Raw genomic sequence first — 57,671 nt, 5'->3', positions numbered from 1 at the left:
CAGATACGATTGCAGGCCCTTGCGCATCACGCCTTCGCCGAGATAATTCTCGATCGTCTTCAGCACGATGCCGCCCTTGTCGTACGTGAACGCGCTGGCACGAATCACAAAGTCGTTAGACGCCCAATCGTTGAAGTTCGGCTGGATCGGGAACGCGGTGTTACGCAAATCGCGTTGCATCACCGCGTACTTGGTCTTGACCTCGTCGACCCAGTTGAAGCGGGTGGGGAAGAACTGGATCTTCGTCTTGTTCTCGAAGAACGTCGCGAACGACTCGTTCATCCACACGTCGTCCCACCAGTCGAGCGTCACGAGGTCGCCGAACCACTGGTGCGCGGCTTCGTGCGTCAGCACGGTCACGCCATAGTCGGACATCGCGGTGCCCGGCGCCGGCAGAATGTCGTCGGCGAATTCGAGAATGGCGCCCCAGTTCTCCATCCCGCCGAAGTTCAGGTCTTTCTGCGCCTTGAATGCGTCATTCGCGGCAACCGTGTCGAACTTGCTCAACGGCAGCGGAATGCCCGTATAGCGATAGTAGTAATCGAGCGCCTGCTTGGTTTGCTGCATCGCCGGCACGGCCCAGTCGCGCATGCCCGGCGGCGTGAAGATGCGCAGGTGCAGGTTCTTGTGGTCCGGCAGCGGGCTCACGAAGTCGTCTTCGAGCGTATCGAACAGGCCGCCGCCGAAGAACAGCAGGTACGATGGCATCGGCGGCGTCTTTTCGAACGACACGCGCTTGTAGCCGCTATCGACGCTCACCGGCGGCAGCTCGGCGGCATTCGATACGACGCGCCAGTTCTGCGGCACTTCTGCTGACACTTCGTAAGTCGGCCGGAACGCCGGTTCGTCCCAACCTGGGAACCATTGCCGGGCAAGGTTGCTTTCGCCTTGCGTCAGGATCGCGCCGCTCGTCGCGCCATCCGTCGATTTCAGATCGACGCGGAAGACGCCCTCCGCCGCGGAGCAGCCAGGGTATTGGTCGTCGCCGCAACTGCCGCCGGTGTGCGTGGCCGGATCGTCGTAGGACTTGAAGTTGATGATGCCCGACCACTCCATATGCAACGAGTAGTTGCCGGCGGGAATGTGCCCGCTCGATGGCCGCAGCTGATAGAAGTCGCCGTCGTCCTGCGGCGTGGCGATCAGCGGGATATTGCCCGGCTGCAGCATGATCTTGCCGCTGGTGAACTTGATCCGGTGCCCGGCGATCACGATCTGGTTGACGTTCTTCGTCACCTCGAGCTCGACGTCCGCGCGGCCGTCGAACGACGACAGGTCGGGGTTCGGCCGGAACCATAGCTTGTAGTTGATCGGCTTGACCGTGTTCGGCAATTCAACCGGCTTGACAGTCTTGTTGATCGTCTTGTCGGCGACGACCGGTTGTGTCGGCACGGCAGGAACGCTGGCCGGTTGCGATGCTGCGCCGGCCGCGGCAGCGCCGCCCTGGCTTGCCTTGTTAGAGGCCAGGCCGACGTCGTCTGCACCGCCTCCGCATGCGCTCAATGCCATCGTGCCGGCTAGCAGCATCGACACCATCTTTAACTGGAAATGGTCACGCATTGTTAGTCCTCGATTGGATATAACTTCTATGAAATGTGCGGAACGTTAATAATCAATATCTGGGAATGCGGAAAAAAGACTCCCCTCATTCGCGCAAAGGCGAACGAAAATTCGTCAATAAACAGGCGAAAGCGGGCCTCAGCTAATTACGCCGATATCTATGCCTTTAAAGTGCGAACTGGAGAATTGCAGTAATGCTGAAACGCAACGCGCGGCAGGCGCCGCGCGCAGGCAGAACACGCTTGCCGGCTTTATCGAACCTGAATGAAGGCGTTCGTTTTGATGACTACTGGCTTACGATGAGCGACAGATTAATTGGGCAAACGTTGGCGTGTCAACTCTATTGCAAAATATTTCAAACGACGGCCGGAATATGCGAAACAATTAAATGCGGAATTAACGTAAATCACGCACTACATTGAAATTGCATAATCAGAATAATTTACGGTTGATGCACTGCATCGGGTAAATTTTGACCGGATCAAAAGAGCGGTCGACTGGACGTACCGGACGCGCGCAGCTTCGCGAAGTTGTGGTCTAAAAGTGCCATGGCGTAAAATGACCTTTAACACCCTTGCAGCCAAACCGCCGAACTCTTGAGCGACCGTCACTAAAGCCTTGCGATCGAGGCCTTAGGCGCTTAAGCAGCCTTGTCAGCATGCGAACTTTAGGCGCGTAACCCGAACGCCCATCACGCTGCTTAGACAGTGTTTAGCAAGAACTACTTCGTCCCTTAGCACGCCAGGCAACAAAGCTACGAAAGAGTTACCGCGTAACCACAGTCACTGCTCCGTCACAATTCCTCGCTCGACCAAGCCCAGTAATCGTTTTGGCTCAAGCAATCGTTTGCGGCCCGAAGCGCACTTCGCATTTCCGTACATCGCTACGCATTCTGGACATTCCGTCAACATTACTGAGACCCGATAATCCCCCGCCGGATGTCAGAGAGCCGTTAGCGCTTAGGCATCGCATCGACAGAGGAGTTCGCCATCGACAGCCTGGCCAGGCGCAGTCGAGGCGAAGCCACGCGTACTAAAACCATGTATCAAAACCTGAAGAAGGGATACTCATAATGCGCGATCGCGCCAGGCATCTTACGGGGCAGCTCACGGGCTGGTTTGTATTGCTAGGGGTGTTGCTAGGCTTCGCTGCTGCTGCCCAAGCTGCTACAAGCGAAGCCTTACCGCCGTCCAACCGGATCGATATCGATCTTGGACAAACGCCCTGGAAATACATCAAGGACACGGACAACGACGCCTTTGCCACGCCGCAATTCGACGACTCCAGTTGGGCGTCGAAGGGCGTGCCGCAATCGCCGTCGGATAACGATACCTTCCTGAACATGGAGTCTGGCGGCGGCGAAGGCCAGCTGACGGGCAACATCATCTGGTATCGCAAGCACTTCAAGATGGACCCGACGTACTCGAACCGCAAGATCCTGGTCGAGTTCGAAGGGGCTCATACCGGTGCGCGCGTGTTCATCAACGGTACCTTCCTGAAGGGCAACAGCGCGGTCAACCCAAACGCGACGCACGTGGTGGGTTTCGTGCCGTTCGAAGTGGACATCACGAACTACGTGCACTTCGACGGCACCGATAACGTGATCGCCGTCGAAACCGCACGTAACGCAAACTTCTTCGAGGCGCCGAGCTTCAGCGGTGCGTTCCGCTTTGGCCAGGACGACTCGGGTTTGTTCCGCCACGTGTGGATGCACATCACCGACAAGGTGCACATTCCGGAGAACGTCTATTCGGTGCTGCAAACGTGGGGTACCTACGTTGCCACCACCGGCGTGAGTTCGTCCTCGGCAACGGTGCGCGTGCAGACCAACGTTCTGAACGAGAACGCGGTTGGTCAAGCTGACCAGAGCGTGACGCTAACCACGCAGATCGTCGATGCACAGGGCAACGTCGTCGCGACGGCTCAAAACACCAAGACGATTCCGCCCAACGCCGGCCCTGCGCTGACGCCGACGCCGTTCGACCAGACGATGACGGTGCAGAACCCGATCTTCTGGTACCCGAACAACAGCCCGGTGCTAAACGGCGGCCCGTACCTGTATCACGTGATCCACACGGTCAGCGTGAACGGCAGCGTGGTCGACGTGAAAGAGACGCCGCTCGGGATCCGCGTGATCACGTGGGACAACAACTTCCCGTACTTTAACGGTGTGCCGCACTACCTGTGGGGCGCATCGGGCCGCTATGACTATCCGGCGCTCGGCTCGGCTGTGCCGGACAACCTGAAGTGGAACGACCTGTATCTGCTCGCGCAAGCCGGCGGCAGCATCTGGCGTCCGGGCCATTCGTCGGAAGGCCCGGTATTCCTCGATGCGGCAGACGCGTTCGGCATTATGGTGATGCAGCCGAGCGGCGACGGTGAGAACGGTTTTGCTAGCTTCTGTACCGATACCGTTACGCAGAATTGCGCATCGCCGACCAACTGGACCCTGAAGCAGGAACTGCATCGGGACATGATCGTCAACGGGCGTAATCACCCGTCGGTGCTTGCATGGGAAGCTGACAACGGCGCGACCGCCACGCCGATCGCGCAAGCGTTGAAGCAGATTTCGATTCAGTGGGACCCGATCAATACGCGCGCCCAGGCAGACCGCACGCCGAATCCGGCTAACGGCGATCTGCTCGGTTGTAGCGGTGACGGCTGCGACATCGGTGTCAAGAATCAGTTTCCGAATTCGCCGTCGGTGGGTTCCGAATACTGGGGCAATGGCGTGGGCCGTGCGAAGTACGACTTCGAACTCGCGTTTGCCGCGCCGTATGTGAACAACTGGGTGCACAGCGTGCTCATCAAGTCGATGGGTATTGCGCATTGGTATCTGGCTGACACGCCGGGTGAAATCGTCGACCAGGTCGACGGTACGTTGAACAGCAGCGTGCGCAGCAACGGCGCGTCGATGATGGACGAGCATCGTCTGCCGCGTCTGCTTTACTACATCTACGAAGCAATCTGGACGTCGTTCGACCGTAAGCCGGTGGTCAAACTGGCTTATAACTGGAACCGTTCGGGCACCGTGACGGTGAACGCGTTCAGTAACTGTCCGTCGGTGCGTCTGCTGGTCAACGATCAGCCCGCTGGCGCTGACCAGACGCCGAACCCGACGACCTCGGACTCGAGCTCGAACCTGACGCAGAGCACCACGCAGTTGCCGGGCCAGGTGCACTGGGACAACATCACGTGGGTGCCGGGCACGCTGAAGGCGGTCTGTCTGAACAGCTCCGGCCAGGCCGTGGCGCAAGACGTGCAGGTGACCGCAGGCGCCGCCGATCACATCGTGCTGAATGTGGAACCGTCGACGCCGAAGCCCGATGGCTCGCAATTCGATCTGCGCGCTAACGGCACGGATGTAGCCGTTATTACGGCACGCGTGGTGGATGCGAACGGCAACCTCGTGCCGGACGCGACGCCGGAACTCACGTTCAACGTGCCGTCGTCGGATGTCGCCGGTGAGTACCGCGGTGGCTCCGATCACTACGTTGCGCAGCAAAACGGTGTGCCGTTGGCGCAAGGCTTCCACGCACCGGGCGATCCGAAGGTGTTCGCGGAAGGCGGCATCACGCGGGTTGCGGTCAAGACGACCTTCACGCCGGGCACCGTGCATGTGACGGCCACGGCAAACGGCCTTGGCGCAGGCAGCACGTCGTTCGTGGTGTTGCCGGTGGTTAGCCAGCAAACGTTTGATGGTACGGATCTGGTTATCGGCGCGCAGCAGGCAACGGGCTTGCAGATCGTGACGCAGCCGACCGACCAGACGGTGACGCGCGGCCAGATGGCCACCTTTACGGTGCTTGCGGCGGGCGCTTCTCCGCTGAAGTTCCAGTGGTTCAAGAACGGCCAGCAGATCGACAACGCGACCAGCTTCAGCTACACGACGCCGGCTACGCAATCGGGCGACAACAACGCCACGATTAGCGTGACGGTGAGTAATGCCAGTGGCAGCGTGCCGTCGCAAACCGCGACGCTGCACGTGGTCGAACCGGCTGTGCCGCAGATCAACACGCAGCCTGCGCCGCAAACCGTGACGGCCGGCAATTCCACCAGCTTCACGGTGGGTGCACAGGGTTCGCCGACGCTGACGTATCAGTGGCGCAAGAACGGTGTGGCGATTGCCGATCCGTCCGCGCAACAGCAGACGTACATCACGCCGGCTGCGTCGATTCAGGATGACGGCTCGCTGTTCAGCGTAGTGGTGACCAATACTGCCGGTTCGGCAACCTCGCAGGACGCGAAGATGACGGTCGGCACCGCAACGCCGCCGACCATCGTGTCGCAGCCGCATGGCCTGAGCGTGCCGGTTGGCCAGAGCGTGAGCCTGAGCGTGGTCGCGACCGGTTCGGATCCGCTGACGTATACGTGGACCAAGAACGGCGCCACGGTGCTGCAAGGTGTCGACAAGAAGGTGCTGTCGATCGTCTCGGCTTCGAGCACCGACTCGGGCGAGTATGTGGTGACGGTGAGCAACGCCGGCGGTACGGCAAGCACGACGCCGTTCACGCTGTCGGTCAGCGGTGGTGATAACTCCAACCTCGCAATCGGCGCATTCGCATCGTCGAGCCAGACCGAAGGCGACAACCTGGCTGCCCGCTTCGTCAACGATGGCAACACCACCACGCGCTGGGGTTCCGCAATCGGCGACGACAACGGCTGGGTCGAGCTCGATTTCGGCACGCCGAAGACCTTCGACGAAGTGGTGTTCGTGTGGGAAAACGCGTTCGCGAGCCAGTACAACATCGAAGTCTCCGACGACGACAAGAACTGGACCGTCATCAAACCGGTAACCAACGGCACGGGCGGTACCGACCCGCAGTCGTTCCCGAGCACGACGCACCGCTACCTGCGCATGCAGGGCGTGCATCGCGCGACGGATTTCGGTTATTCGCTGTTCGAGTTCGAAGTGTTCGACACGCCGCAGTGCGGCATGGCAACCGAGCGTTTCACGCCGATCCCGGCTCAATCGGGTACGTGGCAGTCGCCGTTCCCGCAAATCCCGTCGGGTCCGTTTGGCCCGACCGTGAAGGACAACGTCAGCGGTTTGACGTGGCAGCAACTGGCAACGACGTTCCCGGGTCAGGGTGACCAGTTCACGCAGCCGGTCGCGCAACAGTACTGCGCGTCGGTCGGCATGCGCGTGCCGACGCAGAACGAAGCGTTGACGGTAGCGGGTCCGAACTTCACGCAGTGTGCGTTCCCGGGTCCGTGGACCACGTGGACCACGACGCCTGATACGACCCAGCAGGGCCGTGCCTTTACCGTGAGCTCGGCGGGTCAGTCGGTGTCGCAGATCATCGATAACACCCCGGTCGCGGCACTGTGCGTGTCGGGTCCGACTTCCGGTGCGCCGGTGATCAAGACGCAACCGGCTAGCCAGACGGTGCCGGCTGGGCAGAGCGCGACGTTCACGGTGCTGCTCGACGACACGGTGAAGGGTCCGAATCGCTTCGAATGGAGCGAGAACGGCAAGGTGGTGGGCATCACGACCACCAACAGCTTCACGACGCCGGCTGTCACGTCGGACGACAACAATGCGCAGTTCACGGTGCGCGTCAGCAACGCGGGCGGCACCACGCCGAGCCAGGCAGCCACGCTGACGGTGAGCGCGGGTGGCGGCAATGGTGGTGACGGCGGTAATGGTGGTAACGGTGGCAATGGCGGTGATGGTGGTAATGGCGGCAATGGTGGTAACGGCGGAAACGGTGGCACGCCGCCCCCGCCGCAGACCCCGAGCGCCGATCTTGCGATCGGTGCGACGGTAACGGCCAGCGGTTCGGAAAACGATGGCCTGCTGCCGCAGAACGCTGTAGACGGCGACATCAACAGCCGCTGGTCGTCGGCCTTCACCGATCCGCAGTGGTTGCTGGTGGATCTCGGTACGGCGCAGACGGTCGATCGCGTTGTGATCGACTGGCAGGATTCGTTCGGCGTCGCTTATACGGTCGACACGTCGCCGGATGGGCAGAGCTGGCAGAACGCAGTGACGCAGAACAACGGCGCGGGTGCCGAAGAAGACTGGCGCTTTGCAGCACGCACGGCTCGCTATGTCCGCTTTACCGGTACCAAGCGTTCGACGCAGTTCGGCTATTCGATGTTCGAGTTCGGTGTGTACAACACCGCGAATACCCCGCAGTTCGGTATTGCAGCGAACGTCACCGGTAGCGGTACGGTGTCGCCGGCAGGCACTACGCAGGTGTATCAGGGCGGCACGCAGACCTACACGTTCACGCCGGCTGACGGCTTTGCAGTCACGAACGTACAGGTGGATGGCGTGGACGTTGGTCTCGTGAACAGCTACACGTTCAACGACGTGCGGGTTGGCCACACGATCAGCGTGACGTATGGGCCGAACTCGGCCTCGGTGAACCTCGCGCTCGGCGCGACGGCCACTTCGGGTGATCTGGAAAGCCCCGCTTATCCGGCGTCGAATGCAGTGGACGGCAGTATGGATACGCGCTGGTCGTCGGCTTTCGCGGATCCGCAAACGCTGCAACTGGACTTTGGCACGGTGCGTACGTTCAATCGCGTGGTGCTGTTCTGGCAGAACGCGCGTGCAACGGACTATACGATTCAGACGTCCAGCGACCTGCAGCAATGGAACACGGTCGTGACGAAGACGGGTCAGCAGGGTGCGGTTGACGATCTGACCTTCGATACGGTCAATGCGCGTTATGTGCGGATGGTCGGTACCAAGCGCAACACGGGCTATGGCTACTCGCTGTATGAGGTCCAGGTGTACAACATGCCGGTATTGCCGGCGATCACCACGCCGCTTGCACCGGTCACGGTGAATCAGGGTGATGCCGCGACGTTCTCGGTAGTGGCAAGCGGCACCGGCCCGCTGACTTACAAGTGGTTCAAGAACGGCGCGCTGGTGGCAACCACCACGGTGCCGTCGTACACGACGCCGGCAACGGTGGCGAGCGACAGCGGCGCGACGTTCAGCGTGATCGTCAGCAATGTGGCGGGCGATTCGCCGCAGAGCGCGGGCGTGACGCTGACCGTCAACCCGCCGCCGGGCAGCAGCAATGGCAACACCGGTGGCGACACCGGCAGCGACAACGGCGGTAACGGCAACACCGGTACCGGCAACGACGGCAGCACCGGCAACACCGGCGGCTCGACCGCGCCGCGTAGCGCGAACCTGGCGCTGAACGCAGTGGTGCAGTCGAGCGGTGCGCAGGACGACGGCGACACGGCAGTCAACGCGGTGGACGGCAATCTCGGCTCGCGCTGGTCGTCGAACTTTGCCGACGATGCATGGATGACGGTCGACCTGGGTGCGCCGGCGTTGTTCGACCGCGTGGTACTGCGTTGGGAAAACGCATTCGGCAAGGCCTATGTGCTGGAGTCGTCCAACGACAACAAGACGTGGGCGCCGCTCGTGACGCAAAACGCAGGCACCGGTGGTACCGAAGACATTCCGGTACCGGCCACGACCGCACGCTATGTGCGTATGCAAGGCGTGCAGCGCGCGACGCAGTACGGTTACTCGCTGTTCGAGTTCGAGATTTACAACTCGGCGGCGACGCCGAAGGTCGTGATCAACGCGACCAGCAGCGCTAACGGTTCGATCAGCCCGTCGGGTGCAATCAATGTGAACCAGGCCGGTTCGCAGACTTTCACGGCAGTGCCGGCAGCGGGCTTCGGTGTTGGCTCGCTGACGGTGGATGGCCAGGAAGTGCCCGCGCAGACCAGCTACACCTTCACCAACGTGACGGCGGCGCACAGCATCAACGTGACCTTCGTTCCGCTGGCGGCAAGCGTGAACCTGGCGCTGCATCAGGTGACGACGGCTAGTGGCATTGAAAACGACGGTACGCCGGCATCGGCGGCAACGGATGGCGACCTGACTACGCGCTGGTCGTCCGCCTATGTCGACGATTCGTGGCTCGCGGTCGATCTCGGCACGGCACAGACGTTCGACCGTGTGGTGCTGACGTGGGAAAACGCACACGCAACGAACTACGTGATCGAGACGTCGAACGACAACAACAACTGGAGCACGGCGTTCACCAACTCGAACAGCAACGGTGGCGTGGAAGACGACAAGTTCACGTCGCCGGTCACGGCGCGCTATGTGCGGATGCACGGCATCAAGCGCAGCACGGGCTACGGTTACTCGCTGTTCGAGATGGCGGTGTACAACAGCGGCACGTCGTCTTCGACGCCGCCGCCGCAGCAGAGCGTGAGCCTGATCGAGCAGCCCGCCACGCAGAGCGTGCCGGTGGGCCAGAACGGCCACTTCGCGGTGCTGCCGTCGGGCAGCGGTCCGTTCACGTACCAGTGGCGCCGCAACGGCACGCCGATCAGCGGCGCGACGACGCGGACCTACGATACGGCGGCCACCACGAAGGCTGACGATGGCGCGGTGTTCAGCGTCATCGTGACCGGCCCGAATGGTCCGTCGACGTCGAACGACGCAACGCTGAGCGTGGATAGCACGATGCCGAACTATCCGATCACGCCAGGCTTTATCAACGTCGATCTCGGGAATAACACGAAGGGTGCGTTCACGGACGACAAGGTGTTTGTGGAAATCATCGGGCGTGATCCGCAGAGCGGCAACTTCGTGTGGCTGAAGCCGGACGGCACGATCATGCCGATGCTGGTGTCGGACAACGATGCGCCGAATCACCTGACGTCGGGTACGAATGCTGACGGCTCGAGTAACAACTATTCGAACTACGCGTTCACGCTGGCACAGGCGAAGTCGATCAAGATCCCGCATATCTCGTCGGCCCGTATGTATGTGTCGCTTGGCAGCCCGGTGTTTATCAAGGTGCTGACCGACGTGAACAACAACATCGGTTTTGCCGGGCCGAACCCGCAGAACGGCACGGATGCGAACGTCAACGTGGTGTTCGACTGGATCGAGTTCGATAACGGCGGCAACACGCTGTTCATCAACACGACCCAGGTGGACGAGTTCAGCATTCCGCTGGTCGAGGATGTGTACGGCAACAACCGTACGACGCACATGCAGACGGGTATCACGATGGGCAAGGCTGACATCTTCGCGGCCTACGCGAAGGAAGTGTCGGCTCCGTTCCAGAGCGAACTGTCGGGGAACATCCGCATCATGGCGCCGGCGAAGAGCACCTTCGACGCCGGCCAGGTGAACGGTCATTACTTCGACGCCTACATCGACCAGATGTGGCAGCAGTACGCGAATCAGGACCTGGTGTTGAACCTGTTCGGCAACCGCCGCTTCATCGGGCGTGTGACGGGCAACCAGTTCGTGTTCACGGAAGTGAATCTGAACAACGGCGGGTTTGTGGGCGGTACGTACACGGTCAACAAGCCGACTACCCAGGACGTCTTGCTCGGTGCGGGTAACTTCGCGACCGGCGATTCGACCACGCTGCAGATCGAAGCGCAGATGTGTGCGGCGTTCAACCGCCATGTGATGGAAGACGTCAGCAAGTGGCCGACTCCGACTGCATGGTGGGGCACGTCACCGACCAACGAGTACGCGCGGTTCTTCCACGACCACAGTGTCAGCGGACTCGCGTACGGCTTTGCGTATGACGACGTGTCGAACGGCAGTTCGTCGATCGTCGCGCCGCAGCCGGAGTACATCAAGTTCGGGATCGGCTGGTAATGCGATGACGGGTAGTGCCAACTAAAGCCGGTTAAAGGCAATGAACGGCCAGCATTTGATGCTGGCCGTTAGCGGTTTACAACGCAGTACACGGGTTCGTTAGGCAAGCAAAACGAGGAGAGCATCACATGCAGTTCGAAACACATGGTTCTGCAGTTGTCGGCGTTGCAGCGCCGATGCGCACGCGTATCAGGAAACAACGAGGCTTTACGCTGCTCGAATTGCTGGTGGTGCTGGTGATCATCGGCATGCTCGCGGCGCTGGTCGGGCCGCGTTACTTCGCGCAGCTCGGCAAGTCGCAGGTGACGGTTGCGCATGCGCAGATCGACGTGTTCACCAAGGCAATCGACAACTTCCGGCTGGATGTCGGGCGTTATCCGACCGCCGAAGAAGGCTTGAACGCGTTGTTCGTGAAACCGGCCAATGCGGACAAGTGGGGTGGTCCGTATCTGAAACGGGAAGTGCCGCTCGATCCGTGGGGCCATCCGTACGTGTACAAGATCCCCGGCGCGAAGAGCGACTACGCGGTGATCTCGAACGGACCGGATAACAAGCAAGCCGGTGGCAACGGCGAAGAAGCGGCCATCAGCAGCGAGTGATCGGGTAAGCAGCGGGGATAGTCGTTGAGGCAGGCCACGATGCGCCGCTAATCCCGACCGGGCATAGCGGCCTCGCAGCACAAAGAGTTGGCAAAACACCATGCAATACGAAGTCAGGGCACTCTCGGCGGACAATCGCATCGTTGCGATGACCATCGATGCACAGGACGAACACGATGCGCGCCGCCAGGTCGAGGCGCAAGGACTGCACGCGACGCATCTTGCGCCGTTGCGCTCGCTGCGGCGGCCGGCGGCCTCGCGCGGCAGCCTTTCGCTGGTCCTGTTCAGCGAAGAATTGCTGGCGCTGCTGACAGCCGGCCTGTCGATCGTCGAAGGGCTGGAGGCGTTGCTCGAGCGCGCGGGCGGCGGGCGCCTGCGCAACGTGCTGGAGCGGATCCTGTCGGGCTTGCGCGAAGGCAAGCGCTTTTCGAGCCTGTTGGCCGAGCAGCCCGATGTGTTCCCGCCGCTTTACGTGGGCATCGTGCGCGCGGCGGAAGGCACCAGCGATTTGCCGCGCTCGCTGCAGCGCTATGTCGACTATCAATCGCGCATCGACACGGTGCGCAACAAGCTGGTCAGCGCGGCGATTTATCCGTGCATTTTGCTGTTCGTCGGCGGCGGCGTAGCGGCGTTTCTGATTGCCTATGTGGTGCCGCGTTTCGCGACCATTTATGAAGGCACCGGGCGTTCGCTGCCGTGGATGTCGCAGGTGCTGCTCGACTGGGGCAAGTTCGCGTCGGGCCACGGTCTGATGCTGGCGGGCGGCGCGCTTGCCGTGATTCTCGGCGGCGGCACGCTGCTGCGCGCGGCGATCGCGAAAGCCGGCCTCGTCACATTGCTCGGACGGCTGCCGGTGCTCGGCCCGCATTTGCGCATCTATCAACTTTCGCGTTTGTACCTGACGCTCGGCATGCTGCTGGAAGGCGGCATTCCGATCGTGCCGGCCATGGAAACGGCCGGCGGCACGATCTCGCCCGCATTGCGCGAACGCCTCGGGCAAGCGCGCGCGGCCGTGCAGTCGGGCACCAATCTGTCCAGCGCATTCGAGTCGCAAGGGCTGACCACGCCGATCTCGCTGCGCATGTTGCGCGTGGGTGAGCGCTCCGGAGAACTGGGCACCATGCTGACCAAATCGGCGGCGTTCTACGACGGCGAGATCAGCCGCTGGATCGACCGCTTCACGCGGATGTTCGAACCGCTGTTGATGTCTGCGATCGGCCTTGTAGTCGGCACGATCGTGATTTTGCTGTACATGCCGATCTTCGATCTGGCGGAGAGCCTGTCATGAATGCCCCGGAATTCATCGAACCGCAGATCGACGCAGACGTGCTCGCGCGGGCGCGCGCTGCCGCGCAGGCGACGCAGCGCCATCTGCTGGTGGAACTGGAAGCGCTGACTGGTATCGAGCCGCGCGAACTGCTGCATGCGCTCGCGCGCAAGCTCGCGATGCGCGTGATCGAAACCGCCGACATGCTCGCGTTGCAGCCGGCGTTCGACCGCATCCCGCTGTCGCGCGCGATGCAGCGCCGCTGCGCGTTGCTGCGCGAGGCCGATGGCGCGCTGGTCGGCGTGCTGACCAATCCGTTCGATCTCGACCTGCAGACATGGCTCACTGCACAAGCTCGCGTGGCGATCGACGTGCGCCTGACGTTGCCGTCCGATCTGCAGGCATACCACACGCGCATGGAAGAATCGGCGCGCGCGGTGGATAGCCTCGAGACCGGCGAGATCGGCGCGCAGGCGGATGGGCGCGCCACCCAGGTGTTGTCGTTCGAGTCGGTCAGCGAGGCCGCGAGCCCCGCTGTGAAACTGGTCAATTCGACGCTGTACGACGCATTGAAAGCGGGTGCCTCCGATATTCACATGGAGAGCACCGCGAATGGCCTCGCATTGAAATACCGCGTGGATGGCGTACTCGATGCGGCCGCAACGATCAACGGCATCGAGAATGCGGAGCAGGTGATCTCGCGCCTGAAGGTGCTGGCGGAACTGGACATCGCCGAGCGGCGCGTGCCGCAGGACGGCAGCTTCCGCGTGGCGGCAGGCGGCCGCGACATCGACTTGCGCGTGTCGATCATGCCGAGCATTCACGGTGAAGACGCGGTGATCCGGATTCTCGACAAGCGCGCGATGATCGAAGCGTACGGCTCGCTGACGCTCGAAGCACTCGGCTACGACGGCGAATCGCTGGCAGCGCTGCGCAACCTCGCGGAAGAGCCGTACGGCATGCTGCTGGTGACCGGGCCGACGGGTTCGGGCAAGACCACCACGCTCTATGCGGCGCTGACCGAAATCCATAACGGACGCGACAAGATCATCACGATCGAAGACCCGGTCGAATACCAGTTGCCGGGCATTCTGCAGATTCCGGTCAACGAGAAGAAGGGCCTCACCTTTGCGCGCGGCTTGCGTTCGATTCTGCGGCACGATCCGGACAAGATCATGGTGGGTGAGATCCGCGACCGCGAAACCGCTGAAATCGCGGTGCAATCTGCGTTGACGGGCCACCTTGTGTTGACCACGGTGCACGCGAACAACGTATTCGACGTGTTCGGCCGTTTCAGCCATATGGGTATCGATCCGTATGCGTTCGTGTCGGCGTTGAACGGCATCTGGGCGCAACGGCTATTGCGCAAGACCTGTTCGCACTGCGCGGCGCCTTATGAGCCGAGCGAGGCCGAGTTGTCGCGACTTGGGCTCACGCGTGCCGACGTGGCGGACTTCGATTTCCGTCAGGGCACCGGCTGCGGCGATTGCCGCGGCACAGGCTACCGTGGTCGCCGTGCAATCGCTGAAATCCTGATTCTCGACGATGAAATTCGCGACATGGTTGTCGAAAAACAGCCGATCCGCGCGATCAAGGAAAAGGCGCGCAAGAACGGCACGCGGCATTTGCGCGACGTGGCGCTCGAACAGGTGAAGCGCGGCGAAACGACGCTGGCCGAAGTGAAGCGGGTGACCTTGAATGCGTAAGCGCCTGATGCCCGCCGTCCCTTCGTGGCGGCGCGGACATTGCCGGCTCGCGTTGTCGCACGGTGCGGTGGCGGCGTTGCGAGTCGAAGAGCGGTGGTTTGGCGCGGCACGCAAAGCGGCGCCGCATGTCGCGCAGCGGCTGCTGCCCGATTTCGCCACGGCAGCGGCCGATGAACTGGCCGCGCATCTTGCCGCTACGCTGGATGAAGTAGGCGGCAAGGGCCTGCCGGTTTATGCAACCTTCGACGATGAGCTGGTGCGCTATTTCATCGTCACGCCGCCGCAGAACGGCGCCCGCATGCAGGATTTGCGCGCCGCGGCCGGCGTACGTTTTCAGATGCTGTACGGGGAGCCTGCTTCCGCATGGCATATCGCCGCCGACTGGCAAGCCGGCGGTCCATTTGTGGCATGTGCGATTGCGCCGCGTTTGCATACGGCTTTGCAGCTGGCTGTGAAGACACAGCGCGGCTGTCTCGTTGCGGTCGCACCGAACTTTGTTGCCGCGTGGAATCGCTGGCATCGCCGCCTGGGTAGCGATGCGTGGCTGGCCACGCTGCAATGTCGCACGTTGACGGTCGGTCTCGTTACCGGCGCGGCGAGGCGCGCGCGTATCGGGGCGGTCCGCACGCTGGCGCTGCCGGATGAGAGGCCACCGCTCGTGTGGCTGCGCGAACAGCTCGAACGCGCCGCATTGCTCGATAACGTGGCGCCGCCCGCCGTGCTGCACGTGCATGGGCCGCAGATAGCCGCATGGCAGCAAGCAGCGACCGACGAAGCGGGTATAGCAGTGCGCTGGTGTACGACAGGCAACGCGGCAGCGCCTGCGCTTGCGTTGTCGTCGAAGGTGTCCAGCGCTTCATCGACATCGACGCCGGGCACCGTGGATGCGGCATCGTCCGCCAGCGCGATGGTTTCGCCCTTCGCGCAGACCACGCCGTTGTCCGCGCTCGCGCAACTCGCGTGGAGCGGCGCCGCACCATGAGACGTCTGCACATCGACCTCGCGCCGTTCAGCGCGCGGCGGCTGCTGTATCGCACCCATCCGGTGGTGCGCTGGCTGGTGGTGGTGGCGCTGGTGTTGTGCTTCGTTGCAGGCCTGCGTGCGCAAAAACTGTTGGCGCGCCTCGACTCGCTCGAACGCGAGACCGTGAACCTCGCCGAGCGCACCGCGCAAGCGGCGCGCGTGCGCGTTTCGGTTGCGCGCGCACCGATCGACGCAAAGCAGGCCATTGTGGTGAACGCTGCGATCGCGCGTCTGAACCTGCCGTGGGACGACATCCTCAATGCGCTGGAAGCCGCCACGCCGCATCAGGTCGCGTTGTTGTCGATCACGCCGGATGCGAGCCGTGCACTGCTCAGAATCGAAGCGGAAAGCAGCAGCAGCCAGGAGATGATCAATTATCTGACTGCACTGCAGCAGCAGCCGTTGTTCGGGCGCGTCGATCTGGTGCGCAACGAACTGGCCAAGGATCGCACGGACGGCGTGCTGCGCTTTCAGATCGAAGCGCAGTGGCGGAGGGCCGCGCCTTGAAAATGACGAATTTCACGCGCGTGTTGCTGCGGCTGCATCTGACGCTCAGGCGTTCTAGCGTCGGCTTGCTAGTGGCGGGGGCGTTCGCGCTGGGCGCTGCTTCGATGTGGTTCGCGCTGCTGCCGGGTATGGCGACGCGCATCGTCGACGAGGCGCGCGCTGTTGCGCGTGCGCGCTCCGCGCCGTTGCCGAAGCCGGTTGTGTCGCCTGCCACGCTCGCGGCCGAGCGGCTCAATGCGTTCTACGCGGTGCTTGGCGATGCGGGCCATACCGAGCAGGTCGTGATGCGCCTGTTCGATGCGGCAGCGGAGGCAGGCGTCAAGCTGGACAAGACTGAATACAAACCGGCCGCCGACCGCGTCGGCCGCTTCGAGACCTACACGATCGTGCTGCCGGTGAAGGGTGATTATGCGAGCCTGCGGCGTTTCTGCGAAAAGGTGCTGCTGAAAGTGCCGTATGCCGCGCTCGACGATATGCGCTTCAAGCGTAGTTCGGCCAACGATCAGACGGTTGAGGCGAGTTTGCGCTTTACGGTGTTTCTGCGTCCGGTGGCGGCTGGGGGTTTTGCTACGGTGGCTGGTGCCACTAGTGCTGCGACTGCTGCGACTGCTGCAAGTGCTGCAAGTGCTGCAAGTGCTGCAAGTGCTGCAAGTGCTGCAAGTGCTGCAAGTGCTGCTAGTGCTGCTAGTGCGACCACTGTGGCTGCTTCCAGTGCTGTGACTGCGACTGCTGCGAGTGCGCCAGCTGTCAGCGCGCCCGCTGTCAGCGCGACCAACGCGATCCGTCCGACGCGTCCTGCCAGTGCACCCACTGTAGCCACCGCTGTGCCCCTCCCCACAGCAGGCGAGGGGCGCCGATGAAAACGAAACACGCAGTAATGGCCGTGGCGTTCGTCGTATGCGCGGGGCTGCTGATCTTCGCGGACCACACACCCCCCGATCAGGTAGTCGAAGCCGCATCGCGCGCGGTGCGCGGCGACGCATCGCCGGCCGGCAGCGCGAACAGCACGAACAGCGCAAACGGAACCAACTCCGCATCGGCGGCCGGCATTCTCGCACTGCGCTCGCGTACCGAGCTGTTCGGTGCCGACGCTAGCGGCGCTCATCACGAACTGTTCGGCAGCATGCCGTGGGCGCCGCCATTACCGTCGATGGCCGCCTCCGATGCGCAGATTCCACCGTTGCCGCCATTGCCCGGAGCCATGTTGATGCCGTTTACGTATCTCGGCAAAAAGTCATCGGATGGCATCTGGGAAGTGTATCTGGCGCGCGGCGACGAAACCCTGATCGTGCACGACCAGACGGTGATCGATTCGACGTACCGCGTCGAATCGATCAAACCGCCGGTGCTCACACTGGTTTATTTGCCGCAGAAAACGGTTCAGACCATCGACATAGGCAGCGCCGACTAGCAGGCGCAACAAAAAAAGCCCCCGAAAAAAGGCCTTTCAAGGAAGCAACCGTTGCGTACGCAATCTTCAACACCTAACAAACTTCGCGCCGCCTGCGGCTTTGCCAGACGCAACTGGCGCGTGCTGGTGCTCAGCGTCGCCGTGCCGGTGGTTCTGGTCGGCTGTGCCCAGGATAAGGCCTTTCGCGACGGTCAGAATCTGCTTGCGCAAGGCAAGACCGATGAGGGTCTCGCGAAGCTGCAGGAAGCAGCCGCGCAGAATCCCAAGGATGCGGAGTACCGCCAGGCGATGCTGGCGGCGCGCGAGCACACCATAGCGGGCTACGACGAGCAGGGCGATCGGCTGGCGGCGAACGGGGCACAGGCCGCGGCGCGCCAGTCGTATCAGAAGGCGCTGGCGCTGGATCCGGTCGACGAACGTGCGCTGGGCGGCATCGCTGCACTGGAAAATGCCGCGCGGCTCAATGCGCTGGTCGATCGCGCGCAGGCGCTGGCCGGCAAGCACGATATCGACGGCGCGCGCCGCCTGCTGGTGCAGGTGCTGACTGAAGCGCCCAAGCATCCGCGCGCACTCGCGCTGCAGCGTAGCCTCGGCATCGATTCCGGCGCGGCACGGGTCGAGTCGGCGCTCGCAAGCGCGTACCGCAAGCCAATTCACATCGACTTCAAGGATGCGTCGCTCAAGCAGGTGTTCGACGTGATTTCGCGCAGCGCGGGGCTGAACTTCGTATTCGACAAGGACGTGCGCACCGATCAGCGCACTTCGATCTATCTGCGCAACAGTACGATCGAGGCGGCGGTGCGCTATGTGCTCGCCACAAACCAGCTCGCGCAGCAGGTGCTCGACGAAAACACCGTACTGATCTATCCGAATGCACCGGCCAAGCTGAAGGATTACCAGGAACTCGCGGTACGCACCTTCTTCCTGTCGACAGCTGAAGCGAAGACGGTGGCCAATACGCTGAAGACGATCGTCAAGACGCACGACATCGTGGTCGACGAGAAGCTCAACATGGTGATCGTGCGCGATACGCCCGAAGCGATCAAGCTCGCCGAGAAACTCGTCGCGCTCGAAGATGTGGCCGAGCCCGAAGTGATGCTCGAAGTGGAAGTGCTCGAAGTGCAGCGTAACTCGACCCTGGATCTCGGCGTCGCGTGGCCGGCTTCGGTGGCGTTGACGCCGTTGCCGGTGGGCAGCGTGATCAGCCCGGTCAGCGGCTCGAGCAGTTCGTCGAGCGGCTCGTTCGGCAACCCGTTCGGCTCCTCATCGTTCGGGTCGACGTCGACAGGCAACGGTTCGTCGCCGTCGCTGTCGCTCAACGACCTGTTTCACCAGACTTCACGCACGATCGGCGTGTCGTCGATCCAGGCAACCGCCAACGCGAACCTGAGCGATTCGAGTGCGAAGCTGCTGACCAATCCGCGCATTCGCGTGCGCAATCACGAGAAGGCGAAGATCCTGATCGGCGAACGGGTGCCGAACATCACGTCCACCGCGACGTCGACAGGCTTCGTCTCGCAATCGGTCAACTATCTGGACGTCGGCCTGACGCTGAATGTCGAGCCGACCATCTATCTGGATGACTCGGTCGGCATCAAGGTGCAGCTCGAAGTGAGCAGCTTGCTGAACCAGATCACCGGTAATTCCGGCACCACCGCGTATGAAATCGGCACGCGCACCGCGAGCACGGTACTGCAGCTGAAGAACGGCGAAACCGACGTGCTGGCCGGCCTGATCGACAGCGAAGAGCGTACCTCCGGCAACAAGATTCCGGGCTTCGGACAGATTCCGATTCTGGGCCGGCTGTTCGGCGCCACCACTAACGACGATAAAGATACCGAAATCGTGCTGGCGATCACGCCGCACCTAATTCGGAATATCCAGCGGCCGGAAGCGGGCGCGGCGTATTTCACGGCTGGCACCGAGAGCAACATGCAGAGCATGATCCAGTCGAACGGCGGTGGCAGCGTGTCGGTTAGCAACGCGGCGCCGTCGAGCAGCTCGAGCAGTGGATCGAGCCGGGCGTCGGGTACGGGCTCGTCGAACGCGGCCGGCAGCAACGGCGCATACGGTAGCAACGGCAGTAACGGGTCGTATGGCAGCAATGGGTCGTCGTTTGGCAATGGGTCATCGTTTGGCAACGGCGTGAGCGGCGACCCCGGTGCGGTGGGATCCAACGGCTTCGATCCGTCGGTCGGCGCCCCGGGAGGCGGGGGGCTGGGCGGCACCGCGCAGATGTCGCTGCAAGGGCCGCAGCAGGCGAAGGTTGGCGATACGGTGACGGTCACGCTGATGATGCAGTCGGACCAGCCGGTGACCGCGGTGCCCGCTACCGTGACATTCGACAACACCAAGCTGCAGTTCACCGGCGTGACCGAAGGCGACTTCATGAAGCAGGGCGGCGCGCAGACCAGCTTCTCGAGCCGCGTCAACAACGGCCAGCTGACCATGGCCGATTCGGTGTCGGGCGGTACGGGCGCCGCGACGCAGGGCACGTTTGCGGTGTTGAGTTTCCGCACGCTGGCGCCGGTGTCGCAAACAGCCATTCAGGTGCAGGCGGGTTCGATGATTGGTGTGGGCGGCGTACCGGTGACGGCGACGCCCGCTTCGCCGTACGACCTTGCGGTGATTCCGCGATGATGGGTGCGGTCGCATTTCGTGCCGGTGCGGGCTGTGCTCATCGCGCACGTGACGCTGCCGCATGTCGCGCTGAGGTTGCGTGCCACGCGCATCGTGCAGACAGTGCGCGCGATGCCGCACACCATCGCACGCAGCGCGGCTTCACGCTGATCGAATTGCTCGTCACGCTGGCGATTCTCGGCGTGCTCGCCTGCATGACCGTTCCGGTCGCACAGGTGATGCGCCAGCGCGAACGCGAGCAGGAGCTGCGTGCAGCACTGCACGAAATCCGCAACGGCATCGACGCGTACCAGGCGGCGAGCAAAGACGGCCGCATCCAGAAGGATGCGGGCGCAACCGACTATCCGCCGACTCTGGACCTGCTGGTGGTCGGTGTGCCGGACCAGACCGACCCGAAGGGGCACAAGATGTATTTTCTGCGCCGCATTCCGCGCGACCCGATGAATAACGATGCCGAACTCGCCGATGCGGCCACATGGGGCAAACGCAGTTATGCAAGCGAAGCGGACGACCCGCAGGAAGGCGACGACGTGTACGACGTTTATTCGCTATCGAAAGGCGTCGGGCTCAACGGCGTGCCCTACCGGAGATGGTGATGCGGAAGACAGGACGCTTGCGCCATGCGGCAGGCTTCACGCTGATCGAACTGCTGATCGTGCTGGCGATCATCGCCACGATGCTGACGCTGGCGCTGCCGGAGTATTTTCATTCGATCGATGCGTCGAAAGAGAAGGTGCTTGCGCAGAACCTGCATGTGACGCGTATGGCGATCGACCAGTTCTATGGCGACCTGGGGCGGTATCCGGATTCGCTGCAGGAAATGGTGGATAAGCATTATCTGCGGACCTTGCCGTTCGATCCGGTGGCCGATAGCGACACCACATGGCATGTCGTACCGCCGCCTGATGAACAGTTTCCGGGCAACGTGTACGACCTGAAGAGCGGCGCCGAAGGCACGGACCGCGATGGCAAGGCTTATGAGAGCTTTTAGGCGTGAGTGACCTTCGTCGAATCGGCACAAGCGGGCGCGGTGCGAACTGCGTATGCCGCGGTCGTGATCGCGCTTGCGCGAGCCGCCGAGTTGCCGCACAGGGTGGCTTCGCCTATCTCGCGCTGCTGATCCTGCTTGCGATCATCAGCGTGACGGCTGCGGCTGAAGCAGAGCTTGGCGCGGTGTACCAGCGGCGTATGGCCGAGCGCGAATTGCTTGCGGTCGGCAATGAGTATCAGCGCGCGTTGCTCAGTTATGGCAATGCCACGCCGCTCGGTCAGCCGACGCAACCGCGCACGCTCGACGACCTTGTGCGCGATCCGCGCTATCCGAATGTGGTGCGCCACCTGCGCAAGCTCTATCCGGACCCGATGACGGGCAAAAACGACTGGGTGCTGGTGATGGCGCCGGATGGGCAGACTATCGTCGGGTTGCATAGCGCGTCGACGGGGCATCCGATTCAGATTGCGCGGTTTCCAGCGCAATTTCAGGGCTTTGAGGATAAGAAGAGCTACACCGAGTGGGTGTTCTTCGCGCGCACGCCTGTGCTGACGCAAGGGGCGCGGCCGACTTCTGCTGGCGATGGGTCGGGCAATGCGCTGCCGGCTGGTGGCGCGCCGACGGGTGGCTTGCCGATGGGCGGTTCGTCGTCCAATGGTTCGCCGTTCAATAGCGCACCCACGGGCAATGGGTCGTCGAATAGTTCGCCGTTCGGCAGTTCGCCATTCGGCGGGTCATCGACAGGCAGTGGCGCAGCGAACGGATCGCCATTCGGCGGCTCATCATTCGGTGGGTCGACATTCAACAACTCACCTGGCGGTGGTTTCGGCAGTGGCAATGGCAATAGCAACGGCAGTCAGTAAACCTGCGATATCGCGAGTCATGCAGCCGATGACCTTGAAGGGCAAACGACACGTCCGCGATCCGGTTGGCACAGGAAAAGACAACAATCATTTGTTTTGACGGGGCTTAGTGAAAGCGAGCTCTGGCCCTAGACTGCATTCACTGAAACGCAAACGGGTGTTTGCGGAAAAACAAAGTCTGGAGGTAGTTATCATGAAACTCGTTCAATCGCTCGTCGTTGCTGCTGCTCTTGCCATCCCCGCTGTATCGTCCTTTGCTCAATCGAACCAGCCTGTCACCCGCGCAGAAGTGAAGGCGCAGCTGGTGCAGCTCGAAAAGGCAGGCTATCAGCCCACGAGCAACGACACACAATATCCGCGCGATATCCAGGCAGCTGAAGCGCGTGTGAACGCTGAAAACAGCGCGGCAGCAGATGTGGGTGGCGTCAGCGATGGCACCTCGGCGTCGGGCACTCACCACCCGCTGCGTTCGTTCGACCGCGCAGTCGCTAGCCTGGGCCACAAGGTGAAGGCATCGATCCGCCCGGATGCAAACGATGGAATGAAACCTGTGTACTTCGGTTCGTAAAATGGCCATGGCAGCCTGAGTAGTCAGGCTGGCAGTTTCGAGGCGCGCACTGGTCTGCGCGCCTTTTGCTTTCAAACAAAACCTCCTCCAGCGGCCCAATGAACCTCTGGATTGCCCAGGGCAATACCTGGGCTTTTTTTCGTCTATACGCCTTCATCGGCTCTCGGCTCAACCGACATCCTCAGCAAAAAAGCGGCAACGTGCCGTTTCGTCGCTTGGGGTATCGGGACCAAGTCCAGGCAAATCCGGCACGCGGTTCGGCTCATTTGCCCAATGCGGCAACACGCGCGCGCGGCGGGCGTCCGCTATTGGTCCGGTCTCGTACAGCAGCTGGGTGAGCCAGTCTTCGACGCGGTGCAGCGCCAGGTAATAGCGGTCGTGCTGTTGCGCGTACGAATGTGCGGCGGCCTGCCAATCGTCGGTGCCGAGCAGGCAGTCGCGTAGCACCCGGACGTCTCGCAGCGTCAACGACAACCCGCATCCCCACGACGGATCGCTGGCAGCGGCTGCATCGCCGATCAATGCCACACCGTCACGATACGGATGATCGACCCAACAGTCAGCACCCGGATAAGCCGCCAACGGGCCAGCGACGCTTGCACCTGCGTACCAATCGCGAGGCACACCGGTCGTGGTGCAGGCATCGACGATGTCCGCGATGTGCCGGCTGCCGCTAAGAGTGCGCTGCTGTGAGACTCCAGATATTGCATAGGACCGGAATCGTTGCTGGCCAATCGGAAAGATCAACGCGCCCTGCCCACGCGACGGATTCTGGAAGTATTGGACCGCATCTTCCGGGGCACGGAGCCCTTCGTGCAATACGCCGGCAATGACTAGACGTGGTGGGTCCTGGTTCACGATGAAGCCCGCCCAATTGCGTACCATCGACCGGCGACCGTCTGCGCCGACCACCAGGCGAGCCCGCACATGCTCTTCGCCGTGAGCCGTCCGGATCCGCACGGCGGGCACGTCCCCAGGCATGACGCCGACGACGGCGGTATCCCGGCGTACGATCGCGCCGGCTGCTTCTGCCGCGTCGAGCAATGTGCGTTGCATCGAAGGATGGTAAAAGTTGAGGCAGCCGTTGTGCGCCGATGTTGTTTCGACCAGGTCGCGGCAATCGCGCGGCACGGGTCCGAAGTAACGCTTCCACCAGCGCACCTCATGAGCACCGCTATCGCGCATCAGATCATCAATGCACAGCGCACGTGCCTCCGTGACGCCCCACGGGTGCATTCCTTCTCCGCGTACGCGGTCCTTGAATACGGCCTCGCACTCTATCACCAGTGTGCGGATTCCCTGGCTCGCCAATGAGCGCCCGAGTGTCGCTCCACCCAGACCGCCACCTACGATGACGACGTCGTAGTTGCTTTGTGCCATTTCGACGATCCTCCGAAGCGTTGGAGTCGGGCTGCTAACTATCACCTGTTCGAATATAGTCGGTAGACGACTCTCCGATTGACGAATTGAAGTCTCATCGAACGCGAATGACTTCCAGCGCGCATCTTTCCGCAGTTCAACCCATGAGGGCCGCAAAAAAGATCGGTGGTACATATACTCCGGGTAGCAGTTCCCCGACGCACGAGATTCTCTCTCGCTCCGCGAGAAGGAGACAGTCATGGCGTTTCTGAACGACCCCGACGGCAAGCGGCTTCCCATCAAGCTCGACTCCGCCACCAACGGCGAATTCATACCGATTCCGCTGGATCCCGTTCACCATGAAGCGCGCCACTGTGCGCTCGACAGCGCAGGCGACAACGCAAAACGCCTCTCACTCGACCGGCGCAGCTTCCTCGTAACTGCCTGCGGTGCCGCGACCACGTTGCTCGGCATGAACGACGCTTACGCGAGAAACGGCCTGACCGGCGGGTTCTTCGACGTGCCATCCGAAGCGGCGCGCGATCTGCAGCTCGCGCGCTCGACGCTCGACGGATCCGAGTTCATCTTCGACGTGCAGGGGCATTTCGTGAATCCGACTGGCGCGTGGACCCAACGCCTGCCGCCCGGCGCGAGGCCGATGCGGTTTCCCAACACGGAGCATTGCGCGCGCGCGCCGGGTGCTGGGCGACTGGGCTATCTGCAATGCATCGGGTCAGACGAGTTCGTCAAAGACGTATTTCTCGACTCCGACACCGACCTGATGGTGCTGTCTTTCGTGCCATCAACGCGCGAGGACGAACCCCTCACGATCGAGGAGGCGCAAGCGACGGCACGTATCGTCGAGCGGCTCGACGGCACGCATCGCATCTATATTCACGGTCGCGTCAATCCGAATCAGCCGGGCGATCTCGAAGGGATGGACGAACTCGCCAAACGCTACAAAATCTCGGCGTGGAAGACCTATACGCAATGGGGACCCAATGGTGTGGGATTTTTCATGGACGACGACCCGGGTATCGCGATGATCGAGAAAGCGCGCAAGCTCGGCGTGAAGAACATTGCGATCCACAAAGGCATTCCGTTTGGCGAAAGGTCGTATGAACACTCGACTTGCGTGGATATCGGGCGGGTCGCCAGGCGTTATCCGGACGTCAATTTTCTGATCTACCACTCGGGCTTCATACCGGGCGCGGGCGAGGGACCATACGATCCGCGTCGCCCCGACGGCGTCGACGCGCTCGTTACCAGCCTGCGCGAAAACGACGTGAAGCCCGGCACGAACGTCTATGCGGAACTCGGATCGACATGGCGTTTCGCGATGCGCGACCCCAACACCGCCGCGCACACGCTAGGCAAACTGCTGAAGTCCTGCGGCGAGACCAACGTGCTTTGGGGTACGGATTCGATCTGGTACGGCTCACCGCAGGATCAGATTCAGGCTTTCCGTACGTTTCAGATTTCAAGCCAGTTGCGCGACAAACACGGCTACCCTGAAATCACACCGGCAATGCGCGCGAATATTTTTGGGCTCAACGCGCTCAGGATCTATCCCGTTCCCGACGACGTGCTGCGCAAGTATGTGAAGCGCGACCGGATCGCTGTCGAACGCGATGAATATCGCGCGGAGCGGCACGACCCGAGTTTTGTGACACATGGACCGAAGACGCGTCGGCAATTTCTGAATCTGAAAGTATGGGAAGCGTGAGAGCGGAACGCTTTCTGTGTCGCACGAGCAGCTACAAAAAGGGGCCAGCCAAAGGGCAGCGCCCCTGCGATCCTCACTTTCACTCGCAATATCAACGTCACAAAGTTCTCGTGCAACCTGCGGTAGTCTGTCGGGAACGGTTCGGCAGCGGCAGGTCAACTAATCGACTCCGCTATACCACGACGGTAATACTGATCTGATGGAGGTTGCTGTGGCTACGAAGAATGGCGGCACGCTGTATGTCCTGCAGGCACGTCCACCGGCGATCATCGCTTTGTCACCGGATGGTTCACACGAGGTCGTTATCGCGAACCTTACGCGCACGCCCGACGGCATCAAGGTCGATGCTGAAAACCAGGTGGTCTACTGGACCAACATGGGAACCGGCATCCATCTGGTCGACGGCGATCCGGCTTCCGGCGCCATTCCCCCGAACGACGGCACGATCGAAAGCGCGAAGCTCGACGGAAGCGAGCATCGAGTGCTGGTGCCTTCCGGTATGGCCGGAACGCCCAAGGAACTCGTGCTGGACAAGGAGGGCGGTCATCTTTATTGGTGCGATCGCGAAGGCATGCGAGTCATGCGCGCACGGCTGGACGGCACGGAGGTGACGGAACTCGTTCGCACCGGGAATTTCCCCGAGGATACCGGCGACGCGACGCGCCATTGCGTAGGCATCGTATTGAATAAGGCAAACGGGCATGTCTACTGGACGCAGAAGGGGGCACCGGATGCTGGACAGGGTCGCATCTTCAGGGCGGGCATTGAGCTGCCGCCCGGTGCGACACCCGAGCGGCGCCCGGATGTCGAATGTTTGCTGGCCGATCTGCCCGAGCCGATCGACCTCGATATCGATCACCGCGAGTCCATGCTTTACTGGACCGATCGTGGCGACGATGCGCATGACGGAAATACACTGAACCGCGCCAGAATCACGGCATCCGGACTGGTCGATCGCGAAGTTCTCGCCCGGGAGCTCAAAGAGGGGATCGGCGTGTCTCTCGACTCAGCGGGGCGCCGCGCGTTTGTGACCGATCTGGGTGGCAACGTGCGTGAGTTGAGCATCGATACGAAGCACGAGTCGCATTTCACCACCGTTGCTCATCTGGGTGTGCTGACCGGAATCGACTACGCCGACATTTGAGTCGGATCCCTAAGGACTGCCCGGGGGTGTATCCGGGCAGTCTTACCCCGCGGTTATCAGCTTTCGAAATTCTCAAGAATCGTTGATGGTTGTATAGCTGTTCATTAACATCTAATATCGGTGGCTTAGTCCTGATTCGAGTGCATCCTCGTCAGCTCAACTCTGCGGCGCGGCTATCCGCACGACGCCGCGGCCACATCGGAATTGTCGCTTCATGCCCTTGCAAACCTCACTTGGATTTGCCGGCGCGTTCGCGCTGTTGAACCTATGGCTCGCCTATCGTTGTGTGCGGGTTCGTCTGAATGGACCTGGGGGAGTAGGCGACCTCGGTATCCCACAGTTGCAGGCTCGCATGCGCGCTCATGCAAACTTCGTTGAATACACGCCGTTTGTATTGATTCTGATCGCGCTACTTGAATACTCCGGCGGCTCGCGCGTGTTGCTACAAGAACTTGGGGCCGTTTATATAGTGGGCCGCATTCTTCACGCGTTCGGTATCGAGCGACCGAAATTCGCCATGCAATTCATCGGCGCACTGGTCACCTGGCTGGTTCTGCTCGCACTAGCCATTTGGGCGATCTGGCGAGCCTCGCACAGCGCGTTAACTGGACCTTTGTTTTAAACCAGCAACCCTCACGGAATACTCGCGCAACCACGGTCGACGTAATCCGGCTTGCATTTGGGCAGAAACCTGTATAAATTCACAGTACTGGGTTTATATACAGGGTCGGCCATGAATCAGCTTATCCGTATTTTGAACGACAGCGATCGCGAGACGGTCGCCTGGCTGTGTACTCACGTCGGAGATGTACGCGTCGCTGCTGCTGCACGATGTCTTGGCCGCAACGGCAAGCCCTATGTATCGGCAGTATGCCGATACTTGGGCGTGCGTCCGCCGGCTGTACATCAGCGTCGTCTTCGCATGGAAGATTGCACGGTGGGAGATCAGCATCTCGCCGTGATTCGCCAGTTGCTGGCACAACGGGGTAGCGTTCTTTCGTCCTTTTGAACGACCATTCACACGTGTTGACCGCACAATCATGATCAATGCAGCAGCCTTCGATGCAGATGTCCAGGGTGCCGATCCTGTCGCCCTCGAGCGCGCACTTCGCAGCGCCTCGCTAGACCTACAACAGATCATCGTCACGGTCGCTCGACGCCACATGGATAGTGGACGTCGCGTCAGTTCGTATGGCGCGCGATCGCCGACCTGGCGAACGCTGCAGACTATCGACGAACAAGCATTTGAAAATTCCGGATTCGTCGCACGGCACGACGAAAATGTCCGTGCAATGTTCATCCGATTTGGCGACTCCCGTCTCTCCAACGCAGATCTCGACTCTCCCGTCGACTGGCGGCGTGACGACGACAATCTGCCGGCCGTGTATCTGCTCGTGCGCGCGTTGGCGGAAGAGGGCGTAACTACGTCCGATTGATGAAGGCGCTGCGTAGCTTAACGCTCGCTGAAGCATAGGCCCGCAGCAGGACGGCTTTCAAAAGCAAACGCGCGCAGATCAATCTGCGCGCGTCATTTGCTATTTCACCTACAGAATAGCCACTGTCTGCTGCCAGGACGCCAACAATGTCCTGTCGCAATCAACCCGGTTAATTTACGAACCGAAATAAATCGGCTTCATTCCATCGTTTGCATCCGGGCGAATTGAGCCCTGGATCTTATGGCCAATGCGCGAAACCTCGTTGCGGAACGCGTGCAGATGCGGATGATTTCCCGAGGCTGACGTGCCATCTGCAACGCCACCAACATCTGCTGCAGCCGCATTCGTCTGTACGACCTGAGAGTTGACCGGCGCTGCCGTATCGTTCGATTGAGCAAAAGACGACACAGCGGGAATAGCGAGAGCAGCGGCAACGATGAGCGATTGAACGAGTTTCATGATTCCTACCTCCAGGCTTGATTTTCCGCAAACACCCGTTTGCGTTTCAGTGCTTGCAGTGTAGGCGGCAGGCGGCCTGTGATTAAGCGCCTGAGGAACAATTGAAAGTTGTCGAGATAGGTACAAACCCTTGCATTTCAGTTTGAAAGACTTCATCGAGTCGCGAGCCCGACGTTTCAACTTCTCCCGGAATTTGCCGATATTGCAGTGAGCACTCAATGTTGACAGCCGCAAATCGCGGCGCCCCGAACACGCCAAGTGATCCATGCATTCGACCGACGAACTCCTTCGAAACCTCTATGTAAGAACCGACCGGCTCATGCTTGCGGTCGTCTGGGCTTTGTTTCTGATCTCGTGCGCGCTCGCCCCGCAGAACTTCACCTGGGATGTCGTGTTGTGGATCGGCCTGCCGCTGGCGCTTCTCGCCACCATCATGGTCCGCTTTTGTTCCGGCGCGCTGCTCACGCGACTGTCGTTTGCTGCTTGCCTGATGACCTTCGCATCGCTGCAGATTCAGCAGGAACGGGGCATTCCGGAACTGCATTTCGGCGTCTTCGTGTTGATGTCGTTTCTCCTCGCGTATCGCGATTGGCGGCCCATCGTCTGCGCCGCGACGGTGATTGCGGTCGAGCACGTGCTGATGAACTACCTGCAACTCGCAGGCCTCGGTGTTTACTGTTTTACCGCACCCGCATGGCCCACCGTGGTGATCCATGCTGCGTATGTTGTCATCCAGGCTGGCCTGCTGATCTTCATCGCGGTCCATATGAAGACAGATGCGCAAAGCGGTCAGGAACTCGCGTTGCTTGGCGAAGCACTGTCCCGCGAGACGGGCAAATTCGACTTGCGCCTGCCTGACATGAATCTCGCAGGGGCAAGCAGCCGGACCTTCAAGAGCACACTCGACGCGATCCACGTGTCGATGCGCGACATCACGTTGAGCATCGAAAAGATGGCTGCGGCCTCCGAACATATCTCGACCGGCAACCGCGATCTGTCACAGCAGATCGGCACCCAGGCGAAAACGCTGGACGCCACCACGGCGGCGATGGAGCAGATTGCCGATAGGGTCAAGCAAAGCGCTGACATGACTGCGTCGGCCGATGTGCTGGCACGCGAGACTTCGGAATGCGCGCGGCATAGCGGCCAGGTTGTACGGCAGGTCGTCGACAACATGGACGGCATAGAAGCAGCAGTCAGGCGGATGGGGGACACGATCGCCGTCATCGAAGGCATTGCCTTTCAGACCAATATCCTTGCGTTGAATGCTTCCGTCGAGGCCGCACGCGCCGGCATCCACGGACGCGGCTTCGCTGTCGTCGCGGAAGAAGTTCGCATGCTCGCGCAGCGTTGCGCCACTGCGGCGCGCGAAACGAAGACGATGATCGTCGATTCGCTGGCGCAGGTTGAGCGAGGCGCCTCGCTGGTGGCAAGTGCGGGCGACACCATGCAGCAGGTCATCGATCGCGTCGAACGGGTCGCCCAGCTCGTCGAAGAGGTCAGTTCGTCCAGTGTCGCGCAAAGCCGGGATCTCGACAGCTTCAATCAGGCCATTCACGAAATGGACACGCTCCTGCAACGCGACGCGGTACATGTGCAGGGCGTGGCATCGGCGTCGAGCGAGCTCAACGAGGAAGCCAAGGGTCTACGCCAGACGATGTCGATATTTTTAGTGGGGCAACGCTAGTTGTCCGCGCTGCTCGCACGTAGCGCCACTAGCGATCAGCGCGTCATACCATCGGTGAGCCGATGGATGAATGGGGCCGCAAATACGACGACAGGCAGCATCACCAGCCACGAGAAAAGGTACGCATGCAGCCAGTGCGACGCGAACGATCCGTCCGTGACGAAGTGCGCGTTTGCGATGGCGGACGCTACGGCACACGTTATTCCGGACTGAATTGCTCCAAATACGAAGTGGCCATAGCGCCTGGGAATTCTGCGCATGAGCCGCACCTAGAGCGTCCTTGCATCGAATGTTCCGCTACGTCGGGGCGGTTCCACTCGCTCGACGACCCTGAGCAATGGCTTCGGCGCACCCGGTTTTGAGGATGTCTGCGCGTGAGCCGCGGTCATATCGTCAAGATCCCGCTGCATATTCGCCAGCGCATCCGGAATGGTCATACGCAGATAGTCGATCAACGTACGAACCTTGGCATCCGGATAACGGCCCGGCGCATGCATCGCGTACACGTTGAACGCACGCATCCGATAGTGCGGTAACACCCTGACGAGCGCGCCGCTGCGCAGGTCGTCGATAGCGTTATAAATCGCGAGGGCGCCTATACCCACGCCGGAACGCAGCGCCTGGGCGAGGGCATCGGGTGTGTTCACCTGGAAGGGCGAGGCGTCGACCGGCACCACCACTGCACCGTCGGCACTTTCGAGGTGCCATTCGTTTGCGGGCGCAACGGGACTCACGAATCGCAGCGATACATGGTTCACCAGATCCGCGGGTAGGGTAGGCACACCATTCGCCGCCAGGTACGCCGGCGATGCGACGAGCACCGAGCGGGTCGTCCCGAGTGTGCTCGCGACATAGCCGGAATCGGGCAGTTGCGACGCACACATCAGCGATACATCGAAACCGTCTTCAACGAGGTTAGGCACGTTCTGATCGATGCTGAGTTCGACTGATACCTCTGGGTGACTGGCCTGGTATGCGATAAGCGCCGCAGTGACAAACCGTTGAGCCAGCCCCGGCGACGAATGCACGCGAACGTGCCCGCTGGCAGTGGTGACCGCGCTGCGGGCTTCCGCATGCGCGTGATCGACGTCGGCAAGGATTGCCTTGGCACGCCTGTAGTAGCGCGCGCCGGCCTCTGTCGACGAAATGTGGCGGGTGGTCCGACGAAGGAGCGTAGCCTGAAGTTGCTTCTCCAGCGCCGACACCGCCCGCGAGATCTGGGCCGTGGTCACGTCGTTTTCTTGCGCGACTGCCGTGAACGTGCCGGCTTCAACCACGCGAACGAACATGCGCATATTCTGAATGGTGTCCATGATAGACGTTCCTGCTAAACACCGGGAATCGTCCGGCATGCTCAGATACTGTCTATCTTTGACGTTTGTGTCAAATTAAAATAATGAATACCTGCTACGCGCGACGCATCTCGATCCCTGATTACCTGTGCCGGATGAAAGACTGAATGTCTGTCGCATTCCTGAAATGTCGGTGCATGGATACCTAAACTGAAGGTCATGACGAAGGACAATCTGATTGCCCGATGTCATCGATCAACTTTTACACTGGTGTCCATCATGAAAAGCAAACTCGTTGTCTCCCTTTTTGCACTTGCGCTGGTTCCGGCCATCACGTTTGCCCAATCACATAGCACGATAACGCGCGACCAGGTTCGCGCCGAACTGATCGAGCTCCAGCAGGCGGGATATCGAGGCGATACGGAAACGTCCTATCCGGCTAAAATCGAAGAAGCCGAAAGGCGTGTCGCCGACCGCGACGCGCAGGCATCGAAGGTGAGCGGTGAAGGGGACAGTGCCGCAGGTTCGTCCGCATCCGGCCAGCCTGCACACGCAACGTACTGACCATAAGCCCGCGGTACATTTTGGAGAGGACGGATGGACTTTTTGGAGCAAGTGCAAACGGCACCGGCAATCCTGACGGAAGGCGCAATCGTCACGCGCCTTGTCTATGAGTTCGGGTTGTCTGTGCCGGATTCGGCGAGCTTTGTGCAGCTGTTTCAAGACGATGGCCGTCGTGCACTGACAGCCGTGTATAAAAGCTACATGGCGATCGCGGCGCAATACAACCTGCCGATGCAGGTCGGCACTGCAACGTGGCGAGCGCATCCCGATGGCCTGGTAAAGCAGGGCTTCGTAGCGCCCACCGACTTGAAGACGGTGAATGAGGAAGCGGTTGTCTTTCTGCAGGACTTGCGCCGCTCGCTTCAGCTAGAGGGGATTGTTTATATCGCCGGCGTGATCGGCCCGCGAGTCGACGGCTATGATGCCGCAGGAGCGCCCGCTGCAGACGATGCCTATGCGTACCATGCGGCACAGACCGAGGTCCTCGCCGAGAGCGGCGTCGACGTTCTGTACGCGCCAACCTTCGCCAGCACCGAGGAGCTAGTCGGCCTTTCCCGGGCCTGCGCCGCGACGGGGCTGCCCTACGTTCTTGCCCCGGTCATCAACGCCGACGGCTATTTGCCGGATGGCGTCTCGTTCGCGGATGCGGTCGCGCGGATCGATGCCAGCGTTGCGCGGCCGCCGATGCATTTTCAGGTCGGCTGTGTCCATCCAGATCATTACCTCGATGCTTCGACCCATACAACGTGGCCAGGCTCTTCGAGAGTTCTGGGTTTGCAGGCCAACGCGTCGGCCTTGCCGCCCGAGGAGCTGGAGAAACTGTCGCACGCCGCGGGCGACGATCCTGAGGCTTTCGCGCAGCACATGACAACCCTCCACCGGCGCGGCGCAAAAATTCTGGGTGGTTGCTGCGGGACGAGCGAAGCCCATATCCGCGCGTTGGCCCATCGGCTTGCGACGGAAACCGTACAAGGTGAATAGCGATTGCGCACACGCGTTGAACGCCTGGCCTGCACTCGGTCAGGCGTTCAACTCACGTTTGCTCAGAGCCGCGTAACGCCCGAACGCCGTAACGCAGGCACGAATCCGATCAGGCCCAAAATGGGGCCCGGCAACAGCAGCCAGGCGGCGTCGAGCCCGACGTGCTCGTACAGATGGGTCATCGCCGAGATCGACACAACCGTGACGGCAAAGCCGATGGAATTCTGGATCGCCAATGCACTGCCGACCAGTTCCCGCGGACACGCTTGCGCCGACAACGCCGAAAACTGCGGCGAATCGGCGATTACCGATGCGCCCCACGCAATCAGAAGAGCGAGCAACGCAACGGGCGGCAAGTGACGCCAGCCAAGTGCAAAGATCAAACAGCATGTACCCGACATCGCGAGCGCGCCGGCCGCCACCTTCGCGCTGCCGATCCGGCGCGACAGCGAGCCACCGAACCAGCACGCCGGCGCACCGATAGCAATGACGCAGAACGATAACCCCGGGACGCCTCCGGCATGAATGTAGGTGGCAAGCGAAGCGCCCGAGACGAAAAGCGGAACCACCGTCCAGAACGCGTACAACTCCCACATGTGGCCAAAGTAACCGAGCGCTGCGCCGCGAAATCCGCGATTGCGAAACGCATCGAATACGTGGGGCGGCTTGACGGTGGACGCGGGCGACCTGTCCGCCGGACGAGATTCGACAGGCAAATGCGGACCGTCGCGAAGCACGTAGATCATCAACGCGCCTACCAGCGCCAGCACTGAAGATGCGTCAATGACCCACTGCCACGGCAGGTCCGCGCCGGCCACTTTCAACGCATGAGGCAACGCAGTGCCGAGCGTCAGCATCGCGACGAGTTGCGCGAGTGCAGGCCCGGTTCTTTCGGGTGCCCAGCCAACGATCAGCTTCATGCCCACCGGATAGACGCCCGCGAGGCACACGCCTACCAGGAACCTGAATGCCATTCCGCTCGCCACGTCACTTGCGAACCATGCGAAGCATGCATTGAATAGCGCCCCCAGGATGGCACAGCATACGAAGATCGAGCTCGCGCGAAAACGGTCCGCGAGGCCGCTAATCGATATGCCAAGCGCGCCGACGATGAAGCCGGCCTGCACGGCGCTTGTTAGCCAGCCGATGTCGGCAGTACTGGCATGCCACGCGTGCATCAGGTCATCGGCTGCGCTATTCGCGCTGAACCACAGGGACGTGCCGAACAGCTGCGCGAGCGAAATCGTCGCGACAGGTCCGATCCGGTCGACGAGCAACGCACGTGCGTGCGTTACCCATCCAGGCATGTGATGTCGACGTGTCTTCACAATCGAAGCCTAGTGCACGCGCTCCAGCGCCTGGGCCAGATCGTCGATCAGGTCGTCGGCATGTTCGAGGCCGATCGACGCGCGCAACAGTCCTTGCGGTGTCTTGCTATCTGGCCCTTCGATCGACGCACGATGCTCGATCAGGCTTTCGGTGCCGCCCAGGCTCGTCGCGCGCGTGAAGATCTCGACATGGCCTGCAACCGTCATCGCCGCGTCCTTGCCGCCAGCCACTTCGAACGACAGCATGCCGCCGAAGTCGCTCATCTGCCGGGCTGCCAGCGCATGGAACGGATTGCCCGGCAGGCCGGGATAGTGAACCACCGACACCTTCGGATGTTCATGCAAAAAGGCCGCGACCTTGCGCGCGTTCGCGCAATGCGCCTGCATCCGGTACGGCAAGGTCGGCAAGCTGCGCATCACGAGCCAGCAGTCGAACGGTGACGGCACGCCTCCGCCGAACAGTTGTGCCTGCCGAACCTGGGCAAACGCGTCATCGTCGTTCAATGCGATGACGGCACCGCCGAGCACGTCGCTGCGGCCACCGAGGTACTTGGTGGTGGCGTGCATCACCATGTCGCAGCCGAGCGTCAGCGGGCGCTGCAGCACGGGCGACGCAAAGGTATTGTCGGCAATGACGCGCGCGCCGGCACGATGCCCGAGCTCGGCCAGTGCGGCAATATCCACGCATTGCAGCAGCGGATTCGATGGCGTTTCGATCCACACGATGCGCGTGTTCGGACGAAGCGCTTGCGCGACGTCATCGAGGCGCGTCATATCGACGAAACTGGTTGAGACCTGCCACTTCGCGAATAAATGCTTCAGCACGTTCGCCGTGCCGTGATAGATGTCAGCGGGCGCGATCACATGGTCGCCCGGCTGCAGCCCCTGCATGATCGCCGTGACGGCTGCGAGCCCTGAACCGAACGCCGCGCTGGCCGCGCCGCCTTCGAGCGCGGCCAGCGCTGTTTCGAGGCCGTTGCGATTCGGGTTGTGGTTGCGCGAATAGATAAAGCCATGCGGATAGCTGCCGTCCGCATCGCGTTCGAACGTGGTCGACAGATGAATCGGCGCGGTTACCGCGCCGGTGCCGGGATCGACTTCGTGGCCGGCGTGAACCGCCAGCGTTTCGAAGCGATAGCGTCTGGATGCTTTCACGGCAAGGATCTCCTGATGAGTGGATGGCACGCAACGCGCGTCCCGGTTTAAATCTACTATAGTGGACGATTGGACACAAATGAAGTTAATCTTTCATTTGTGGCGTCCCTGCGAAGCCAGCCGGACGCCCGGCAAATCGGGCATCATCGCCGTGTCGAAGCGGGCTCGAGTCACAAAGGGCGACGCTTTCATATTGTCTGACGCACCAGGGAGTTCGAGTGACAAGCGATCCGAGCGATGCCATCGCGGCACGCATCAAGACCGAACGCATCGCGCGCAACTGGTCTCTTGCTGAACTTGCGGAGCGATCCGGTGTTTCGAAGGCCATGATCAGCAAGATCGAGCGCAACGAAGCCAGTCCGACGGCCAGCGTACTGGGCAGGCTGTCCGGGGCCTTCGGCCTGCAGCTTTCGACCTTGCTCGCACTGGCGGAGCAGTCCGGCGAGCGGATCAGCCGGGCGCAGACACAGCCTGTCTGGCAGGATCCGGAAACAGGCTATACGCGGCGCGTGTTGTCGCCGTTGAACGGTTCGATACTCGAACTGGTGGAAGTGACCTTACCCGCGGGCGCGCGGGTCGCTTATCCACCGTCGGCTTTCACGTTCCAGCATCAGCAGATCTGGGTGACGTCGGGAACGTTGGCGTTTGAAGAGGGCGATGTCGCCCATGTATTGAAGAAAGGGGATTGCCTGCAACTGGGGCCGCCCGTGCCATGCGTATTCGCCAACCAGACTAAGGCGAATTGCGTTTATGTGTTGGGTCTGGTGAAACGATAAGTCATCGGCAAGAACTGCTGTTTGCAGCGCGTCCGTTATCGGCCTGCACCCAGTTCCTGCTGTCGCCGCACTCTCGCGTCTTCTTCGAGGCGCGCATCTTCGACTACCTGCAGCACGCCGTCGAGGTCGACAGGTTCGGTGGGGGCCTCCACGCGGCCGGTCAGTTCGACATCGGCATGCAGACTGCCTGCTTCGAAATGCGCCCAGATTTCCGTTCCGTAATCGGCGCTGAGCAGTTGCGGTGCGAACCGGCCGAAGTACGCGGCCAGATTATCCACATCGCGCTTGAGCATCGAGGCGGCTTCGTTGTGGCCCGCTGCGTCGATGGCTTGAGGCAAATCGATGATCACCGGCCCCTCGGCCGCCAGCAGGATGTTGTATTCGGACAGATCACCGTGAATCACACTCGCGCAGAGCATCCGGACAACCTGTTTGAGCAGCAGCGCGTGCATTTCAAGCGCGCGCGCTTCGGTCAGATCGACGTCGTTCAGGCGGGGCGCGACGTTGCCCGCTCCGTCCACGACGAGTTCCATCAGCAACACGCCATCGGTGCAGATATAGGGTTGTGGCACGCGTACGCCGGCGTTGGCGAGCCGGAACAGTGCGTCGACTTCGGCGTTTTGCCACGATTCTTCTTGCATCTGGCGGCCATAGCGCGTTCCTTTTTCCATCGCGCGCGCCTGCCGGCTGTTTTTCACCTTGCGGCCGTCCAGATACGACGCGGCTTGCCGAAAGCTGCGTTGCTTCGCATCCTTGTAGACCTTGGCGCAGCGCGTCGAGTCGCCACAGCGCACGACGTAGACGGTTGCCTCCTTGCCGCTCATCAACTGGCCGATCACCTCGTCGATGAGTCCTTCGTCGAGAAGCGGTTGGAGTCGTTTGGGTATTTTCACGCGGGCGCCGCCTGTAGCGTCGCCGCAAAGGAGAATGAGAGAGTCATGCCGGATTATAAGGGGGCGGCGCAAAGACGGCTCAAATCTGCTCGTGAACGCGTCGGCACGCGCTGCATGGCGGTCTTGCGTCAGTCTCGCGCAGCCAGGGCCAGATACTGATGCAGCGACTGAATAGCCGCCGCACCTTCGCCGACAGCAGCCGCCACACGCTTCACCGAGCCGCTCCGTACGTCGCCCACCGCAAAGATTCCGGGCTGGCTCGTCTCCAGCGAATGCGGTGGCCGCTCGGACGTCCATTTCGTGCCGACATCGGGACCCGTCAGCACGAATCCGTGCTTGTCGAGCGCAACGCAGTCGCCCAGCCAGGCAGTGTTGGGCTGCGCGCCAAGAAACAGGAACAGATGGCGGATGGCTTTCTGTTCGATCTCGCCTTGCCGGTTCCACGTGATGCCCTCAAGCCTGGTTTCGCCTTGCAGTCCGACGATCTGTGTGCGCAGATGCAACGTGATGTTGGCCGCTGCGTCGATGCGCCTGATCAGATAGTTCGACATGCTTGCGTTGAGGCTTTCGCCGCGAATGATGACGTGCACATGCCGGGCAAAACCCGATAGAAAGACGGCGGCTTGTCCGGCCGAATTGCCGCCGCCTACCACGATCACGTCTTCGTTGCCGCACAGCGCCGCTTCCATGTAGCTCGCGCTGTAGTAGACGCCGCGCCCCTCGAAATTCTCGAGATTGTGCAGCGGCGGCTTGCGATAGCGCGCGCCCGTCGCGACGACGACCGCCCGGGCGTAAACGTGCTCGTCATGGTTGAGGCTGATGTGAAAGGACGGCGCGTCTTCGCACTCGATTGCTAGCGCTTCGATCGGCACACCGACCTCGGCGCCGAACTTGCGGCATTGCGACAGACCCCGGCCCGCGAGTGCCTGGCCAGAAATTCCCGTCGGAAAACCAAAGTAATTCTCGATCTTCGAACTGGTGCCCGCCTGGCCGCCGGGCGCTTTGGTGTCGAGCACTGCGACGCGCAATCCTTCCGACGCGGCGTATACCGCAGCCGCGAGTCCCGCCGGCCCCGCACCGACCACGACGACGTCGAAGCGCTCGCCATTCAACCGGTCCGGGCTCAGGCCGATCGCGTCGGCGACGGCGCGGTGCGTCGGCCGCCTGAGCACGTTGCCCTGCAGCGTGACCACAACCGGCATATCGGCTTCCGTCGCGCCGTGGCGCTCGAGCAGCTCCTTTGCTTCGGGATGCTCGTCGACGTTGAAGTAGGCGAACGGTTGGCCATTGCGGCTCAGAAAATGACGCAGGCGATGCGTTTCTCCCGATACGGAACTACCGATCAGAAGCACGCCGCCATGCTGGTCCTGGATGAACGCGACGCGCCGCAAGATATAGGCGCGCATGATCGTTTCACCCAGTTCGGCCTCTGCGATCACCAGCGCGCGCAACGACTCCTCGTCGATCACGATCACTTCGCAATCCGTTTGAGCGCGCGCCGTCGCGACGGCCGCCCGGCCGGCCAGCGTGCCCACTTCCCCGGTGAAACTACCGGGACCGTGCACGCCGATGGGATGTGAGCCGTCCACCGAGTCGCGCGTCGCCTCGATCGTTCCGGAAACAATCGCGAACATCGGAATATGCCGGTCGCCCTGGGAAAACAGAAAGTCGCCTGTTTTAAGCGTGCGGCGCTCGCCATATCGCTCGAGAAGCGTCACCTGCTGCTCGCTCAACGTGGGGAAAATCTGATGATGGCGGCTGCCGCCTGCGAGCAGATCGCCAGCCCTGCCAGTGGAGTGGTTACCCATGATGCCGTTCCTGTTGAGCGGACGGGGGACGCTTCTGTGCCGTATTGGTGAGGGTAGCTTACCGCAGTATGGGTGCATCGCGATGCATTGCGGCATCAACGACGCGTCATATCACGCTTGTCGGTATGCACGTCCTTGGTCGCGCGGAGACAACGTGTGCCATTTTCTTCGACGAGCCACGCGAGTCAATTCACCTTGACATCGCTGAGCATGCGCCAGTCGCGTTCGAGCACGCGTGACGTTTCGCCGGTGACATCGAGCGTCGCAGTCAGATGGATATCGCGGCTCGAACTGCCGATCATCAGGTCGAACTCGCCCGGCTCGACGATGCGCTCGCCGCGTACGTCGGTGAAATTGAGCATGTCGACTGGCAGTCGTACGCGTAACCGCGCTTTATCGTGAGGTTCGATCGTGACGCGCGCGAATGCTTTCAGTTCCTTGACCGGACGCGACGTCGATGCGAGACGGTCGCGCACATAGATTTGCACGACCTCGTCGCCGCGACGCGTCCCGACATTTTCGACGCTGAAGCTGAATTCGAATGTGCCATTTGCAATCGGTGCTTCTGCTGCGGCGAGGTGCAGATCGCCATACAGGAACTGCGTATACGTCAGTCCGAAACCAAACGGATAGCGCGACCCGAAATGCCGGGCGACGGGCGTTCCCGCGCTTTTCAGCCGATGGTTATAGACGTATGGCACCGCGCCCGCGCTCATTGGTATCGACAACGGCAGACGGCCGCTGAAGCTGGCCTCGCCGGTCAGCAACCGGGCGAGCGCGACGCCGCCCTGTTCGCCGGGCGCAAAGGTCATGATGTGCGCAGCAACGTGTTCTTCCCGCCCGCCGAGGGTGTACGGGCGGCCGCCCGTCATCACGACGACCGTGGGCGTGCCGGTGGCGAGCACCGCGTCTATCAGCGCCTGCTGCACGCCTGGGAGCACAAGGCTGTCGGTGTCCGAACCTTCGCCGACCGTTCCCGACTGGAACAGGCCGGATAAGTCGCCGACGAAAACGAGCGCCACGTCCGCGCTGCGCGCGGCCTGTGCCGCGTCAGCAATGCGGGACGTGTCGGTGCTGATCAGTTCGTCGCGGGCATTCAGCTCACGCGTGTCGAGTGACACGTCGCCCGGAAACACCGGCGCCCCGGCACGCCGGGTTTCGATGATCGCGCAACCTTTTTCATAGACAACCTGTGCGTGGCCCAGTTTGTCGCGCAAGGCCTGCAACGGCGTCGTGACCGGAGAATCCGACGTCTCGCCGCTATTGATCAGGTGCACGGGAAAACTGTAGCCCGCGAGCAGCGCGAGCGGGTCATCGGCGGTCGGCCCGATAACCGCAATCCTCTGCTTGCCGTCGCATGCGAGCGGCAGCACACCATCGTTGCGCAACAGGATCGCCGATTGCAAGGCGACTTCATGTGCAAGATCGAGCGCGGCGCGACTGCGAAGGTCCACGCGTTCGGGATCGACGTAAGGATGCTCGAAAAGGCCGATGTCGAATTTCTTGCGCAACACGCGCGCGACGGCCTCATCGAGGGTCGCCTCGCTGATGTCGCCGCGTGCGAGCGCTTCCTTCAGGTGCAACGCGCATTCGTGGCCCGGCAGCTCGATATCGAGCCCTGCGTTGAATGCCTGCGCGGCGGCCTCGGCCGCGTCGCGCGCGACCCCGTGATGCGTGTACAGCAGGTTGACGGCCGCGTAATCGGCCACGATCAGTCCATCGAAGCCCCATTTTTCGCGCAGCACATGCTGTAGCAATTCGCGGTTCGAATGGCAGGGCACGCCATCGATATCGTGATACGCCGGCATCACCGAGCCCGCGTGCGCGAGCTTCACGGCCATCTCGAACGGCAGCAGGTAGGTATCGTTGAGCTCGCGCGGTCCGACATGCACGGGCGCGTGGTTGCGCGCGCCTTCGCTCGCCGAGTGTGCGACAAAATGCTTGAGCGTCGCGAGCACGTCGCGGCGCTCGCCTTGCAAGCCCAGTACGTAGTGGCAAGCCATCACGCCGACCAGATAGGGGTCTTCGCCGAATGTCTCCTCCGTGCGGCCCCAACGAGGATCGCGCGATACATCGAGCACGGGCGCGAGACCCTGGTGACAGCCGATCGAGCGCGCCTGCTTTCCGATCATTTCGCCCACTCGCCCGATCAGCGTAGGGTTCCACGTCGCCGCGTAATTGAGCGGCGATGGAAACAGCGTGGCGTCCTTGATCATCAAGCCCACCAGACATTCTTCGTGTGACATCACAGGAATGCCGAGCCGTGTGTGTTCCATCATCTGGCGTTGCAGCGCGTTGAGCGCCTTCACCCCTTCTTTCGGGTCCACGGTGTGCGTACCGAGTGGACGCGTGACCTGTCCGAGCCCATGGCGCAGCAACGCATCGAGCGGAATGCCGGTATCGCGCTGCGCAAAGTCTTCGCTGCGCCACGCATGATTTCCGTCCGCCGAGAGTTTCAGCCAGACCGCATGGAGCTGCGCGATCTTTTCGTCGATCGTCATGCGCGCGAGCAAGTCGGCGACGCGTGCCTGCGTCGGGGCATCGACACGGCGATAGAGTGGCAGGTCGCGGCTGTCTTCGAGCGCCATTTTTTTACTCCTGAAGAGGCGGTGTATCGGCGGACATGGTTGCGCCGTACCGCGTGGTGACGCGTCTGGCGACAGAACGCGTGAGCAGTTCGGCCCCTGGCTCTTCAGCCCTTGAGCGAACCGGCCATCATCCCTTTGATCACGCGTTCCTGGCCAAATGCGTAGGCAACGATCAGCGGCAGCGACGTGAGCGTGACGACCGCGAGCATCGCGGGCACGTTCGACGAGTATTGCCCCTGAAAGTCCCATATCGCGAGCGGCAGCGTGCGATGTTCGGGCGTCGACGTCAGCATGTACGCGAAGATGAACTCGTTCCACAGACCGATGCCGTTGTAGATGGCGACCGTTGCCAAACCTGGGCTTGAGAGCGGAAAAAAGATGCGCCAGAAGGTTCGGAACGGCCCCGCGCCGTCCAGTTGCGCGGCTTCTTCGAGTTCGCGCGGAATCTGGCGCATGAATTCGGTGAGAATGAAGATCGAGATCGGCAGGCTCATGGCCACATACGGGCCGAGCAACGCGAACGGAGTGTCGTAAATGCCGAGGTTGCGTGTGAGCAGATAGATCGGCACCAGCGTTGCGTGTAATGGCACGATCATGCCCGCGACGATCATCGCGAACAGCGTCTTGTTCAAAGAGAAGCGCAGGCGAGCAAACGCATACGCGGCCATTGCGCTGACCAGTACGATCAGCAGTACCGAGACGCCCACCACGAATACGCTGTTGCGAAAGTATTGGAAATACGGTCCTTCAAGCACCGCCACATAGTTGCCGAAAAATACGCGCTGAGGCAGCGCCCACACGGGCGACGAATAGGTTTCTTCCGGTGTTTTCAGACTCGTGGCGACCACGAACAAAAACGGCAGCGTCGTGACGATCAACCAGATCAAGGCAAGCAGCGGCAGGCCGATGCGCAGCTTTCTCAGTGACAGTTTCATCATTCAGACCTCGGTTTCGAAACGGCGTGTCATGCGCAACGACACCGCCGCGACCGCGCAGATGATGATGAACATCGCGGAGCCGATCGTGCTGCCATAGCCAAGCTGGAATGAGCTGAACACCGTGCGATACATGTAGGTCGCCATCAACTCCGACGAGCCCTCGGGGCCGCCGCCGGTCATCACGTAGATCAGGTCGAAATAGCGCAGCGAGCCGAGCACTGCGAGCAGCACGGCGGTGCGCATCGTGCCCCGCAGATGGGGCAGTTTGATGCGCCAGAAGATGACCCACCCGGATGCGCCATCCAGGCGCGCGGCCTCGACGACTTCAACCGACATCGACGAGAGTCCAGCGAGAAACAGGACCATGTAAAACGGGACGTTCTGCCAGCAGATCACCGCGATCGTCGCTGCGAGCGAAAGATGCGGATTGCCGAGCCAGTCCTGCGCGAGGGCGTTGAGGCCGATTGCATGCAGCGCGGCGTTCAGCGGACCGAAATTCGGATCGTAGACATTCTTGAACAGCACGCCGATCGCGACGCTCGACATCAGAAGCGGCAGGAAATAGAGGATTTTCAGCACACGCGAACCGCGGCCCGCTTTTTCGAGCAGCGCCGCAAGCGCAAGCGCGATCGGCAACTCGATCACGACAGAGGTGACCGCGAGGATCACGTTGTTCAGCAGCGCCTGCCAGAACAACGCATCGCCAGCGAGATGAACCCAGTTCGCGAGGCCGATGAATCTTGCATTGCTGCCAAGGCCATTCCAGTCGAGCAGCGAAAGCTGCAGGCTCGATACAAGCGGATAGAGCAGGAACACGGCAAGCAGCAACACGGCGGGCGCGAGGAATGCGGCGGCGACGAGTGTCTGAGACGGTAAGCGTATCCGGCGTCGACGTGCGGATACGGAGGGAAGCACGATATTCACGAGCGTATCTGCCGGCCGGCGCGCGGCGGCGCCGGCCGGACTGTCCGGTTAGTCGCGTTCAGCCGCCGGCTTTCGCGGCGGTTTGCATGTGCTGCGCCGCCGCCTCGGGCGTCACCGACAGGCCGAACAGCGCCTGCGTGGTGTCCTTGTGCGCTTCGCCAAGACGCGGCGGCAGCGCCTGGTCGTACCAGAGCTGCACGTTCGGCGCATCGACGATCAGCGTCTGCAGCCGCTTGAGGAACGGGTCGTCGAGCGCGATGTTCTTGACCGGCGGAATCTTGCGGTCGCCTACGCGTGCCTGCATCGCGGTATCGTCGGTGAGGGACTGGATCAGCTTGAACGCAGCACCGGGATACTTGCACTCGCTCGAAATGCTCAGGAAGCCGTCGCCGACCGTGCCGATCACATCGCGCGGGTCGCCTTTACCGCCCGGTACGGCCGGAAACGGAAAGAAATCGAGCTTGCGCGAGAACGATGGGTTTTCGCTTTGAATCGTCGACGCTTCCCAGCCGCCCATCAGTTCCATCGCGGCGCGGCCTGCGTAGAGCAGGCGCCGCGATGCGCCGACGTCGTAGTCGAGACCGTTGAAGCCTTGCGCAAATGCACCGGTTTTCACCAACTGCTGAATGTACTTGCCGGCTTCGACGAATGCCGGATCGTTAAAGCCCTGACCGCTGCCATCGAGCGCGGCGCGGACGACGTCCGGGCCGCCGATGCGGTCGACGAGGTACATGTAATACATTGAACCGGTCCACTTGTTCTTGTTCGCAAGCGCGAATGGCGCGATACCGTGCGACGTGAGCACCTGCACGACGTGCATCAGCTCGGGCCAGGTGGCGGGCGGTTTGAGGCCGTATTGCTGAAAAATATCCTTGTTGTAGAAGATCACCGCGGCGGACGCGTTTTCCGCGGCCACGCCGTAAGTCTTGCCGTCGAATGTCACGGGCTTCCACGACGCAGGCAGAAAGCGATCGCGGTAGGCGGGGTCTTTTTGCAAGTACGGCGTGAGATCGAGGATCTGGCCAGCCTTCACATATTCGTGCAACGGGCCGCCGCCCCACGATTCGAACACGCATGGCGGCTGATTCGCACCGAACGCAACTTTCAGCTTGGTCTTGTACGCATCGTTGAGCACATGCGAGTTTTCAACCTTGTATCCGTTGTTCTGCTTCTCGAAACGATCGGACGCATCGCGCAAGATTTTGCTCGACGTAGCGTTGGTCTGCTGGTCCCATGCGGTGATGACCTTCGCTTCCTGCGCGTAGGCCGCATGGGGGATTGCGCCCAGTGCGACGAGCGAGCTCAACGCAACTACGCCCAACGCCTTCGATATTGCTGCATGCGCCATCTCGAAGTCTCCCGTCGTTAGAATTGATGCGAGGCAACGTTAGCCTTAACGTTGGCGATGTTAGTAACGACGCCGGCATGTCGCCAGATGAGGTTAACCCTCAAGCACAAGGCGGAATTACGCATCATGCATATTGGCGGTTTTGAAGCCTGAATTGTGGGTTGCATTGAACCTTCTGCGCGCCAGGCAAGTTTGCATTGCGGCCCGTGATCATTCGTTTAGAATGACTGCAAAGCGGACGTTACCGCTAACGAAATATGCGTATTACGCATGGACTTCGACCAGAATCCCGGCACCGCATGACCAAGGAAAACCCCACGCTGGAAGACGTCGCGCGACTCGCCGGCGTCTCGCAGATGACCGCATCGCGCGCGCTCAATGGCCGGCCCGGCGTGTCGCGCGAGACACGCGACGAGATACTGCGCATCGCGTCCGACATCGGCTATGTCGTCAATCGCACGGCGCAGAAGCTCTCGGGCGGGCGTAACGGCATCATCGGCATCATCACGCCGACGCTCGACACGCAATTCTCGAGCGAACTGATACTCGGCGCGGGCCGCGCAGCACGCGCTGCGGGTTGCGAAGTTCTGGTCTACACGATGTCGGACGAAGAGCGCCGCACGCATCACGATGTGCTCGGTCTAGTGCGGCAATTCTCCGATGCCGTACTGGCCATCCTGCCGCGCGAATCGCTGTGGGTCGATCTACTCGCTAAAGCGAATCTGCCAGTCGTGGTGATCGATCAGCGTGGGACGATGAACCGTTTGCCGTCGGTATCCGTCGACAACTACGGCGGAGCGCAGCTCGCGGTGGAACATCTGATCGAACTGGGCCATACGCGTATCGCGTTTCTCGGCGGCGGTGAGTCGATCGAAGGGGTGCGCGACCGGCAGCGCGGCTATCTCGATACATTGTCGAGGCATGGGTTGCCGCATACGCCAGAATGGATCGTGCCAGGCGACCTATCGCAGATGACGGCATTCGAGGTGGCGTCGGGCCTGCTCGCATTGCCCGATGCGCCCACAGCTATTTTCACGGCCAACGATCAAAGCGCGTTCGGCGCGATTGCGGCCGCGCGCGAGGCCCGGCTGCGCGTTCCGGACGACATCTCCGTGATCGGCTTCGACGATATTCCGATGGCCGAGCAGTTTCATCCGGCACTCACGACCGTGCGTCAGCCGTTTCAGCAAATGGCGAGTTCGGCGGTCAACACGTTGCTTGCGCAGGTCGCGGGACACAACGCAGCGCCGCAGCGCATCACGTTTGCGGCCGAACTGGTAGTACGCAAGTCGACCGGGCCCGCGCCCGCGCCCGCGGCGCGCCGCGGAGCGCGAAAGTCAGGCAAGCGGATGATGTAGAGGCGATCGGCCGTTCATCGCATGCGCTCGCTTCAGCGTCTGGCAGTCCGGTGCTCGAACGGCAGCGGCGCAAAGCGCCTGGCTCGTCGCTGCTTGCGGTCTACGGCGTGTGACGGCGCCAACATGCGATGCGGCATGGCGGCAACGGCGTCCTGATGTGGAAGCCGACCCGGGCGCGGGGATCGCCGGCCATCCAATGGTCCTGAAACTCACCCGGCGGGTCGCCAGGACGACCCGCCCTGAATCACTTCATCAAAAGTCCGCGTGCAGCGTAACGTAGGCGGCCAACGGCGGCCCAACGTAAGCGCCGACGACATTGGTGGCGATGAAGTAACGCTGATCAGTGACGTTGTTGATGTTCAGATCGATTCCCCAGTGCCGCTGCGAGTAACCAAACTGCACATTCTCGATCAGAGAGGCTGGCGCCCAATCGTAGCCGTTCGCAAAACCGTTCGTCATCCGGCTGATGTAATTGATGCCGGCCCCCGCATGAAAGCCCGCCATGCCGAAAAGGCTAAAGCGGTACGTCGTCCACAGATTCGCCATATAGGTGGGTACGCCCTGCGGGATCGTGCCGACCGCGCCCGGCGTGTCCTGGCTGTCAGTGATGCGCGCATGCTCGGCGGTGAAATTCGCATACACATGCCAGTTTGGTGTGAGATCCGCGTCGAGCGAAACTTCAGCGCCGCGCGTGCGCTGCGCATCGAACGTAATCTGATCGTCGCCAAACGGCGTCGCTACATGATCCCGCTTCACGTCGAACAGCGCGGTATTGAGCACGTAGCGCCCATCGTCGAATGCCCATTTCACACCGAGCTCGTATTGCAGCGCCGATTCTGGCGGCCCAATGGAAAACGCCGTGTTTTCGGAGTTAAAGTTCGCGAGGTAGCTGCGCGACACGCCGAAATACGGCGTCATCCACGGCGTGACCTTGTATAGCACCCCGGCGTTCCAGCTGGTCGGAGCATCGTTGCGCGTATACGTATTGCCTGGAACCAGCGTGATGCCGTCGTTGGCTGTGCGGTTCGGCTCGCCAGCGACCGGGTTCAGGGTCAGCGATGTGCCAAACCAGTCTTTGCGCACGCCTGCACGCACCTTGAACTGATCTGTCACGTCCACCTGATCCGTTGCGTAGAGGCTATAAAAGTTCGCACGCACGTGGTCGTTCTGACACGAGTGGGATGGCGCACACTGAAAGTTAAGGCTTGCGATGGAAGTCTCTGGAGGCGCCGGCGCAAAGATGTTGTCGATGTCCGGAAGATCCGCAGTGGTCTTCGCGCTATTGAGATCCTGGTCCAGATATTCAAAACCCGTCAGCAGCGTATGGTGGACGCTACCCGTCGAAAATTTCCAGACGGGCTCTAACTGGTAATCGAATGTGTTGAGCGAATCATCCTGATCGCGTAGCTGCCGGCCAGTGAATGTATTGCCTTTGATCTTCGCATGCGTGCTGTCGCCGTTGCTGAAAAAATCCAGCGTGTGGTGCAGGTAGGACAGACGATTGTTGACCGTCAGGTAGTCGCTGATGCGCCATTCGTCTGAAAGCGTGGCGCGCACGTAGTTGCCGTGTGCATTGGCGAAGGGTGTTGAATATTTAGCATCGAACGGAACGTTGCGGATAGGCGCGCCCTTGTTGTAAATCAGCCCATATGAATCGGGCGTGGCCATATAGTCTTGCGCGTCGAGGGAGAATTCGATCTTGTGATCGCCAATCTTCCATTGCAGATCGGGCCGAATTTCCTTGTTCCACGAGGCCAGATCGCGATAGCCGTCTGAGCGGCCGCCTCCGACGTCCAACCTGTAGTTCAGTCCGTCGATGCCAGTGGGGCCCGTGACGTAGCCAGTGGCGTTGACTGTGCCGAACGAGCCGGCCTGAACACTGCCGCCCCAGTGAAATTGCGCGGATGGCGTGTAGTGAATCAGGTTGATGGAGCCACCCGGAGGGCCGCTGCCGAGCAATGCTGAGCCCGGTCCTTCAAGCACTTCGATGCGTTCGACGCCCAGCAATGAGTGCGTCGGGCCATTGACCTGATCGCCATCCGAGAAACCGTCATCGTAGGTCTGCGCCTGCAGGCCGCGGATCATAAAGTGATCGGTAAATCCTTTTGAATCGGTGCCGCCGTAATTCACACCTGAGAAGTTGCCGTTGCGGATTGCCTGCTGCAACGATGTGGCACCTTGCTCGTCGAGAATTTTGCGCGGCACTTCCTGCACGCTCATCGGCAGCTCGCCGAGTGGAGTGCCGGTTTTGCTTACGTTGACGATCTGATCGGGATCGTTGACGTTGTTGGAAGTCGTGGTCAATTTCGATGCGTCGACAACGATCGGTTTTAATGTGGCTGGTGCTGACGGTTGTTGGGTGGTTGACGGTTGACTCTGTTGAGCTTGCACCGTTTTGCCAGGCACAAGGGTTACAAAGGCAACGGATGCTGCAATAGCGATTTTCGATGGGAGGGGATGCATATGTTTTATATCCATTTGGCAATGGAATGTCTTATGCGACGCGAAACTGACGATCGCGCGCATGGCTAGCCGGGGGATTGGAAAGGGTGGTTGCGCAACAAGGCAACCACCCGTGGCGACGCTTTACTCCAGATTGCGTGTATCAGGACAATCTGGTTTCATCCGATGCGTGGACGAAGCAACGTTACTGCTGGTTTAATCGTCGTCGCCGTCGTCGTCTGCCGTTGCTACCTTCGAGCTGTCGGCGGCAACCTTCGTGTAGATCGAGTGCGGTTCCGGATAAGGCCTGTTACCCATCACACCCTTCCACAGAACGTGGTTGAACAGCTCGGGCGGAATCCGGTCTTCTTTCGAGAAATCGAAGTCCTTCGTCGCATTCGCCCAGTACGTCGCATCATGTAGCGGATGGATGTCCGTACCTTCAGCAAACTGATTGCCGTCGTTTCCGCTCTTCGTTGCGCCCGTGGCCACGTTGCCGACGTTCGTGCCCTTCAGGATCGTCGATGCGACTGCCGTGTACGTCCACGCCCCGTTCCCCTTCGCTTCGAAAAGGTCGGCCATCGGTTTGGCATACGCAGTGTTCAGGTCGATGTGCTGTGTACCGAGCACGTCTTCCATGGTGCGGATCGCATTGACCTGCGTATAGTTGGTGCTGACGACGGCGTGCTTTTTCACGTACGCGCCAACCACATAGGCAGTCGAGCGGTGCGAATCGACGTGATCGGAACCGGCCTGGGAGTCGTCTTCCACCACTACGATCAGCGTGTCTTTTGCGTACGGGCTGTTCGCAACCGTTTCGACCAGCTTGCCAACCGCGAAGTCGTTATCCGCTTCTTCCTGCTCAGCGGAACCCATCTGGCCGACGTTCTGCGCAAAGCTGCCGGTGTGGTCTGCGCCCATGCGAACGAGCTCGAACGACGGCAACCCGCCATGTGCGACGTACTGCTGGAACTCGCGGTTCCATTCGAGTTCGCGGAAGGTGTCCGGATACGCCTGATCGAAACCGCGGTAGTACTCGTCCGTCCGGTTCACGAGCGTCGGCTTGACCGGGTGAGCCTGGACGATGTTCGCAGCGAACGGGTTGAGCAGAGGGCTGGCGATCGTGCCGATCGAGCCGACGTTGTTGACCATGCCGCCATAGTTGCGCACCGTGCCGCCGGCAGCCAGCACCGCGTCATAGATGTTGGCCCGCTGATAGCCGAACGGCGCATCGGGCACCGAGATATCGGCGATGCCCGGTAGCGCGTTGGCCGTACCGCCCGGCAGCGACGACGTGGCGGTGGTGTAGGCGCCATTCGACGCGGCGTCGCGCATCGCGGTGGTGGCCAGTCCAACCGGCAGGCCGCGATTGGCACCTTCGGATTCATACGACATGCCGCGCGTGACGCCGGCGTAGTTTTCCTGCTGCGAAACTTCCTCGGTCGGCGTGACGTGTGCGTGCTGCACCCACGACCAGCCATCCATCGAACCGTCGCCCGGATCCATGAAATTGTCGACCGTGACGAAGTTGTTGGCGATGTTGTGGAAGTTCGGCGTGGTGGCCTTGCCGTACATCGTCAACGTCGGATCGGCATTCGCGCCATTGCCGAGGTCGCCGAGGATCTGGTCGAACGTGCGGTTTTCCTTCACGACGTAGATCACGTGCCGGATGTGATCGCGCATGAACTGCATGGTCTTGCGATCGTTTTCCGACTCTTTCACCGAGTAGTGGTTGTTCTCGTCCACCTGGCTGGTGAGGCGGTCAAGCTCGTTGCCGCGCGGAACCGGCGCGCTAACCAGCGTGCTCTGCTCAAGACCGAACTGATACTGAGCCTGCGTGCCCGACGTGTAGAGCGGGTTCGGGCCGGTGACCGACTTGCCGTTGATGATGTACATGCGCGAACCATCGGCGCTCATCGTGATGTCTTTCGGCGCGTAGGCGGTCGGCATGAAGCCTTCGACGTGATAGCCGTTGTTGCCATCGTGCGAAATCACGGCGATCGAGTTGTCGCCGTTGTTGACCGCGTACAGCGTTCTGCCATCTCTGGAAACGGTCACGTTGACGGTGTCGCGGCCGCTGTACTTGCCGTCGTTGCCCTTGCCATGGTCATCGCCTCTGGTGCGGTCATCGCCCCAGCCGTGACCGTGATCGTGATCGTCGCCATCGCCACCGCCTGCATCGATCGCGAGGTCGATCGTCTTGTCGACCTTGTGATGCACCGTATCGATGACGGCGATCTGGTCAGCATTCGAGACCGCAACGTAGAGCTTCGACTCGTCGGGGGAAAAGGACATGCCGTAGGCATTGCCTTGCACCGGAATGCGTTTGATGAACTGGGGCAAGGCAGGATTCGACAGGTTCAACACCACGACTTCACGGTCACGCACCGACGAAATGAACGCGGTGCCATCGGACTTCAACGAAACGGCCCACGGGTACTCGCCGCCGGCGGCGCCCTGCTGGCCCGACGTGTTGAACGGACGCAGATCGTACTCCGACGTAAGCGTGTTCGAGCCTGTGTCGATGATGGAAATCGAATCGTTGTAGTTGTTGGCAACCACGAGCATCCGGCCGTCCGCGGAGAGCGCCAGGCCGCCGGCATTGGGCTTCACGCCCGAACCGATACCACTGCTGTGGCCCAGCGCGATGGACGCAGTCTGCGCCCATTGAGCCGCCGGAGCATTGGACGCACGGCTGTACACATAGACCTTGTCGTCAGCGCCGCCCGTACCGTACAGCGTTTGGTTCCCGTTCCAGACGAGTCCATCGAACGCGTTGTTCTGGTGAATCGCTTGCACCAGTTTCGGGGAGGCCCGGTTCGCGCCGGACACGTCATAGATGAAGATGTACTGGGTCGAATCGGTTTTATCCAGCGTACCGTTCTCGGAACCCGTGTAGACCGTGTTATAGCCAGCGGTGATCACGGCCAGCGTGTTGCCATCGGGGCTCAACTGCGACTTGATGGCGCCGCTCACGACCTGCGTCGGTTTGGCCGACAGTTGCGGGTTCAGCAACTGCGCTACAGCACCGGGAATGGCCATTGGGGAAATGAACTGGCCAGTGGGCAAAAGCTCCATGTTGCCTTGCGGAGCCGCCGTTGCCAGACCCAGACTACTCGCAAGCAAGCTGGCGGCAAGGCCAACCTGAATAACGCTGCGATCCATTGTGATTCTCCAGAGTGTCAAATCAGGAATTTAGATTTAAGCTATGCGTAATATTTTTGTTGGTTCATTGACTCTGAACCATCAAAAATACGTGCCGGCAGCGTAGTCGGTTGGGCGGGGTGATGTAGTTTGAGCTGCCAGCCCGGGCATTTACGCAGTGCGGAATGTCGGCGAAATGACATGAAGAATTAAAAATATTCCCCGGCTTAAGAAATTCTTAAGAATCGGTATTAATTTTCTTTCAATTTCCAGGGCGGAAAAATATACAATCGTCACATCGCTCATTTAGGAAGGCGATGTGGTTTGCGTATCGGGAAGTGCAAACCTTTTGGGTAAGGTTCTTTTATCGAGAGCGGAGCGTGCCCAAGGACAGAACCAGGCAGATCGAACAACTGGAGAGAGTAGGATTCGCAACCCGCGCAGCAGCGGATGTGCTCAATGAATAACGGACAGGCCAAAAACCGCCAGCGTCACGTTGACGCTGGCGGCATTGTGCGGGTTGCTCGCGCCACCCGCTCGTGAACCGCAACGACCAGATCCAGAGTGCGCTACTCCGCCGCGCTGCGGCGCTCCAACACCGCCTTCGGAATACACGTCAACAGCACAACGGCGCCAATCACAAGCAGCCCCGCCATTGCATAAAGCCCGCTAGCGAGACTGCCAGTCGTCGTCTTGAACCATCCAACAATGATGGGACTCACAAAGCCGCCTATCAGGCCGATACTGTTCGTCAACGCAAGACTGCCTGCCATCGCATCGGTCCCTGCAAAATAGGTCGAGCAGATTACCCAATACAGCGGCAGCGTCACATAAATCACCGTCGTACCGATGCTGAGTACCACGAGCGAAAGCGCAAGACTATGCTCGACAAAAGGAATCAGGCTCAGCATTGCCGCGCCCACCACCGAGCAGATAGCCAGATGCCACCGTCCTTCCAGACGTTTGTCTGCATGGCGGCAGATGAGCACCATGCCGATCGCACTTGCGCCGAACGGGATCATCGAATAGAGGCCGATAGAGAATACGTCATGGATGCCGGTACTTTTCAGCACGGTAGGCAACCAGAATCCGACCACATACACGCCACAGATGCAGGTGAAATAGGCCGCAGTCAAAATGTACAAGTTCGGGTCGCGCACCGCCTGCAGGAAGTTGTGAGACTTCGCATGGACCGCGCTTTCCAGCTCGGGGCGCAGGCCTTCGGTGATCACGTCGCGCTCATCCTTCGAGAGCCATTTCGCCTTGGCCGGAGAGTCGGTGAGCAACAGCGTGCACACAATGCCCAGCACAACCGCAGGGATGCCTTCGACCACGAAGAGCCACTGCCATCCGGCGAGGCCGAACACGCCTTGCAAGCTTTCCATCGCCCAGCCCGCGAGCGGGCCGCCGAGCAGGCCCGAGATCGGCATGCCCAGCATGAACAGCGCGATGACCCCGCCACGCCGCTTCTGCGGAAACCATTGGGTCAGCAGGAACAGTGCGCCGGGAACGAGTCCGGCTTCGAATGCGCCCAGAAGAAAGCGCATCACATAAAAGATCGCGGGACTGGATACATAAACCATCGCAATCGACACGAGGCCCCACGGAATCAAGATCCGCGTCAGCGTCGCGCGCGCGCCGATGCGCGTCAGAATCAGGTTCGAAGGAACCTCGAACAGCGAATAGCCGAGAAAGAACACGCCGGCGCCCAGACCGTAGACGGCATCGCTAAAGCCAAGCGCCTGTTTCATCTGCAACTGGGCGAAGCCAATGTTCGTCCGGTCCAGATAGGCGACGACATAGCACAGGAACAGAAACGGAATGAGACGCCACGCAACCTTTCGATAGGTCCTCGCCGCTTCGTCCGATTCAACGCCATCCAGACGAGGCAAGTCTTGTGTCGCGGAAGAAAATAGATTCATTCGCTGATTCCAATCAGAGTGCTTTGAATTTCAAGGGGGGCTTGAGACCGATGTCGAACTGCGTGTGCCGCCGCATGCCATGCCCGATCATCGGCTTGGTGGCGCGAACTGCTCAGCACATCGGACGAACACAGCGTTTGCATGCTGCATCTGCCGCGGCAGATTAGCAGCTTAGTCGGCTACGCGCACGAGCGCAGCCAATTAGCACGGCAATCAATAGATATTGAAAGCGTGTGTGAAAGCGCGTGTGAAAACACTCGAAGGCGAATTATCAGGGTTGCTTTAGGATTTCTTTGCTGTCCTCGACTCTCCAGCGTCGTTCGTGCCCAATTCCTTTCTGCTCGGGCCCGCTCGCGCTCGCTGAGTGACACCTGGATGCTAGATCGCGATTCAATCGACGTCAGACGTTGGTAAGGGAAACCCCAGCACGCTTGAGAATATGTTGATTGCGTGTTGAAAGGTTCGCGAATCGCAAACGCCTGCCGGCCTTTTGATAGCGGTCCCTCAGCGTTTCTAAAGCAACCACCGCAGAATGATCGGCCACATGCACATGCTGACAATCGACGACCACTTCGTCTGCATCGTTTTGGGGCAGAAACAGGTCCTGGAAATTCGCGGTTGATGCGAAGAACAAGGTGCCGTGCAGCACATAGGTTCGCGCGCCTTTACTGCTGTTTTTTACTTCGGCGCGAATTTCGCGTGCGTGCTGCCAGGCGAAGTTCAATGCGGCTATGACGATGCCGCACAGTACGGCAATCGCCAGGTCGGTGAAGACGGTGATGACCGTCACGGCGATGACCACCAGCGCGTCGTTCCGCGGAACCTTACCCAGAACCCGAAGCGATCCCCATGCAAATGTCTGCTGTGCGACGACAAACATCACTCCGACCAGCGCGGCCACCGGGATCCGCTCGATAAGCGGGGACAGGAAGAGGATAAACAGAAGGATCATGATGCCGCTCGTCGCGCCCGATACGCGGCTGCGCCCGCCGGAACTGAGGTTGATCATCGTTTGACCGATCATCGCGCAACCCGCCATGCCGCCGAACAGGCCCGAAACGACATTTGCCACGCCGAGTGCAAGACATTCGCGATTCGGTCGCCCACGGGTCTCGGTAATCTCATCGGTAAGATTGAACGTCAGCAGTGTCTCCAGCAAACCGACAATGGCCATCAGCAGCGCATAGGGGCAGACAATCCGGAAAGTCTCGAGGTCAAACGGTATCTGCGGCAGATGAAAACCCGGCAAGGCCCCCGCGATATGAGCCATGTCGCCCAGTGTCCGCGTGGGCAAATGCATCAGCTGGCTAAGCACTCCGACGCTGACAATCGCGACGAGGGCCGGCGGTACAGCTCTGGTGATTCGAGGCAGGAGGTAGACGATCAGCATTGTCAGCGCAACCAGCGCGCACATGATCGCCAACGGCATTCCTTGCAGCCATACATCCCCTTGGGGCGTCGCTCGCTTGAAATGCTCCAGTTGCGCCATGGCGATAATAATGGCCAGGCCATTCACAAATCCGATCATCACCGGATGCGGCACCATTCGAATCAGCTTACCCAGACGCAATAGCCCGAACAGCATCATCAGCACGCCGCTCAGGACGACGGCGGCAAGAAGATACTGGGCGCCGTGCTCGACCACGAGGGCGACGATAACGACCGCCATCGAACCCGCCGCGCCCGAGATCATGCCGGGCCTGCCACCGAAGATGGCGGTCAACGCGCAAATGATGAACGCGCCGTAAAGCCCCATAAGGGGATTCACTTGCGCGACCAGCGCAAAGGCGATGCATTCGGGGACGAGGGCAAACGACGACGTGAGGCCTGCAAGCACGTTACCGGGAAGGTTCGATAGCCACTGCTCCCGGAGCGATTGAATCATCATTACTTCTGTTCCGCCTTCAGATAAAAAGTAGCCGCTCGCGCCTATCAATCGCGCGAGGGGCTGAATGTGCCTGAAATTCCTCAGAATGTGAACGAATAATCCGGACACGGATGACGGCATCCACGCGGCATCCACGCGACATCCTCGCGAGGCAAAGCTCGCAGCAGCAAGGACTTTGCAGATGCCCTATCATAGGCGCCGCGCTGGTCACCTTGATGCGATCCTCGCCGCATAAGCGAGCAGCGCGTCCGATTCACCTGCACCCCCACATGTCCTCGCTTCCTTCTCGCTCCAGGCAGATCTCGATTCTGCTCACCGTCTCGTGCGGTTTCATCATGGCGATGCTTGACGTGACTGTCGTCAACGTCGCGCTCTCCAATATTCAACATGACTTCTCGGTGAAGCTGGCTTCGCTCGTCTGGGTCGTCGACAGCTATACGCTGACATTCGCCGCGCTGCTGCTGCTCGGTGGTGCGCTTGCTGACCGGCTCGGCGCGCGACGCGTCTACGTGATCGGTCTGGCGCTCTTCATCTGCGCGTCAGCGCTTTGCGGCGCGGCCGGCTCGGTCGCCATGCTGATCGGCGCGCGCCTCGCGCAAGGGATGGCCGCCGCGCTGTTCGTGCCAAGTTCGCTGAGCCTCTTGACCGAGTCGTTCGAAGACCGCCATGTGCGCGCGAAGATCGTCGGGATATGGAGCGCAATTGTCAGTGTCGCGTTCGCGTCGGGGCCTCTCGTCGGTGGCGTGCTGGTGCATCGCTTCGGCTGGCGCAGTATTTTTTATCTGAATCTGCCAGTCGGGTTGATCGGCATCGCGCTGGCCTTTGCGTTTCTGCGCCCGTCGCGCCGCAAGTCGCACGCGCTCGATATGCCTAGCCATGCGCTGGTGATGATCGCGCTTGCCGCACTGAGCTTCGTGTTGATCGAAGGGCCCGGATTCGGGTGGTCCAGCCCGGCGATCGTCGGCGCCGCCGTGCTGGTGCCGCTGGTGCTGCTGTTCGCGATCGTTCGTGAGCGGCGCAGCTCGACACCGGTCATTCCGGCGGGCCTTGCGCGCAATGCCACCTTCTGGGCGCTCAATGGGATCGGTTCCTGCATGAACGTGGTGGTGTTCGGCGAGATCTTCGTGCTGAGCCTGTTTTTGCAGAAGGTCGACGGCGAGACCGCGCTCGGCGCCGGCGTCCGGATGCTTCCGGTGATGGTGGTGTTTGCCGTCGCCAATTTCTGTTCCGGGCATCTGTCCGCGCGTCTCGGCGCCCGCAGGCTGCTGCTCGGTGGTATCGGGTTCGCGGCCATCGCGTCGCTCGCCGCCACCGTGCTCGGCACCCGGCTTCCGTATGGCTGGTTGATCGTACCCATCGCGATGGTGAACCTCGGGATCGGGTTTGCTGTGCCTGCGATGACGGCAGCGGTCATGCACGAGGCCGGTCAGCGCAATGCGAATATCGGCGCTGCGGTGCTGAACGCGAACCGGCAGATCGGCGCGCTTGCCGGCGTCGCCGGGCTTGGCATCGTCCAGCATCTGACCGGCGACTGGGCGCAGTCGCTGCGCATCGGCTTCGCGATCTTCGTCGCGTGTCTCGCGATCGCTTTCACGCTCGCGTGGTGGCGTGTGCATGCCGCGCCGAGAGAAGTGGGTCCGGGCGAAGTGTCGGCGGCACATTGAGCGCGTGCCACCTTACGATCCTTAATATTGCATCGATGGCCGTAAGAGTTATTTCGCTTTCATGTAGATGATATTTTGTCGAGAACAACGCATATTGGCGCT

Annotated in this window: 41 protein-coding genes (1 of these 41 cut by a window edge); 24 read left to right on the top strand and 17 right to left on the bottom strand. The window is 61.1% G+C overall.

Annotated features, from left to right (window positions below; translation table 11 throughout):
- Positions 1-1,557, bottom strand: the 5' portion of a protein-coding gene (locus ACYVNQ_RS17360) for a M1 family metallopeptidase (RefSeq protein ID WP_460903789.1). The gene continues 636 nt to the left of window position 1, outside the view; 1,557 of the gene's 2,193 nt are visible here — the first part of the coding sequence; the start codon lies at positions 1,555-1,557; its stop codon lies off the left edge, out of view.
- A 1,072-nt stretch (positions 1,558-2,629) separates the two neighbouring features.
- On the opposite strand from ACYVNQ_RS17360, the gene ACYVNQ_RS17355 reads away from it, so the two are divergent.
- The 13 genes from ACYVNQ_RS17355 to ACYVNQ_RS17295 all read left to right on the top strand — a co-directional run bounded on the left by ACYVNQ_RS17355 (position 2,630) and on the right by ACYVNQ_RS17295 (position 22,745).
- The gene (locus ACYVNQ_RS17355; protein ID WP_460903788.1) at positions 2,630-11,170 is read left to right on the top strand and encodes a discoidin domain-containing protein; all 8,541 of its coding nucleotides are present in this window, start codon (positions 2,630-2,632) and stop codon (positions 11,168-11,170) included.
- A gap of 176 nt (positions 11,171-11,346) precedes the next feature.
- Complete coding sequence (gene gspG / locus ACYVNQ_RS17350; RefSeq protein WP_460904945.1) at positions 11,347-11,769, top strand: type II secretion system major pseudopilin GspG; 423 nt, start codon at positions 11,347-11,349, stop codon at positions 11,767-11,769.
- A gap of 100 nt (positions 11,770-11,869) precedes the next feature.
- A complete protein-coding gene (locus tag ACYVNQ_RS17345) occupies positions 11,870-13,057 on the top strand; it encodes a type II secretion system F family protein (protein ID WP_460903787.1) in 1,188 nt (395 codons plus the stop codon).
- Positions 13,054-14,742 (top strand): GspE/PulE family protein, encoded by a 1,689-nt coding sequence (locus ACYVNQ_RS17340; protein WP_460903786.1) that lies wholly within the window; start codon positions 13,054-13,056, stop codon positions 14,740-14,742. The genes ACYVNQ_RS17345 and ACYVNQ_RS17340 overlap by 4 nt, the downstream gene beginning before the upstream one ends.
- Positions 14,735-15,724 (top strand): hypothetical protein, encoded by a 990-nt coding sequence (locus tag ACYVNQ_RS17335; RefSeq protein ID WP_460903785.1) that lies wholly within the window; start codon positions 14,735-14,737, stop codon positions 15,722-15,724. The genes ACYVNQ_RS17340 and ACYVNQ_RS17335 overlap by 8 nt, the downstream gene beginning before the upstream one ends.
- Complete coding sequence (locus ACYVNQ_RS17330) at positions 15,721-16,272, top strand: PilN domain-containing protein (RefSeq protein ID WP_460903784.1); 552 nt, start codon at positions 15,721-15,723, stop codon at positions 16,270-16,272. Before ACYVNQ_RS17335 ends, ACYVNQ_RS17330 begins: the two co-directional genes overlap by 4 nt.
- Positions 16,269-17,132, top strand: a complete 864-nt coding sequence (locus ACYVNQ_RS17325) for a hypothetical protein (RefSeq protein ID WP_460903783.1) — start codon at positions 16,269-16,271, stop codon at positions 17,130-17,132. The genes ACYVNQ_RS17330 and ACYVNQ_RS17325 overlap by 4 nt, the downstream gene beginning before the upstream one ends.
- Positions 17,129-17,683 carry a hypothetical protein gene (locus ACYVNQ_RS17320; protein ID WP_460903782.1) on the top strand — a complete coding sequence of 185 codons (555 nt, stop codon included), beginning with the start codon at positions 17,129-17,131 and terminating at the stop codon, positions 17,681-17,683. Before ACYVNQ_RS17325 ends, ACYVNQ_RS17320 begins: the two co-directional genes overlap by 4 nt.
- Before the next feature lie 51 nt (positions 17,684-17,734).
- Complete coding sequence (locus ACYVNQ_RS17315; RefSeq protein ID WP_460903781.1) at positions 17,735-20,323, top strand: cohesin domain-containing protein; 2,589 nt, start codon at positions 17,735-17,737, stop codon at positions 20,321-20,323.
- Entirely contained in the window at positions 20,320-20,919 is a 600-nt protein-coding gene (locus ACYVNQ_RS17310; protein WP_460903780.1) for a type II secretion system protein, read from the top strand. Before ACYVNQ_RS17315 ends, ACYVNQ_RS17310 begins: the two co-directional genes overlap by 4 nt.
- Positions 20,919-21,314, top strand: coding sequence for a type II secretion system protein (locus tag ACYVNQ_RS17305; RefSeq protein ID WP_460903779.1), 396 nt, complete (start codon positions 20,919-20,921; stop codon positions 21,312-21,314). The genes ACYVNQ_RS17310 and ACYVNQ_RS17305 overlap by 1 nt, the downstream gene beginning before the upstream one ends.
- A 2-nt stretch (positions 21,315-21,316) precedes the next feature.
- The gene (locus tag ACYVNQ_RS17300) at positions 21,317-22,177 is read left to right on the top strand and encodes a type II secretion system protein (protein WP_460903778.1); all 861 of its coding nucleotides are present in this window, start codon (positions 21,317-21,319) and stop codon (positions 22,175-22,177) included.
- Between the two features lie 193 nt (positions 22,178-22,370).
- Positions 22,371-22,745: a DUF4148 domain-containing protein gene (locus ACYVNQ_RS17295; protein ID WP_460904944.1), complete on the top strand. Its 375-nt coding sequence runs from the start codon at positions 22,371-22,373 to the stop codon at positions 22,743-22,745.
- 168 nt (positions 22,746-22,913) lie between these two features.
- Here the strand turns inward: ACYVNQ_RS17295 and ACYVNQ_RS17290 are convergent, their stop codons facing one another.
- Complete coding sequence (locus ACYVNQ_RS17290) at positions 22,914-24,125, bottom strand: FAD-dependent oxidoreductase (protein WP_460903777.1); 1,212 nt, start codon at positions 24,123-24,125, stop codon at positions 22,914-22,916.
- Between the two features lie 238 nt (positions 24,126-24,363).
- Here ACYVNQ_RS17290 and ACYVNQ_RS17285 point away from each other — a divergent pair, with 238 nt between their 5' ends.
- The 5 genes from ACYVNQ_RS17285 to ACYVNQ_RS17265 all read left to right on the top strand — a co-directional run bounded on the left by ACYVNQ_RS17285 (position 24,364) and on the right by ACYVNQ_RS17265 (position 28,410).
- On the top strand, positions 24,364-25,830 hold the full coding sequence (locus ACYVNQ_RS17285; RefSeq protein WP_460903775.1) for an amidohydrolase family protein: 1,467 nt from the start codon (positions 24,364-24,366) through the stop codon (positions 25,828-25,830).
- A 211-nt stretch (positions 25,831-26,041) separates the two neighbouring features.
- Complete coding sequence (locus ACYVNQ_RS17280; protein WP_460903774.1) at positions 26,042-26,974, top strand: SMP-30/gluconolactonase/LRE family protein; 933 nt, start codon at positions 26,042-26,044, stop codon at positions 26,972-26,974.
- Between the two features lie 214 nt (positions 26,975-27,188).
- Positions 27,189-27,596, top strand: a complete 408-nt coding sequence (locus ACYVNQ_RS17275) for an MAPEG family protein (protein WP_460903773.1) — start codon at positions 27,189-27,191, stop codon at positions 27,594-27,596.
- A gap of 111 nt (positions 27,597-27,707) precedes the next feature.
- On the top strand, positions 27,708-27,983 hold the full coding sequence (locus ACYVNQ_RS17270) for a hypothetical protein (protein ID WP_460903772.1): 276 nt from the start codon (positions 27,708-27,710) through the stop codon (positions 27,981-27,983).
- A gap of 31 nt (positions 27,984-28,014) precedes the next feature.
- Positions 28,015-28,410: a DUF2471 domain-containing protein gene (locus tag ACYVNQ_RS17265; RefSeq protein WP_460903771.1), complete on the top strand. Its 396-nt coding sequence runs from the start codon at positions 28,015-28,017 to the stop codon at positions 28,408-28,410.
- A 174-nt stretch (positions 28,411-28,584) separates the two neighbouring features.
- Here ACYVNQ_RS17265 and ACYVNQ_RS17260 read toward each other — a convergent pair whose 3' ends face one another.
- On the bottom strand, positions 28,585-28,869 hold the full coding sequence (locus ACYVNQ_RS17260; RefSeq protein ID WP_460903770.1) for a hypothetical protein: 285 nt from the start codon (positions 28,867-28,869) through the stop codon (positions 28,585-28,587).
- A gap of 319 nt (positions 28,870-29,188) precedes the next feature.
- On the opposite strand from ACYVNQ_RS17260, the gene ACYVNQ_RS17255 reads away from it, so the two are divergent.
- A complete protein-coding gene (locus ACYVNQ_RS17255; RefSeq protein WP_460903769.1) occupies positions 29,189-30,556 on the top strand; it encodes a methyl-accepting chemotaxis protein in 1,368 nt (455 codons plus the stop codon).
- A gap of 35 nt (positions 30,557-30,591) precedes the next feature.
- Here ACYVNQ_RS17255 and ACYVNQ_RS17250 read toward each other — a convergent pair whose 3' ends face one another.
- Complete coding sequence (locus tag ACYVNQ_RS17250) at positions 30,592-30,816, bottom strand: DUF2798 domain-containing protein (RefSeq protein ID WP_460903768.1); 225 nt, start codon at positions 30,814-30,816, stop codon at positions 30,592-30,594.
- Between the two features lie 9 nt (positions 30,817-30,825).
- Positions 30,826-31,869, bottom strand: coding sequence for a LysR family transcriptional regulator (locus tag ACYVNQ_RS17245; RefSeq protein WP_460904943.1), 1,044 nt, complete (start codon positions 31,867-31,869; stop codon positions 30,826-30,828).
- Between the two features lie 258 nt (positions 31,870-32,127).
- Between ACYVNQ_RS17245 and ACYVNQ_RS17240 the strand changes: the two genes are divergently transcribed.
- Entirely contained in the window at positions 32,128-32,412 is a 285-nt protein-coding gene (locus tag ACYVNQ_RS17240) for a DUF4148 domain-containing protein (protein WP_460903767.1), read from the top strand.
- Positions 32,413-32,445: 33 nt separating this feature from the next.
- Positions 32,446-33,393 carry a homocysteine S-methyltransferase family protein gene (locus tag ACYVNQ_RS17235; RefSeq protein ID WP_460903766.1) on the top strand — a complete coding sequence of 316 codons (948 nt, stop codon included), beginning with the start codon at positions 32,446-32,448 and terminating at the stop codon, positions 33,391-33,393.
- 62 nt (positions 33,394-33,455) lie between these two features.
- On the opposite strand, the gene ACYVNQ_RS17230 is transcribed toward ACYVNQ_RS17235, so the two are convergent.
- Both ACYVNQ_RS17230 and ACYVNQ_RS17225 read right to left on the bottom strand, forming a co-directional pair.
- The gene (locus ACYVNQ_RS17230) at positions 33,456-34,700 is read right to left on the bottom strand and encodes an MFS transporter (RefSeq protein WP_460903765.1); all 1,245 of its coding nucleotides are present in this window, start codon (positions 34,698-34,700) and stop codon (positions 33,456-33,458) included.
- Positions 34,701-34,730: 30 nt separating this feature from the next.
- Complete coding sequence (locus ACYVNQ_RS17225) at positions 34,731-35,876, bottom strand: trans-sulfuration enzyme family protein (protein WP_460903764.1); 1,146 nt, start codon at positions 35,874-35,876, stop codon at positions 34,731-34,733.
- A gap of 218 nt (positions 35,877-36,094) precedes the next feature.
- Between ACYVNQ_RS17225 and ACYVNQ_RS17220 the strand changes: the two genes are divergently transcribed.
- Positions 36,095-36,652 (top strand): helix-turn-helix domain-containing protein, encoded by a 558-nt coding sequence (locus ACYVNQ_RS17220; RefSeq protein WP_460903763.1) that lies wholly within the window; start codon positions 36,095-36,097, stop codon positions 36,650-36,652.
- A gap of 35 nt (positions 36,653-36,687) precedes the next feature.
- Here the strand turns inward: ACYVNQ_RS17220 and ACYVNQ_RS17215 are convergent, their stop codons facing one another.
- The 6 genes from ACYVNQ_RS17215 to ACYVNQ_RS17190 all read right to left on the bottom strand — a co-directional run bounded on the left by ACYVNQ_RS17215 (position 36,688) and on the right by ACYVNQ_RS17190 (position 45,151).
- Positions 36,688-37,545, bottom strand: coding sequence for a PA4780 family RIO1-like protein kinase (locus tag ACYVNQ_RS17215; RefSeq protein ID WP_460903762.1), 858 nt, complete (start codon positions 37,543-37,545; stop codon positions 36,688-36,690).
- Positions 37,546-37,673: 128 nt separating this feature from the next.
- Positions 37,674-39,353: an FAD-dependent oxidoreductase gene (locus tag ACYVNQ_RS17210; RefSeq protein WP_460903761.1), complete on the bottom strand. Its 1,680-nt coding sequence runs from the start codon at positions 39,351-39,353 to the stop codon at positions 37,674-37,676.
- 185 nt (positions 39,354-39,538) lie between these two features.
- Positions 39,539-41,941: a glycoside hydrolase family 3 N-terminal domain-containing protein gene (locus ACYVNQ_RS17205; protein WP_460903760.1), complete on the bottom strand. Its 2,403-nt coding sequence runs from the start codon at positions 41,939-41,941 to the stop codon at positions 39,539-39,541.
- 104 nt (positions 41,942-42,045) lie between these two features.
- Complete coding sequence (locus ACYVNQ_RS17200) at positions 42,046-42,879, bottom strand: carbohydrate ABC transporter permease (RefSeq protein WP_460903759.1); 834 nt, start codon at positions 42,877-42,879, stop codon at positions 42,046-42,048.
- The gene (locus tag ACYVNQ_RS17195; RefSeq protein ID WP_460903758.1) at positions 42,880-43,710 is read right to left on the bottom strand and encodes a carbohydrate ABC transporter permease; all 831 of its coding nucleotides are present in this window, start codon (positions 43,708-43,710) and stop codon (positions 42,880-42,882) included.
- Positions 43,711-43,861: 151 nt separating this feature from the next.
- The gene (locus tag ACYVNQ_RS17190; RefSeq protein WP_460903756.1) at positions 43,862-45,151 is read right to left on the bottom strand and encodes an extracellular solute-binding protein; all 1,290 of its coding nucleotides are present in this window, start codon (positions 45,149-45,151) and stop codon (positions 43,862-43,864) included.
- A gap of 299 nt (positions 45,152-45,450) precedes the next feature.
- Here ACYVNQ_RS17190 and ACYVNQ_RS17185 point away from each other — a divergent pair, with 299 nt between their 5' ends.
- Positions 45,451-46,509, top strand: a complete 1,059-nt coding sequence (locus ACYVNQ_RS17185) for a LacI family DNA-binding transcriptional regulator (RefSeq protein WP_460903755.1) — start codon at positions 45,451-45,453, stop codon at positions 46,507-46,509.
- A gap of 252 nt (positions 46,510-46,761) precedes the next feature.
- On the opposite strand, the gene ACYVNQ_RS17180 is transcribed toward ACYVNQ_RS17185, so the two are convergent.
- From ACYVNQ_RS17180 to ACYVNQ_RS17165, 4 genes are all read right to left on the bottom strand, one after another.
- A complete protein-coding gene (locus ACYVNQ_RS17180; protein ID WP_460903754.1) occupies positions 46,762-48,972 on the bottom strand; it encodes a TonB-dependent receptor in 2,211 nt (736 codons plus the stop codon).
- A 195-nt stretch (positions 48,973-49,167) separates the two neighbouring features.
- Complete coding sequence (locus tag ACYVNQ_RS17175) at positions 49,168-52,116, bottom strand: bifunctional YncE family protein/alkaline phosphatase family protein (RefSeq protein WP_460903753.1); 2,949 nt, start codon at positions 52,114-52,116, stop codon at positions 49,168-49,170.
- Positions 52,117-52,664: 548 nt separating this feature from the next.
- On the bottom strand, positions 52,665-54,017 hold the full coding sequence (locus ACYVNQ_RS17170) for an MFS transporter (protein WP_460903751.1): 1,353 nt from the start codon (positions 54,015-54,017) through the stop codon (positions 52,665-52,667).
- A 400-nt stretch (positions 54,018-54,417) separates the two neighbouring features.
- On the bottom strand, positions 54,418-55,905 hold the full coding sequence (locus ACYVNQ_RS17165) for a SulP family inorganic anion transporter (RefSeq protein WP_460903750.1): 1,488 nt from the start codon (positions 55,903-55,905) through the stop codon (positions 54,418-54,420).
- A 269-nt stretch (positions 55,906-56,174) separates the two neighbouring features.
- Between ACYVNQ_RS17165 and ACYVNQ_RS17160 the strand changes: the two genes are divergently transcribed.
- Positions 56,175-57,569 carry an MFS transporter gene (locus tag ACYVNQ_RS17160; RefSeq protein ID WP_460903749.1) on the top strand — a complete coding sequence of 465 codons (1,395 nt, stop codon included), beginning with the start codon at positions 56,175-56,177 and terminating at the stop codon, positions 57,567-57,569.
- The last annotated feature ends 102 nt before the right edge of the window (positions 57,570-57,671 follow it).

The sequence above is a fragment of the Paraburkholderia jirisanensis genome (genome assembly GCF_054782355.1).
This window is presented reverse-complemented; position numbering and strand designations above follow the sequence as displayed.

Coding starts and splice junctions, on each gene's coding strand:
- ACYVNQ_RS17275 (WP_460903773.1), top strand. CDS start 27,189: ATGCCCTTGCAAACCTCACTTGGATTTGCCGGCGCGTTCGCGCTGTTG.
- ACYVNQ_RS17335 (WP_460903785.1), top strand. CDS start 14,735: ATGCGTAAGCGCCTGATGCCCGCCGTCCCTTCGTGGCGGCGCGGACAT.
- ACYVNQ_RS17310 (WP_460903780.1), top strand. CDS start 20,320: ATGATGGGTGCGGTCGCATTTCGTGCCGGTGCGGGCTGTGCTCATCGC.
- ACYVNQ_RS17205 (WP_460903760.1), bottom strand. CDS start 41,941: ATGGCGCTCGAAGACAGCCGCGACCTGCCACTCTATCGCCGTGTCGAT.
- ACYVNQ_RS17330 (WP_460903784.1), top strand. CDS start 15,721: ATGAGACGTCTGCACATCGACCTCGCGCCGTTCAGCGCGCGGCGGCTG.
- ACYVNQ_RS17170 (WP_460903751.1), bottom strand. CDS start 54,017: ATGAATCTATTTTCTTCCGCGACACAAGACTTGCCTCGTCTGGATGGC.
- ACYVNQ_RS17210 (WP_460903761.1), bottom strand. CDS start 39,353: ATGGGTAACCACTCCACTGGCAGGGCTGGCGATCTGCTCGCAGGCGGC.
- ACYVNQ_RS17175 (WP_460903753.1), bottom strand. CDS start 52,116: ATGGATCGCAGCGTTATTCAGGTTGGCCTTGCCGCCAGCTTGCTTGCG.
- ACYVNQ_RS17255 (WP_460903769.1), top strand. CDS start 29,189: ATGCTTGCGGTCGTCTGGGCTTTGTTTCTGATCTCGTGCGCGCTCGCC.
- ACYVNQ_RS17285 (WP_460903775.1), top strand. CDS start 24,364: ATGGCGTTTCTGAACGACCCCGACGGCAAGCGGCTTCCCATCAAGCTC.
- ACYVNQ_RS17290 (WP_460903777.1), bottom strand. CDS start 24,125: ATGGCACAAAGCAACTACGACGTCGTCATCGTAGGTGGCGGTCTGGGT.
- ACYVNQ_RS17190 (WP_460903756.1), bottom strand. CDS start 45,151: ATGGCGCATGCAGCAATATCGAAGGCGTTGGGCGTAGTTGCGTTGAGC.
- ACYVNQ_RS17260 (WP_460903770.1), bottom strand. CDS start 28,869: ATGAAACTCGTTCAATCGCTCATCGTTGCCGCTGCTCTCGCTATTCCC.
- ACYVNQ_RS17165 (WP_460903750.1), bottom strand. CDS start 55,905: ATGATGATTCAATCGCTCCGGGAGCAGTGGCTATCGAACCTTCCCGGT.
- ACYVNQ_RS17295 (WP_460904944.1), top strand. CDS start 22,371: ATGAAACTCGTTCAATCGCTCGTCGTTGCTGCTGCTCTTGCCATCCCC.
- ACYVNQ_RS17305 (WP_460903779.1), top strand. CDS start 20,919: ATGCGGAAGACAGGACGCTTGCGCCATGCGGCAGGCTTCACGCTGATC.
- ACYVNQ_RS17185 (WP_460903755.1), top strand. CDS start 45,451: ATGACCAAGGAAAACCCCACGCTGGAAGACGTCGCGCGACTCGCCGGC.
- gspG (WP_460904945.1), top strand. CDS start 11,347: ATGCGCACGCGTATCAGGAAACAACGAGGCTTTACGCTGCTCGAATTG.
- ACYVNQ_RS17180 (WP_460903754.1), bottom strand. CDS start 48,972: ATGCATCCCCTCCCATCGAAAATCGCTATTGCAGCATCCGTTGCCTTT.
- ACYVNQ_RS17355 (WP_460903788.1), top strand. CDS start 2,630: ATGCGCGATCGCGCCAGGCATCTTACGGGGCAGCTCACGGGCTGGTTT.
- ACYVNQ_RS17345 (WP_460903787.1), top strand. CDS start 11,870: ATGCAATACGAAGTCAGGGCACTCTCGGCGGACAATCGCATCGTTGCG.
- ACYVNQ_RS17160 (WP_460903749.1), top strand. CDS start 56,175: ATGTCCTCGCTTCCTTCTCGCTCCAGGCAGATCTCGATTCTGCTCACC.
- ACYVNQ_RS17230 (WP_460903765.1), bottom strand. CDS start 34,700: ATGCCTGGATGGGTAACGCACGCACGTGCGTTGCTCGTCGACCGGATC.
- ACYVNQ_RS17235 (WP_460903766.1), top strand. CDS start 32,446: ATGGACTTTTTGGAGCAAGTGCAAACGGCACCGGCAATCCTGACGGAA.
- ACYVNQ_RS17320 (WP_460903782.1), top strand. CDS start 17,129: ATGAAAACGAAACACGCAGTAATGGCCGTGGCGTTCGTCGTATGCGCG.
- ACYVNQ_RS17340 (WP_460903786.1), top strand. CDS start 13,054: ATGAATGCCCCGGAATTCATCGAACCGCAGATCGACGCAGACGTGCTC.
- ACYVNQ_RS17270 (WP_460903772.1), top strand. CDS start 27,708: ATGAATCAGCTTATCCGTATTTTGAACGACAGCGATCGCGAGACGGTC.
- ACYVNQ_RS17265 (WP_460903771.1), top strand. CDS start 28,015: ATGATCAATGCAGCAGCCTTCGATGCAGATGTCCAGGGTGCCGATCCT.
- ACYVNQ_RS17240 (WP_460903767.1), top strand. CDS start 32,128: ATGAAAAGCAAACTCGTTGTCTCCCTTTTTGCACTTGCGCTGGTTCCG.
- ACYVNQ_RS17200 (WP_460903759.1), bottom strand. CDS start 42,879: ATGATGAAACTGTCACTGAGAAAGCTGCGCATCGGCCTGCCGCTGCTT.
- ACYVNQ_RS17245 (WP_460904943.1), bottom strand. CDS start 31,869: ATGGACACCATTCAGAATATGCGCATGTTCGTTCGCGTGGTTGAAGCC.
- ACYVNQ_RS17250 (WP_460903768.1), bottom strand. CDS start 30,816: ATGCGCAGAATTCCCAGGCGCTATGGCCACTTCGTATTTGGAGCAATT.